The 50,721-nt window shown below is 74.7% G+C and carries 52 protein-coding genes, 1 tRNA gene and 1 pseudogene (1 of these 54 only partly in view); 35 read left to right on the forward strand and 19 right to left on the reverse strand.

What is annotated here, in order from left to right; translation table 11 throughout:
- The 7 genes from PH190_RS24780 to PH190_RS24810 form a co-directional block, all read left to right on the forward strand.
- Window positions 1–374, forward strand: the 3' portion of a protein-coding gene (locus tag PH190_RS24780) for a hypothetical protein (RefSeq protein ID WP_274234203.1). Its footprint begins 7 nt before the window's first position; the window shows 374 of its 381 coding nt (coding positions 8–381); its start codon lies beyond the left edge, outside the window; the stop codon is at window positions 372–374.
- Window positions 375–384: 10 nt separating this feature from the next.
- The gene (locus tag PH190_RS24785) at window positions 385–873 is read left to right on the forward strand and encodes a hypothetical protein (protein ID WP_274234204.1); all 489 of its coding nucleotides are present in this window, start codon (window positions 385–387) and stop codon (window positions 871–873) included.
- Between the two features lie 54 nt (window positions 874–927).
- Window positions 928–1,242, forward strand: a complete 315-nt coding sequence (locus PH190_RS24790) for a hypothetical protein (RefSeq protein WP_274234205.1) — start codon at window positions 928–930, stop codon at window positions 1,240–1,242.
- A gap of 65 nt (window positions 1,243–1,307) precedes the next feature.
- On the forward strand, window positions 1,308–2,153 hold the full coding sequence (locus PH190_RS24795) for an SDR family oxidoreductase (protein WP_274234206.1): 846 nt from the start codon (window positions 1,308–1,310) through the stop codon (window positions 2,151–2,153).
- Between the two features lie 97 nt (window positions 2,154–2,250).
- Window positions 2,251–2,691 (forward strand): phage holin family protein, encoded by a 441-nt coding sequence (locus tag PH190_RS24800; RefSeq protein ID WP_274234207.1) that lies wholly within the window; start codon window positions 2,251–2,253, stop codon window positions 2,689–2,691.
- Window positions 2,672–3,013 carry a DUF3618 domain-containing protein gene (locus tag PH190_RS24805; RefSeq protein WP_274234208.1) on the forward strand — a complete coding sequence of 114 codons (342 nt, stop codon included), beginning with the start codon at window positions 2,672–2,674 and terminating at the stop codon, window positions 3,011–3,013. Before PH190_RS24800 ends, PH190_RS24805 begins: the two co-directional genes overlap by 20 nt.
- Entirely contained in the window at window positions 3,010–3,321 is a 312-nt protein-coding gene (locus PH190_RS24810) for a DUF4235 domain-containing protein (RefSeq protein ID WP_274234209.1), read from the forward strand. The genes PH190_RS24805 and PH190_RS24810 overlap by 4 nt, the downstream gene beginning before the upstream one ends.
- A gap of 62 nt (window positions 3,322–3,383) precedes the next feature.
- Here PH190_RS24810 and PH190_RS24815 read toward each other — a convergent pair whose 3' ends face one another.
- The 4 genes from PH190_RS24815 to PH190_RS24830 form a co-directional block, all read right to left on the reverse strand.
- The gene (locus tag PH190_RS24815; protein ID WP_274234210.1) at window positions 3,384–4,508 is read right to left on the reverse strand and encodes a glycosyltransferase; all 1,125 of its coding nucleotides are present in this window, start codon (window positions 4,506–4,508) and stop codon (window positions 3,384–3,386) included.
- Between the two features lie 5 nt (window positions 4,509–4,513).
- Window positions 4,514–5,437, reverse strand: a complete 924-nt coding sequence (locus PH190_RS24820) for an NmrA family NAD(P)-binding protein (RefSeq protein WP_274234211.1) — start codon at window positions 5,435–5,437, stop codon at window positions 4,514–4,516.
- The gene (locus PH190_RS24825; RefSeq protein ID WP_274234212.1) at window positions 5,418–8,450 is read right to left on the reverse strand and encodes an ATP-binding protein; all 3,033 of its coding nucleotides are present in this window, start codon (window positions 8,448–8,450) and stop codon (window positions 5,418–5,420) included. The genes PH190_RS24820 and PH190_RS24825 overlap by 20 nt, the downstream gene beginning before the upstream one ends.
- A gap of 100 nt (window positions 8,451–8,550) precedes the next feature.
- Entirely contained in the window at window positions 8,551–9,021 is a 471-nt protein-coding gene (locus PH190_RS24830) for a cupin domain-containing protein (RefSeq protein ID WP_274234213.1), read from the reverse strand.
- Window positions 9,022–9,049: 28 nt separating this feature from the next.
- On the opposite strand from PH190_RS24830, the gene PH190_RS24835 reads away from it, so the two are divergent.
- The gene (locus PH190_RS24835) at window positions 9,050–9,514 is read left to right on the forward strand and encodes a MarR family winged helix-turn-helix transcriptional regulator (RefSeq protein ID WP_274234214.1); all 465 of its coding nucleotides are present in this window, start codon (window positions 9,050–9,052) and stop codon (window positions 9,512–9,514) included.
- 44 nt (window positions 9,515–9,558) lie between these two features.
- Here the strand turns inward: PH190_RS24835 and PH190_RS24840 are convergent, their stop codons facing one another.
- Window positions 9,559–10,053, reverse strand: a complete 495-nt coding sequence (locus tag PH190_RS24840) for a hypothetical protein (protein WP_274234215.1) — start codon at window positions 10,051–10,053, stop codon at window positions 9,559–9,561.
- 130 nt (window positions 10,054–10,183) lie between these two features.
- On the opposite strand from PH190_RS24840, the gene PH190_RS24845 reads away from it, so the two are divergent.
- Window positions 10,184–11,728: a PucR family transcriptional regulator gene (locus PH190_RS24845; RefSeq protein ID WP_274234216.1), complete on the forward strand. Its 1,545-nt coding sequence runs from the start codon at window positions 10,184–10,186 to the stop codon at window positions 11,726–11,728.
- Here the strand turns inward: PH190_RS24845 and PH190_RS24850 are convergent.
- A complete protein-coding gene (locus tag PH190_RS24850) occupies window positions 11,725–12,042 on the reverse strand; it encodes a DUF3040 domain-containing protein (RefSeq protein ID WP_274234217.1) in 318 nt (105 codons plus the stop codon). The genes PH190_RS24845 and PH190_RS24850 overlap by 4 nt on opposite strands.
- Window positions 12,043–12,281: 239 nt before the next feature.
- On the opposite strand from PH190_RS24850, the gene PH190_RS24855 reads away from it, so the two are divergent.
- From PH190_RS24855 to PH190_RS24875, 5 genes are all read left to right on the forward strand, one after another.
- A complete protein-coding gene (locus tag PH190_RS24855; protein ID WP_274234218.1) occupies window positions 12,282–12,737 on the forward strand; it encodes a GreA/GreB family elongation factor in 456 nt (151 codons plus the stop codon).
- A gap of 90 nt (window positions 12,738–12,827) precedes the next feature.
- Window positions 12,828–13,286: a QcrA and Rieske domain-containing protein gene (locus PH190_RS24860; protein WP_274234219.1), complete on the forward strand. Its 459-nt coding sequence runs from the start codon at window positions 12,828–12,830 to the stop codon at window positions 13,284–13,286.
- An 81-nt stretch (window positions 13,287–13,367) separates the two neighbouring features.
- Window positions 13,368–15,629 (forward strand): serine/threonine-protein kinase, encoded by a 2,262-nt coding sequence (locus PH190_RS24865; protein ID WP_274234220.1) that lies wholly within the window; start codon window positions 13,368–13,370, stop codon window positions 15,627–15,629.
- 4 nt (window positions 15,630–15,633) lie between these two features.
- On the forward strand, window positions 15,634–16,299 hold the full coding sequence (locus tag PH190_RS24870; RefSeq protein WP_274234221.1) for a dynamin family protein: 666 nt from the start codon (window positions 15,634–15,636) through the stop codon (window positions 16,297–16,299).
- Window positions 16,300–16,316: 17 nt separating this feature from the next.
- The gene (locus PH190_RS24875; RefSeq protein WP_274234222.1) at window positions 16,317–17,897 is read left to right on the forward strand and encodes a serine/threonine-protein kinase; all 1,581 of its coding nucleotides are present in this window, start codon (window positions 16,317–16,319) and stop codon (window positions 17,895–17,897) included.
- Between the two features lie 59 nt (window positions 17,898–17,956).
- On the opposite strand, the gene PH190_RS24880 is transcribed toward PH190_RS24875, so the two are convergent.
- Together PH190_RS24880 and PH190_RS24885 are read right to left on the reverse strand one after the other, a co-directional pair.
- Window positions 17,957–19,918, reverse strand: a complete 1,962-nt coding sequence (locus PH190_RS24880) for a 3-oxoacyl-[acyl-carrier-protein] synthase III C-terminal domain-containing protein (RefSeq protein WP_274234223.1) — start codon at window positions 19,916–19,918, stop codon at window positions 17,957–17,959.
- 106 nt (window positions 19,919–20,024) lie between these two features.
- The gene (locus PH190_RS24885; protein ID WP_274234224.1) at window positions 20,025–20,504 is read right to left on the reverse strand and encodes a nuclear transport factor 2 family protein; all 480 of its coding nucleotides are present in this window, start codon (window positions 20,502–20,504) and stop codon (window positions 20,025–20,027) included.
- Window positions 20,505–20,649: 145 nt separating this feature from the next.
- Here PH190_RS24885 and gatC point away from each other — a divergent pair, with 145 nt between their 5' ends.
- The 10 genes from gatC (at window position 20,650) to gvpO (ending at window position 29,280) form a co-directional block, all read left to right on the forward strand.
- Complete coding sequence (gatC, locus tag PH190_RS24890; RefSeq protein ID WP_274234225.1) at window positions 20,650–20,961, forward strand: Asp-tRNA(Asn)/Glu-tRNA(Gln) amidotransferase subunit GatC; 312 nt, start codon at window positions 20,650–20,652, stop codon at window positions 20,959–20,961.
- Window positions 20,961–22,358 carry a cysteine--tRNA ligase gene (gene cysS / locus PH190_RS24895; RefSeq protein ID WP_420791710.1) on the forward strand — a complete coding sequence of 466 codons (1,398 nt, stop codon included), beginning with the start codon at window positions 20,961–20,963 and terminating at the stop codon, window positions 22,356–22,358. The genes gatC and cysS overlap by 1 nt, the downstream gene beginning before the upstream one ends.
- Before the next feature lie 495 nt (window positions 22,359–22,853).
- Window positions 22,854–24,071: an epoxide hydrolase family protein gene (locus tag PH190_RS24900; RefSeq protein WP_274234227.1), complete on the forward strand. Its 1,218-nt coding sequence runs from the start codon at window positions 22,854–22,856 to the stop codon at window positions 24,069–24,071.
- A 49-nt stretch (window positions 24,072–24,120) separates the two neighbouring features.
- Window positions 24,121–25,098, forward strand: a complete 978-nt coding sequence (locus PH190_RS24905) for a redoxin family protein (RefSeq protein ID WP_274234228.1) — start codon at window positions 24,121–24,123, stop codon at window positions 25,096–25,098.
- Between the two features lie 113 nt (window positions 25,099–25,211).
- A complete protein-coding gene (locus tag PH190_RS24910) occupies window positions 25,212–26,678 on the forward strand; it encodes a DHA2 family efflux MFS transporter permease subunit (RefSeq protein ID WP_274234229.1) in 1,467 nt (488 codons plus the stop codon).
- Window positions 26,679–26,709: 31 nt separating this feature from the next.
- The gene (locus tag PH190_RS24915; RefSeq protein WP_274234230.1) at window positions 26,710–27,318 is read left to right on the forward strand and encodes a sulfite oxidase-like oxidoreductase; all 609 of its coding nucleotides are present in this window, start codon (window positions 26,710–26,712) and stop codon (window positions 27,316–27,318) included.
- A complete protein-coding gene (locus tag PH190_RS24920) occupies window positions 27,288–28,022 on the forward strand; it encodes a ferredoxin reductase (protein ID WP_274234231.1) in 735 nt (244 codons plus the stop codon). The genes PH190_RS24915 and PH190_RS24920 overlap by 31 nt, the downstream gene beginning before the upstream one ends.
- Window positions 28,023–28,082: 60 nt before the next feature.
- Entirely contained in the window at window positions 28,083–28,349 is a 267-nt protein-coding gene (locus PH190_RS24925; RefSeq protein WP_274234232.1) for a DUF6510 family protein, read from the forward strand.
- A gap of 104 nt (window positions 28,350–28,453) precedes the next feature.
- A complete protein-coding gene (locus PH190_RS24930) occupies window positions 28,454–28,582 on the forward strand; it encodes a hypothetical protein (RefSeq protein WP_274234233.1) in 129 nt (42 codons plus the stop codon).
- A gap of 302 nt (window positions 28,583–28,884) precedes the next feature.
- Entirely contained in the window at window positions 28,885–29,280 is a 396-nt protein-coding gene (gene gvpO / locus PH190_RS24935) for a gas vesicle protein GvpO (RefSeq protein WP_274234234.1), read from the forward strand.
- Window positions 29,281–29,351: 71 nt separating this feature from the next.
- Here gvpO and PH190_RS24940 read toward each other — a convergent pair whose 3' ends face one another.
- The 3 genes and pseudogenes from PH190_RS24940 to PH190_RS30655 all read right to left on the reverse strand — a co-directional run.
- Window positions 29,352–30,173 carry an SDR family oxidoreductase gene (locus PH190_RS24940; protein WP_274234235.1) on the reverse strand — a complete coding sequence of 274 codons (822 nt, stop codon included), beginning with the start codon at window positions 30,171–30,173 and terminating at the stop codon, window positions 29,352–29,354.
- Window positions 30,174–30,204: 31 nt separating this feature from the next.
- Window positions 30,205–30,423 (reverse strand): hypothetical protein, encoded by a 219-nt coding sequence (locus tag PH190_RS30650; RefSeq protein ID WP_337993854.1) that lies wholly within the window; start codon window positions 30,421–30,423, stop codon window positions 30,205–30,207.
- 256 nt (window positions 30,424–30,679) lie between these two features.
- A pseudogene (locus PH190_RS30655) lies at window positions 30,680–31,042 on the reverse strand (SDR family NAD(P)-dependent oxidoreductase); the annotation flags it as partial.
- Between the two features lie 122 nt (window positions 31,043–31,164).
- On the opposite strand from PH190_RS30655, the gene PH190_RS24950 reads away from it, so the two are divergent.
- Window positions 31,165–31,839, forward strand: a complete 675-nt coding sequence (locus PH190_RS24950; protein WP_274234236.1) for a TetR family transcriptional regulator — start codon at window positions 31,165–31,167, stop codon at window positions 31,837–31,839.
- A gap of 28 nt (window positions 31,840–31,867) precedes the next feature.
- Here the strand turns inward: PH190_RS24950 and PH190_RS24955 are convergent, their stop codons facing one another.
- Together PH190_RS24955 and PH190_RS24960 are read right to left on the reverse strand one after the other, a co-directional pair.
- Window positions 31,868–33,232, reverse strand: a complete 1,365-nt coding sequence (locus PH190_RS24955; protein ID WP_274234237.1) for a tripartite tricarboxylate transporter permease — start codon at window positions 33,230–33,232, stop codon at window positions 31,868–31,870.
- Complete coding sequence (locus tag PH190_RS24960) at window positions 33,232–33,780, reverse strand: hypothetical protein (RefSeq protein WP_274234238.1); 549 nt, start codon at window positions 33,778–33,780, stop codon at window positions 33,232–33,234. The genes PH190_RS24955 and PH190_RS24960 overlap by 1 nt, the downstream gene beginning before the upstream one ends.
- A gap of 156 nt (window positions 33,781–33,936) precedes the next feature.
- Here PH190_RS24960 and PH190_RS24965 point away from each other — a divergent pair, with 156 nt between their 5' ends.
- A complete protein-coding gene (locus tag PH190_RS24965) occupies window positions 33,937–35,829 on the forward strand; it encodes a helix-turn-helix domain-containing protein (RefSeq protein WP_274234239.1) in 1,893 nt (630 codons plus the stop codon).
- 81 nt (window positions 35,830–35,910) lie between these two features.
- Window positions 35,911–37,185 carry a hydroxymethylglutaryl-CoA reductase, degradative gene (locus PH190_RS24970; RefSeq protein WP_274234240.1) on the forward strand — a complete coding sequence of 425 codons (1,275 nt, stop codon included), beginning with the start codon at window positions 35,911–35,913 and terminating at the stop codon, window positions 37,183–37,185.
- A gap of 47 nt (window positions 37,186–37,232) precedes the next feature.
- Here the strand turns inward: PH190_RS24970 and PH190_RS24975 are convergent.
- From PH190_RS24975 to PH190_RS24985, 3 genes are all read right to left on the reverse strand, one after another.
- Window positions 37,233–37,304: transfer RNA gene (locus PH190_RS24975), tRNA-Val, on the reverse strand.
- Window positions 37,305–37,371: 67 nt separating this feature from the next.
- A complete protein-coding gene (locus PH190_RS24980) occupies window positions 37,372–37,836 on the reverse strand; it encodes a peroxiredoxin (RefSeq protein ID WP_274234241.1) in 465 nt (154 codons plus the stop codon).
- Window positions 37,837–37,920: 84 nt separating this feature from the next.
- Window positions 37,921–38,355, reverse strand: coding sequence for a DUF3052 domain-containing protein (locus tag PH190_RS24985; RefSeq protein WP_274234242.1), 435 nt, complete (start codon window positions 38,353–38,355; stop codon window positions 37,921–37,923).
- A gap of 338 nt (window positions 38,356–38,693) precedes the next feature.
- On the opposite strand from PH190_RS24985, the gene aceE reads away from it, so the two are divergent.
- Together aceE and PH190_RS24995 are read left to right on the forward strand one after the other, a co-directional pair.
- The gene (gene aceE / locus PH190_RS24990) at window positions 38,694–41,483 is read left to right on the forward strand and encodes a pyruvate dehydrogenase (acetyl-transferring), homodimeric type (RefSeq protein ID WP_274234243.1); all 2,790 of its coding nucleotides are present in this window, start codon (window positions 38,694–38,696) and stop codon (window positions 41,481–41,483) included.
- A gap of 203 nt (window positions 41,484–41,686) precedes the next feature.
- Entirely contained in the window at window positions 41,687–41,890 is a 204-nt protein-coding gene (locus PH190_RS24995; RefSeq protein WP_116710338.1) for a cold-shock protein, read from the forward strand.
- Between the two features lie 485 nt (window positions 41,891–42,375).
- On the opposite strand, the gene PH190_RS25000 is transcribed toward PH190_RS24995, so the two are convergent.
- Entirely contained in the window at window positions 42,376–43,050 is a 675-nt protein-coding gene (locus tag PH190_RS25000) for a pirin family protein (protein WP_274234244.1), read from the reverse strand.
- 20 nt (window positions 43,051–43,070) lie between these two features.
- On the opposite strand from PH190_RS25000, the gene PH190_RS25005 reads away from it, so the two are divergent.
- The 5 genes from PH190_RS25005 to PH190_RS25025 all read left to right on the forward strand — a co-directional run bounded on the left by PH190_RS25005 (window position 43,071) and on the right by PH190_RS25025 (window position 47,898).
- Window positions 43,071–44,252: a PucR family transcriptional regulator gene (locus PH190_RS25005; protein WP_274234245.1), complete on the forward strand. Its 1,182-nt coding sequence runs from the start codon at window positions 43,071–43,073 to the stop codon at window positions 44,250–44,252.
- Window positions 44,253–44,399: 147 nt separating this feature from the next.
- Window positions 44,400–45,332 carry an ACP S-malonyltransferase gene (locus tag PH190_RS25010; RefSeq protein WP_274234246.1) on the forward strand — a complete coding sequence of 311 codons (933 nt, stop codon included), beginning with the start codon at window positions 44,400–44,402 and terminating at the stop codon, window positions 45,330–45,332.
- Complete coding sequence (locus tag PH190_RS25015; RefSeq protein WP_274234247.1) at window positions 45,332–46,312, forward strand: beta-ketoacyl-ACP synthase III; 981 nt, start codon at window positions 45,332–45,334, stop codon at window positions 46,310–46,312. Before PH190_RS25010 ends, PH190_RS25015 begins: the two co-directional genes overlap by 1 nt.
- A 70-nt stretch (window positions 46,313–46,382) precedes the next feature.
- The gene (locus PH190_RS25020; protein ID WP_274201806.1) at window positions 46,383–46,625 is read left to right on the forward strand and encodes an acyl carrier protein; all 243 of its coding nucleotides are present in this window, start codon (window positions 46,383–46,385) and stop codon (window positions 46,623–46,625) included.
- A gap of 10 nt (window positions 46,626–46,635) precedes the next feature.
- Entirely contained in the window at window positions 46,636–47,898 is a 1,263-nt protein-coding gene (locus PH190_RS25025) for a beta-ketoacyl-[acyl-carrier-protein] synthase family protein (RefSeq protein WP_274234248.1), read from the forward strand.
- Between the two features lie 72 nt (window positions 47,899–47,970).
- Here the strand turns inward: PH190_RS25025 and PH190_RS25030 are convergent, their stop codons facing one another.
- Window positions 47,971–48,576 carry a hypothetical protein gene (locus PH190_RS25030; protein ID WP_274234249.1) on the reverse strand — a complete coding sequence of 202 codons (606 nt, stop codon included), beginning with the start codon at window positions 48,574–48,576 and terminating at the stop codon, window positions 47,971–47,973.
- 49 nt (window positions 48,577–48,625) lie between these two features.
- Complete coding sequence (locus PH190_RS25035) at window positions 48,626–49,117, reverse strand: DUF3145 domain-containing protein (protein ID WP_274234250.1); 492 nt, start codon at window positions 49,115–49,117, stop codon at window positions 48,626–48,628.
- Window positions 49,118–49,285: 168 nt separating this feature from the next.
- On the opposite strand from PH190_RS25035, the gene PH190_RS25040 reads away from it, so the two are divergent.
- Window positions 49,286–50,500: an MFS transporter gene (locus tag PH190_RS25040; RefSeq protein ID WP_274234251.1), complete on the forward strand. Its 1,215-nt coding sequence runs from the start codon at window positions 49,286–49,288 to the stop codon at window positions 50,498–50,500.
- Window positions 50,501–50,721: the final 221 nt, after the last annotated feature.

Raw genomic sequence — 50,721 nt, forward strand, 5'->3', positions numbered from 1 at the left:
CGACCACGACCGAGCCCGGCGGCGTCCGGCCCTGCGCGACCGTCCTCGGGGAGGACGACGTCCGCGCCGCCGCGGAGCAGGCCCGCCGGCGCTACCCCGGGCCGGTCGGCGAGCTCCTCCACCGCGAGCTCATCGCCTACGCGCGCCTCGGGCACCGCTTCACCAGCGACGGCGACGCGCTCCTCCCGCACCTCACGACGCACCTCCTGGCCCCGCCCGGCCGGACGCCCGCGTCGTGCGGGTGCCCGGGCCGGGGACCGGGACCGGTGCCCGGGCTCTGGCCGGCCGTGTCGCGCCGGTCGACCTCCGTGCCCCCACCACCGGGACGTCTGCTTTCGGGTGAACATGGCCCACGGGCGGCGGCCGGGGCGTGACGATGCGCCGATGACTCCCTCAGCACCGGCGACCCGACGGCTCGCGGCGGTCGGTGCCGTCCTGGCGTCGGTCCTGGTCCTCGCCGGTTGCGGCGGCAGCAGCGGGCCGCAGTCGTACCCCGACCTCAGCGCGGTGATCCAGGGCGGCGGCCTCGTCGTGTGCTCCTCGCGGCCCGTCCCGAACCCGCCGGGGACGCAGGCGCAGGAGACCCAGGCCCTCACGGTCGGATCGACCGACGCGGGCGAGCTCTCCGCCGAGGGCCAGAACGGCAGCGGCGACCTCACCTGCGCCCCGAGCGCCGTCACCGTCGCGACCGCCTCCCGCTACGACGACCAGGACGCCCGCGACCAGGCGGCCCAGTCGCTGCAGGGCACGGTGCCGCCCGCGAGCGGCACGACCGTGCACAGCACCGGCGCCTTCGTGGTCGTCGTCGCGGACCCGAACAACGACGGGCCCACCGACCGCCTCGACGAGGTGCTGACCAAGGCGGCGTCGTGAGCGGCGACACGTAGGCTCCGGGCGGCCCGGTCGACCAGCCCCGTGGAGGAGCCCGTGTACCTCGCCATCGCCACCGACGGTGTCGAGCTCCAGCAGCCCGAGAGGACGAACGAGCTCTACGCCTCCTACTGGGAGCGGCTCGGACCCGACGAGATCACCAAGCTGCTGGCCGAGCACGACGCCGGCGAGCTCCTGCCCGACTTCAACCACGTCATGGTGCCGGTGGCCACGCTGCGACGCCTCGCCGCCGGCCGCGTGCCCGAGGGCTGGGACGACGACTTCGCCGCGATGCTGGCCCACGCCCGCGAGAAGGGCTGGCTCAGCGAGGACGGCGAGGCCGTCCGCGCCCACCTCGAGCGCGAGCGCTGACGGTCAGCCCCCGCTTGGCCATGCCGCTGTTCAGGCCTCGCGGAGCACGGCGGAAGGGGACCCAGATGGATCGGCCGACGATCGCGGTCACGGGGGCGACGGGGCGTCTCGGCGGGCGGGTCGCGCGCCTGCTCGCCGAGCGCGGCGTCGCCCAGCGCCTGGCCGTCCGCAGCCCCGACCGCGCGCCGGCGCTGCCCGACGCCGTGGCCGTGCGCTGCGCCTACGACCGGCCCGACCAGGTCGCGACCGCGCTCGACGGTGTCGAGACCGTCCTCATGGTCTCCGGCTCCGAGACCCCCGACCGCGTCGAGCAGCACCGGACGTTCATCGACGCCGCCGCGGCCGCCGGGGTGCACCGGCTCGTCTACGTCTCGTTCTACGGCGCCGCGCCCGACGCCACGTTCACCCTCGCGCGCGACCACCACGCCACCGAGGAGCACCTGCGCGCGAGCGGCCTCGTGACCGTCGTCCTGCGCGACAACTTCTACCTCGACTTCCTGCCCGAGCTCGTCGAGGCCGACGGCGTCATCCGCGGACCCGCCGGCACCGGGCGCGTCGCCGCGGTGGCGCAGGACGACATCGCCGAGGTCGCCGCCGCGGTCCTCACCGCCCCGGGCTCCCACGACGGCGCGACCTACAGCCTCACCGGCCCGGAGTCGCTCACCCTCGCCGAGGCCGCCGAGGTCATCGGCCGGCGCACCGGCCGGTCGGTGCGCTTCGAGGACCAGACCCTCGACGAGGCCTACGCGACCCGGGCCGGGCAGGCCCCGGACTGGCAGCTCGACGCGTGGGTCAGCACCTACACCGCCATCGCCGCCGGCGAGCTCGCCGGCGTCACCGACGACGTCCCCCGCCTCACCGGCCACCCGGCTCGTTCACTGGACGACCTGCTCGCCGCACCGGGGACCTGACGGTCGCGGGCGTCGGTCCGGCGCGTCGGGACGGCTCGAGTCGGGCATCCCGCGCCGTCCCTCCCGACCTCGGGACCGACGAGAGCAGGAGTGAGTGATGAGCAACAGCGTCCCCGATCGGGCGGCGCCGCCCGGGCCGCCGTCCGAGGCGTCCGTGGGCGAGCTGATGACCCGACTGTCCGAGCAGACCTCCCGGCTGGTCCGCGACGAGCTGGCGCTCGCCCAGATCGAGCTCAAGGACACGGCCAAGCAGGCCGGCAAGGGTGCCGGGCTGCTGAGCGGCGCCGGTGTGCTCGCCCTCTACGGCCTGGGCGCCGCGGTCGCGACCGCGATCATCGCGCTGGCCCTGGTGCTGCCGCTGTGGGCGTCGGCGCTGATCGTGACCGCGGTCCTGTTCCTCGCCGCCGGCGTGGCGGGGCTCGTGGGCAAGAAGGAGGTCGAGCACGTGTCGCCGACCCCGCAGCGCACCGTCGACAACGTCAGCCGCGACGTCGCAGAGCTCCAGGAGGCGCGTCACCGTGACCACACCCGGCCCTGAGACCCCCACCGGCGCGCGGACCCCGCGCCCCGGCCCCGGGGCGACGCAGGAAGAGCTGATCGCCGACATCGAGGCCACCCGCGCCGAGCTCGGCGACACCGTCGACGCCCTGAGCCAGAAGCTGGACGTCAAGGCCCAGGCCCGCGAGTCCCTCGAGGACGCCAGGCAGCGCGCCACCGTCCAGTTCCACCAGGTCAGGGACGCCGCGACCGACGAGCACGGCAACCTCACCCCGCAGGCGCGCGCGATCGCGATCAAGGTCGCCGCGGCCGTCGCGGGGCTGGTCGTCGTGCGGGCGCTGTGGAAGAAGGTGCGAGGATGACCCAGCAGCAGCAGCAGGCGGAGCCGACCAGCACCAGCGCGAAGATCCTGTACCGCCCGGTCGGGATCGCCAGCTCGATCGTCGGCGGCCTCCTCGCCAACCTGATCTTCAAGAAGGTGTGGCAGCGCACGGCCCCGCGCGACGTCCCGGACGACCCGCCGAACGCCCTGGACTCGGGGTCCGACCTCAAGACCATCGTGCTCGCCGCGGGCCTGCAGGGCGCGATCTTCGCGGTCGTCAAGGTCCTCGTCGACCGCGGCGGCGCCCGCGCGTTCCAGCGGTGGAGCGGGGAGTGGCCCGGGAACTGACCCGGTCACCCCGTCCACGGAAGGCCCGCTCCCGATCCGGGGGGGGGCGGGCTCCGGGACACCTACGCGGGGCTGGCGGAGGACGCCTGAACCGCCGGCGACGCCAGCGCCGCGACCACCTCGTCGGCGTCCGGCATGGCCGCGATCTCGGCCCGCACCGCCGACGCGCGCGTGGCGGCGGACGGGTCGGCGAGCAGGCGACCGGCCGCCTCCCCGATCGCCGTGGGGGTGAGGGCGTCCGGACCCAGCGCGGCGGCCACCCCGGCCGCGACGCAGACCTCGGCGTTGACGAACTGGTCCGCCCCCTGGGGCAGCACCACCTGCGGCAGCCCGTGGGCGAGGGCCCCGAGCACGATGCCCGCGCCACCCTGCGACACGACCAGCGAGCACCGCGGCAGCAGGAGGGTGTGCGGCAGGTAGGGCGCGATGAGCACGTGCGGCGGCTGGGGGCCGTAGGACGCCGGGTCGGTCCCCGGTCCGCTCGTGACGACGAGGTTGACCGGGAGGTAGCGCAGCCCGGCGATCGCGGTCTCGAGCAGCCCCGGCGTCCGGTGGAACATCGTGCCGAGCGTCAGGTGGACGGTGCGCTCGTGCGGGAGTGCGTTCACCGCCGCGGGCAGGCGCTCGCCCGGGGCCGGCTCGCCCGCGACCGGCCGTACCGGTCGCGACCGGGGCCAGAGCCGCTCGCCGGCCGGACGGAGCGAGGGCGGCCAGGCCTCGAGGTAGGTGGCCCGACGCGTCGTCGCCGCATCCAGACCGGTGCGGTGGCTGCGGTGGAGCTCGTCGAGCGCCGGGTCGATCTGCAGCATCGCCCAGAGCGGGACCGGGATCATGACCCCGAGCCCGTGCACGACGTGCCGGACCCCGACCACGGCCGCGGCCACCGCGCCGGCGAGCTCGAACTCGTCGGAGACCACGAGGTCGGGCTGCCAGGCGACCGCCCGGGGCACCAGGTCGGCCGCGCGGGCCGCGGCGGTGGCGGCGAACCACGGCCGGCCGTCGGCGACGGCGTCGGCGTGGGTGGGGCCGACCGTCCAGGTCGTGAGGCCCCGCCGTTCGACGGGCGCCGTCATGTCGGCGCCGGTCGCGAACGCGACCTCGTGGCCCGCCCGCGCCGCCGCGACGGCCAGGGGCAGCATCGGGTTGACGTGCCCGAACAGCGGATAGCTGGTGAAGAGGATGCGCACGGGACTCACCGGCCGGCCGTGGTCGCGAGCGCGTCGTCGCCGGTACGGAACGCCGCGACGTGGTCGGCCAGGAAGTCGGCGAGGGAGCGTGGCTCCCGGCCGGTGACGACGCGGACGACGTCGGACGCCTCGCTCTGGGCACCCCGGCGCAGCTCGCCGAAGACGGCCACGGTGCCGCGCGCGGACCACGCGGGCACGCCGGCGGCGAGCAGCCCGGCGGTGGCGACCTCGTCGGTGACGGGCACGTAGTCGACCCGGCGCCCGAGCAGGGCGGTCAGCTCGCGGGCCACGTCGTCGCCCGTGACCGCGGCGGGGCCGGTGAGCTCGTAGGTCCGCCCGTCGTGGTCGGCGCCGGCGAGCACGGCGACGGCCACCTCGGCGACGTCGCGCGGATCGATCACCGCGATGCGGGCCGCGCCGGCGGGGAGGGGGAGGATCCCCTGCCGCACGGCGTCGGCGGCACCGAGGAGGTTGGTCAGGTAGAAGCCCGGACGCAGCACCACGTGCGCGATCCCCCGGCCGCGCAGGTGCTCCTCCACGCGACCGTGGGCGTCGCCGAAGGCGACCGGGGATGCCGTCCGGGCGCCGCGTGCCGAGAGCTTGACGACGCGTCGGACCCCGGCGTCGACGGCCGCGTCGATCGCCGCGGTCTCCCACGCCACCTGGCGGGGGTCGTTCACGCAGGCCAGGAAGACCTGCCGTGTGCCGGACACCGCCGCGTCGAGGGAGGCCCGGTCACCGAGGTCGCCGACGGCGAGGTCGACGTCGGTCCCGAGCACCGCGACCGCTCTCCTGCGGTCGCGGACGAACGCGCGGACGGGCACGCCCCGCCGGCGGAGCAGGTCGACGACGTGGCGGCCGACCGTGCCGGTCGCGCCGGTGACGAGGACGGGAGCGGTCGGGCGGTGGTCAGGCGGGGTCGTGGTCATGGCGGCGAGGGTCGTCGGCCGGGCGTTCCGCGGCCGTTCCCCGGCGCGCGGCCTCGAGGAACGTCGCCCGCACCCGGCGAGCCTCCGGCGCCCAGACGCACGCCGCACCGCCGAGCGCGAGCAGGCGCTCGGCGGCGGCCACCGCTGCCCCGGGGTCGGCCCCGTCCGCGTGGGCGGCGAGCTCGACCCGCCCGAGGTAGGCCTGCAGTCCCGCCACCGGCTCGGCGCCCCGCGCGGCGGCGAGGGCGTCGTCGATCGCTGCGAGCCCGGACTCGCGGCGCCCGGCGCGCACGTCGACGAGCCCCTGCAGCGCGGTGGTCGTCAGGCGGAGCTGCGGGGCCACGACGTCGGCGTCGGCCAGCGCCGCGACGTGGCGGACCAGAGCGGGCCCGTCGCCGGCGTCGATCGCGAGCATCGCCGCCCACACCCGCGCCGAGGTGCGGTTCTGCGGATGGGCGACGGTCTCGGCCCAGGCCAGGGCCTCGTCCACGGCCGCCCGCGCCCGCTCTGCGTGCCCGAGGAACAGCAGGGTGATGCCCAGCAGGGCCAGCGAGAGGACCTTCGGGTCCTGGCCCGTGCGCACCACGTGGGCCCGGTGGTCCTCGGGGCGGTAGCGCGCGACCGCCCGCTCGAAGTGGGCGCGGGCCGCCGCGAAGTCGGCCCGCCAGAAGGACGCCGCGCCCAGCACCCAGGCCGCCTCGACGACGGCGACGTCGTCGCCGGCCCGCTCGGCCGCGGTCGCCAGTCGCTCGGCGAACCGGGTGGCCTCGGCGAACGCGCCCCGGGCCATCGCGCTCATCACCAGCGACCGCAGCAGCGGTGGGGGCTCCGCCGCCCCCAGGGAGTGCGCGAGGGCGAGGGAGCGCTGCTGGGTGCGGGCCACCGCCGCGGACGTGTAGCCGTCCACCGAGGCGAGCGGGGCGAGCAACGCCGTGCGCAGGGTCAGCTCCCCGGCGTCCCGCTGCGGGGTCGCCGGTCGGGTGGCGAGCAGCTCGAGCGCCCGGTCAAGGGCCTGGACGCCGTCCGCGTACGCGTGCAGCAGCAGGGCGTCGGTGGCGGCGCGCCGGTACCAGGAGACGGCCTCCTCGACGGCGTCCCCGCGGTCGAGGTGCGCGGCCACCCGTCCCGGGTCGACCGGCGCGTGCGCCGCGAGCGCCCGGCCCACACGCCGGTGCGTCCTGCGCCGGGCGAGGGGACCGAGGCGTCGGTGCGCGACCTCGCGGATCTTGTCGTGGCTGAACTCGTACTCGTCACCCGGCCGTTCGCGCAGGATGCCGCGGCGCCACAGCTCGTCGAGCCCACCGACGAGACCGTCCTCGTCGACGTCGACGACCGCTGCGAGCACCGCGAGCGGCACGACCCTCCCGATCACCGCGGCCGGCCCGACCAGCGCGGCGGCCGCGTCCCCGAGCGCGGCCAGCCGCGTCTCGATCACCGCCTGGACGCGGGGAGCGAGGGCGCTCCCGCCGGTCAGTCCCGCGCGGAGGGCCTCGACGACGAAGAGGGGGTTGCCCTCGGTGTCCTCGTGGAGACGGCGCACCGTCGGCTCCGGCAGCGGCGCACCGGCGAGCTGCTCGGCCAGCGCCGCCGTGTCGGCCACGCCCAGCCGGTCGAGCGGGACCTCGTCCAGCAGGTCGTCGGCGGCCAGCGCGTCGAGCAGGTCGCTCGCCGGCCCGTCCGGGTCGAGCTCCTCACGGCGGGCGGTGGCCACCACGAGCAGCTGCGCGCCGGCGTCGGACCGCAGCAGGTAGTGGACGAGCCGGCACGTCTCGCGGTCGACGTGCTGGAGGTCGTCGAGGACGAGCAGGACCGGTCCGGTGCGGCGGCGGACGGCGGCGGCCACGGCGTCGAAGAGCCGGCGGCGCAGGTCCGCCTCGGGCAGCGGTGCCGGCGGCTCGAGGTCGGGCACGTCGGCGAGCAGCTCCGGCAGCAGCCGGGCGAGGTCGGTGAGGTGCGGACCGCCGAGGGCGCCGAGCCGCGCCGCGAGCGCCTCCGACCGGAGCCACGACACCACCGGGCCGTAGGCGAGCGCGCCCTCGCTCCGGTGGCCCCGGGCCTCGGCGGTGACCGCACCCCGGCGCGCGCACCACGCGCGGAACTCGTCGACGAGCCGCGATTTCCCCACGCCCGCCTCGCCGCTCACCAGCACGAACCGCGCGCGGCCCTCTGCCGACCGCCAGGCGGCCCCGAGCCGCGCCCGCTCCGGTCCGCGCCCGATCAGCGGCGGCCCGACCGCGCGGGACCCGACGGCCGCGTCCGCGTCGGCCAGCAGCGCGTCGTAGGTGGCCCGGGTCGCGGCGGACACCTCGACGCCGAGCTCCCGTTCCAGGGCCGCGCTGCACGCGTGGAAGGCGCGCAGGGCGTGGGCCCGCTCGCCACGAGCGACGCACAGCCGCATCAGCCGGCGGGTGGCCTCCTCGGCGAGGGGGTCGGCGCGCACCAGCCGCTCCGCGATCGAGGCCGCCTCGGCCAGGTCGCCGGCGGCCTCGGCGAGGTCGGCGAGCTCGGCGAGGGCGTCGCGGTGGCGGCCCCGCAGGCGGTCTCGCTTCTCGCGCAGCCCGAGGTCGTCGCCGGCGTCCTCCAGGTCGCCCGCGTACAGCTCGACGGCCTCGCGCACCGCCGCCCGGCGATCCCCGGTCCCGCCGCGGTCCAGCAACGTCTCGAAGGCGAGGGCGTCGACCCAGCACGGCACCTCGTGGCGCCACCGCAGCGTGTGCGGCGTGACCTCCAGATGGGGAGCGATCTCGGGCAGGCGGCGGCGCACGGTGTGCAGCACCTTGCGCAGGTTGGTGCGGGCCTGCCCGTCGGTGGAGTCGGGCCAGAGCAGCGCGGCGAGGCGCCGCCGCGGCTGCGCCGCTCCCCCGGCCAGCACCAGGTGTGCCAGCAGCGACTCCGCGCGCACCGACTCGAGCGGCGCCAGCACCCGGTCGCCGAGCCGCAGCTCGAACCGTCCGAGGAGCCGGACCCGCAGCACGGGCCCGCCCCGGTCGTCGGTCGTGGCGGCTGCGGTCATCCACCACCTCGGCACGGTCGGCTCGGAGGACGCCGGTCCCGACGGTAGCGACGTCGGCCCCCGCGCCCCAGCCTCGTCGGCTCGGTGGCGAGCGGACGCGTCAGCCCACCGGGACCGGCCCGAGCAGGTCGATCCCGTGCTCCTCGGCGATCGCCAGCACCGCGTCCATGCTCGGCTCGCCCGCCGCGGCGAGGGCGGCCGCGGCCCGCGAGAACCCCTCCATCGGTGCGCCGGGGGCGTGGACGACGAACGCCACGGCGTCGACCGCGGACTCGTTGCGGATCGTGTGGGGGGTCCCGCCGGCGAGCGGCACGACCTGTCCGGGGCCGGCGGTGAAGCGACGGACCCGGTCGCCGTCGTCGACGTAGAAGACGAACTCGCCCTCGAGGACGTGGTAGACCTCGCCGGGAGCGTGACGGTGCATCACCGGGGCGCCGCCACCCGGCCGCATCCGCACCGTGGCGGCGAACAGCGCGCCGTCGGTCTGCGCGCACGACGCGAGCACGACGAGCTCGTCCCCGCCCAGCTCGAGCCGCTCGGCCGTGGCAATATCGACAGGTATCTTGTCCATTCTGCGAAGGTAGACAGGAGGCCTGTCGATGTCAAACCGCATCCCGGCACTCGGGGGTCGCGAGCGCCCGGCCAACCTCGCCGTGCTGATGCGGGAGTCGTTCGTGGCGCTCAACGACGTCGTCCTCGCACGGTTGGCCGAAGGGGGACACGACGCGGTCCGGCCCGCGCACGCCGCGGTGTTCCAGTACCTCGACGACACCGGGACGACCGTCAGCCTGCTCGCCGAACGGGCGCAGATGACCAAGCAGGCGATGGCCGAGCTCGTCCGGCACCTCGAGGACCACGGGTACGTGGTCCGCGTGCCCGACCCCGACGACCGGCGGGCGAAGCTCGTCGTCCCCACCGAGCGCGGCCACGACGTCGTGGCCCTGGCCCAGGGGCTGGTCCCGCAGATCGAGCACCGCGTCGTCGAGATCCTCGGCGCGGACCGGGTCGAGGCCCTCCGGTCCGACCTCCAGGCGATCCGCGCCGCCTTCACGGCGGGCAGGTAGGAGCCGAGGGCCCGTCCTCCTCGCGCGGCGGGCGGCGTGGGACGTCACGCCGAGCGCCCACCCCCACCGGACCGCGGGACGTCGCTGGGCTCGGACACGAAGTTCGCGCTGCCCAGGAGCACGAACTGGACGAAGCCGGCGAGGGCGACCACCACCGGCAGGAAGATCGCGACCAGGTTCACGTCCCAGGCGCCGACCGGGTGGTACACGGCGCCGGCGGCGAACATCGCCGTGGCCACGGTGGCCTTCGTGACCGCCACGCGGCGCAGCCACGCGGGGTGGCGCAGGGTCAGGAGGATCGCCAGTCCGATCGCGGCGAGGACCGCGAACTGCGGCAGGCCCGCCCGGACGCCCACCACCGTGGCCGTCGCCGCGTCGCCACCGCGCAGCGCGACGAGGCCGGCCCCGCCGAGGGCCACGGCGAGGACGCCCTCCACCGCCATCGACGCCCGGGTCCGCCGGGTGAGCCGTCGGGCCTCCTCCTCGAGGTGTCCCGCGACCATCGCCCGCACGTCCCGGCCGGTCGCCACGCTGCCCATCACCGCTCCTCCTGCTCGTACCGTCACGGCGGGTGTCGGCCCGCCCTGACACCGAGGATGCGACGACGCCTCGCCGGGCGGGTTGTAGTTTCGGACAATCTGCGGACTCCGCGTTGTCGGGAGGTCACCGATGATCACTCTGGACCGCCTCGTCGACGTCCTGGCCGGCAGCGGCGCCCGCCTCGCCGCCGGCGGAGCCCGTGCCCGCGAGGTCATGCTGCGGAGCCTGGTCGTGCACGACCCCACCGATCCGCGCCCCGCCAGCGGTGACGTCTTCCTGGCCGTGGGGATCGACGCGCCGGCGGAGGCGGTCGCCCTGGCCGAGCAGGCGCGGGCGGCCGTGGTGCTGGTCCGCGCCCCGGCGCCGCTCGGGCCGACGGCCTCCGCCACCGCCGAGCACGCGGGCATCGCCGTCGTGCTGGCCGACCCCGAGGTCTCCTGGAGCCACCTCACGGGGCTGGCCTACGGGCTCGTCCTCGAGGGCCGGGAGACCGCCTCGGGCCGCGGCCCGACCGACCTCTTCGCCCTGGCCGACACCCTCGCCGCCGCACTCGGCGGCTCCTCGGTGGTGATCGAGGACCAGCTCTCGCGCGTCCTGGCCTACTCCAGCTCCGACGACGACGTCGACGCGGTGCGCGCGCGGACCATCCTCGGGCGGCGGCTCCCCGACTCCGTGCGGGAGCTCTTCGCCGCACACGGCGTGTTCCGCCACCTCGCGGCCTCCGACGAGCCCCTGTTCGTCGAGCCGTCGTCCGACCACGGCTTCGGCGGGCGCATGGTGGTCGCCGTGCGGGCCGGCCGGGAGCTCCTCGGCTCCCTGTGGGTCGAGGCCGCCGTCCCCTTCGCGCCGACGCGGCGCCGGGTCCTCGAGGACGGCGCCCGGACCGCGGCGCTGCACCTGCTGCGCTCCCGCGCCAGCGCGGACCTGGAGCGGCAGGTGGAGTCCGACCTGGTCACGCGCCTGATCGAGGGCGAGGGCGACGCCCCCGGCATGATCAGCCGGCTCGGGCTGCCCGCCACCGGGTTGCGCGTCGTGGCGCTGCAGGCCCACGTCGAGGACGAGCAGCATGCCGGGGTGCTGCTGGCCTTCGAGCACGTCACCACGGGCTTCGGCTGGTCGCGCCCGGGCCGCAGCGCGTTGTTCGCCCACACCGTCTACACCCTGCTCCCGATCGGGGACGGCAGGACCGAGGCCGCGCGCACGTGGGTGGCGTCGGTGCGCGCGGGCCTGCCCGCGCACGTCGGTCTCGTCGCCGGGATCGGGGGTGCCGCCGACGCGTCCCTGCTGCCGGCCAGCCGTCGCGAGGCGGACGAGTGCCTGGCGCTGCACGTCGCGCGCCCCGACCTCCCGCCCGTCGCCTACGACGAGTCCTGGGACCGGATCGTGCTGCGCCGCCTCCGGGCCGTGGCCGCCGCGGGCCGCATGCCGGAGCGCAGTCCCGTGGCCGAGCTCCGACGGCACGACCGGCAGTACGGCACGCACCACGTCGCGACCCTGCGCGCCTGGTTGGCGGCCCACGGCGACGTCGGGGCCGCCGCCGCAGCCCTCGACGTGCACCCGAACACCGTCCGCTACCGACTGCGGAAGATCGACGAGGCCACCCCTCTCGCCACCGACCACCCCGACCAGCGGCTCGCCCTCATCGTCGCGCTCGCGGCCATGGACGAGGACTAGCTCGGCGTCGCCCCCGGCCGGCCTCCGGGTCCCTCGCGCACCACGGGAGCACGCCGGACCCGGTGGACCAGCCAGACGAGCAGAACGGTCACCGCCACGAAGAACGTCGCCGGCCCCGGGGCGTGCGCCATGACCATGAGCAGCGCCAGCGCGGCGGAGACCACCGCCGCGACCGTGTGGAAGGTCAGCTCGAACACCCGCCGACGGTGGGCACGCCGGGCCCACGTGGAGAAGGCCGTGGACCACCCGGGGTCCTCGGCGAGCAGGTGGTTCTCGATGTCGAGCAACATCGCGCGTTCGCGGTCGTCGAGCACGTCGGGCCTCCCGTCGGGTCTCGTGCCGTCTCTCGTGTCGTGCGCGTGCCGGAGGGATCGGCACAGGGTCAGTACTGAGCCTGCGCCCTGTCCTGCCCGGGGACGTTGTCCCAGGACGACAAGGTCCGCCGTCGCGGTTGTCGGCACGCGACATCCGTTCCGGCGGACGGCGCTCGCAGGGTGGACGGCGGATCGACGGACCGGCCGGGACCGGTCGCCCACCCCGGGAGGTGCACCTCGTGACGGACAACGGTCGCGCGTGGCTGAGCGCGCAGGGCTACCAGCAGGCCCTCGACGAGCTCGACCGGCTGCTGCTGAGCCACCGGTCCGGCCCGCCCGGCCACGACGGCGACGAGGACGCCTGGGCCCGTCACGGATGGCGCGAGCGCCGCATCCGCCACCTCCAGGAGCTCGTGCTCGGGGCCGCCGTCGGCGGCGTGCCACCGGACGACGGCGTCGCCGAGCCGGGGATGGTGCTCACCGTCCGCCTCGACGACGCCACGGAGACCGAGACGTTCCTCCTCGCGGAGAGCGGCGTCCCGGCGGACCGGGAGATCGACGTCTACTCGCCGGCCTCGCCCGTGGGCCGGGCGGTGCTCGGGGCACAGGAAGGGGACACCCGCCGCTGCCGCCTCCCCGACGGGCACACGGTCTCGATCACGCTCGTCGCCGCGAAGCCCTACGACCAGGGTTGATCAGCGCATCCCCGGGCGCGCACGATCCGGTCGGGACCACGGCGCGCTCCGCGTCGGCCGACGGGCCCGCACGAGGACCGGGAGGCCGGCATGAGCACGAGCGACGAGCGCGAGTCGCCCACGGTGAGCCGGCGCAGTGCGCTGATCGCCACCGCCGCACTGGGGCTGGCGGGGTGCGCCGCCCCGGAGCCCGAGCCCCCGCCCCGCCCCCGCGGCGGCGGCCTGCCCTTCACCGCCGCGCCGGGGCCGGGAACGGGCGCGGCCGGCACCGTGGTCGGCCCGGCCGCGGAGGTCCCGGTCGGCGGCGGGAAGGTCTTCCCGGCGCTCGAGGTCGTCGTCACCCAGCCGAGCCCGGGGCGCTACGAGGGCTTTTCCGCCGTCTGCACCCACACCGCCTGCATCGTCGCCGACGTCGCGGACGGGACCATCAACTGTCCCTGTCACGGCAGCCGCTTCAACCTGGACGGCTCCGTGGCCCGCGGCCCGGCCGAACGACCACTCACCGTGAGATCTGTCCGCGTCGACGGAGGACAAGTACTGCTCGAATGATGTAACCTCCTCACCCTGAGTGGCGATGACGGGGTGTCGTGTCGGTGTGGCGAGACACCGCGGCTCTCGGGGGGAGAACCCATGAAGCGCTTCGGCCAGTACGAGATCCAGTCGTTGATCGGCCGCGGCGGGATGGGCGAGGTCTACCTGGCCCACGACGACCGGCGCGATCGCGAGGTCGCGCTCAAGCTGCTGCCCGAGGCGCTCGGGAAGGACCCCGAGTACGAGCGGCGCTTCCGCCGCGAGTCCTACCGGGCGGCGCGGCTGCGCGAGCCGCACGTGATCCCCATCCACGACTACGGCGAGGTCGACGGGCGCCTGTTCATCGACATGCGCCTGGTCGACGGCCAGGACCTCGCGACGCTGCTGGCCACCGAGGGCCCGCTGCCCCCGGAGCGGGCCGTCGGGCTCGTGGGCCAGGTGGCCGACGCGCTGGACGCCGCGCACGAGGCCGACCTGATCCACCGCGACGTCAAGCCGGCGAACATCCTCGTGACGCGGAACGACTTCGTCTACGTCGCCGACTTCGGCATCGCCCACAGCGTCGGCCAGACCCAGTCGACCGCGACCTCGAACGGCGCCGCCGCCGGCACCCTCGACTACATGGCGCCCGAGCGCTTCACCAACGGCACCATCGGGCCCCGCACCGACGTCTACTCGCTGGCCTGCGTCCTGTTCGAGTGCCTGACCGGGACCAAGCCGTTCCTCGGCGGCGACTTCCCCACGCAGGTGTACGCCCACGTCTACCTCGAGCCGCGGCGCCCGAGCGAGGTCACGCCCGGCCTGTCCACCGCGCTCGACGACGTCGTCGCCCGCGGCCTGGCCAAGGACCCCGACGAGCGCTTCGCCAGCGCGGGCGAGCTCGCCCGCGCGGCGCGGGAGGCCCTGCACGGCGGGCAGACGGTGGGGTTCGCGGCGGCACCGGCGGCACCGACGACGGCCGCGACCACGGCGACCACGGCGACCCCGGTGGCACCGGCGGCCGCGGCGACGACCGTCATGGCGGCCCCGGTGGCACCCGCGGCACCGGTGGCCCCCGCGGTCCCGGAGGCGGCGGCCACCGCCGAGCCCACCACGACCATCCCGGCCCCCCGCGCGGGCGACGGCGGTCCGGCCCCCGGGTCGACGCCGGGCTCCGCGCCATCCCCGTCGACGGCCCCGCCCCCGACCGCACCCCCGACCCCGCCGCCCGCTCCGCCGACGCCGCCCGCCCACCCGGGGGGCGCAGGCTCGGCGGGCTCCGACGGCCGGGCGCCGCGGCGGACGCGGACCCTCACGACCGTGCTGATCGCGGCCGTCGCGGTGCTCGCGGTCCTCGCCACCGTCGGCGTGGTGGCCCTGCTCGGCGGCGGCTCCAGCTCGCCGGGCGGGGCGTCCGTGGGCGCGCCGTTCGACCCGGGCGCGGGCCCGCGCCCGGTCGCGAGCAGCGTCGCCCGGCCCACGGTCGGCCCGACGGTGCAGGTCGGCTCGACCCCCGGGTACATGGAGATCGCCCCGAGGGGGGACTACGGCTACATCGCCAACCGCGCCGCCGGCGTCCTGACCGTCTTCGACACCACCCGCAACCAGCCCACCGGCGTCATCCCGGTGCCCGACGGCGGCCCCCAGTTCATCGCGTTCTCCCCGGACGGGACCCGCGCCTACGTCAGCATCTTCAACCAGGACTACAGCCTCAACGAGGTCGGCGTCCTGGACACCGGGAGCGGCACCTTCGTCGCCCGCGTGCCCACCGGCAAGCGCCCCTTCGCCCTCGACGTCAGCCCCGACGGACGCAAGGTCTACGTGCCCAACCACGACTCGGGCTCGCTGACGGTGATCGACACGGAGACCAACACCGTGGTCAACACGATCACGCTGGCGCCGAACCCGCACTGGGTCGACTTCTCCCCCGACGGCACCCGGCTCTACGCGGCCAACCACGAGTCCAACGTCATCACGACGATCGACCCGAGCACCGACACGATCCTGGGCACCGTGGCGGTCGGCAAGAGCCCGCACTCGATCATCCGGCACACGACCCGCCCGCTGGTGTTCAACGCGAACTACGACGACAGCAGCGTCTCGGTGACCGACGTGGACACCAACCGGGTCGTGGCCACGATCCCCACGGCGAGCCACCCGCAGGACATCACGCTCAGCGCCGACGGCAAGCACGCCTACCTGGCCACGGTGGATGCGAACTTCATCCAGGTCATGGACACCACGACCTACCGGATCACCGCCGAGGTCCCGACGGGCCGCGGTCCGACGAGCATCGCGGTGTCGCCGGACGGCCGGCAGGGCTACGCCACCAACCTGCTCGACGGCAGCGTCACCGTCATCAACCTCGCCAGCACGGCCTGAGCCGGTGACCGTGGTCAGCGCGGACGGTGCCGTGGCCGCCCGGCGCCCGCTGCCGGCGGCCGGACGGCTCGTCGCCGTGACCGGCGCCCCGCGGTCCGGGCGGACGACCGTCGTCAATGCCCTGCTCGGCGCGCCCGCCGTGCCGGAGGGCCGGCTCCCGTGCACCGACCCCACCGTCGTGGTGCGGTGGGGCGACCGGCCGGGCGGGCACATGTACCGCAGCGCGGACGACCGCCCCGACTGGTTCAGCCTCGACCAGCTCGCGGGGTGGGCCGCGGCCGAGGTCGCGCCGTTCATGGCGTTCGCCGATGTCCTCTACCCGAGCGAGCTCCTCCGCGAGGTCACCCTCGTCGACGGCGGCGACCCGGCCGCGGTCGCCGGCCGGGGGCGGGTGCACGTCGTCGACGTGACCGCGGGCTCCGGCCCCGACGCGGGCGCCACGCCGGGGCTCCTCGTCCTCACCAAGCTCGACCTCGTGGCCGACGACGAGCGCGACGCGCGCCGCGCCGCGGTCCTCGCGCCGTGGGGCGACGTCCCGCACGTCGTCGTCGACGCCCCGCGGATCCTGCGGGCGCTCGCGAAGCGCAACGGGCGGGCCTACGTCGCGTCCGGCGGCGCCGGCCTGCTCCACGCCGTCCGGCGCGTGGCGCAGGGTCGCCGGGCCGTCTGACCGGGGCGGGGAGTCGGGTGGAGCCGCGGCGGTTCGGCCCCTACCGTCTCGAGCGGTTGATCGAGGCCGGGTCCACGGGCGAGGTCTACGAGGCCGTCGACGTCGAGCGCGACCGCCCGGTCGCGCTGAAGCTCTCCCCCGACGACCCCGACCTCCGGGAGCGGTTCCGCCGCGCCTGCCGCCTCGCCGCCCGCCTGCGCGACCCGCACGTCATCCCGATCCACGACTACGGCGAGGTCGACCGCCGCCCCTACCTCGAGATGAGGCTCGTCGAGGACGGGGTCACGCTCGCGTCGCTGCTGCGGACCGACGGCCCGCTCGAGCCGGGGCGCGCCGTGCGGCTCGTGGCCCAGGTCGCCGAGGCCCTCGACGCCGCGCACGACGACGGCCTCGTGCACGGCGACGTCCGGGCCGAGAACGTGCTGGTCACCCCGGAGGACTTCGTCTACTTGGTGGACTTCGGGGCCGCCGGGGCGCCCGAGGAGGTCGATCCCCGCGAGGACGTCGCGGCGCTCGCGCGCCTGCTCCGGGCGTGCGTGCCGGGGACCGGCAGCGCGCTCGACGCCGTCGTCGCCCGCGGGGTGGCGGGCCACCACCCGAGCGCCGGTGCCCTGGCCACGGCCGCCCGGCAGGCCCTCGAGACCCCGCCGCCCCCTCCCGACCCGGCTCCCCGGACGGGAGGGCTGACCCTCGTCGAGCGCGGCGCGGGCGCCCTCGTCCTCGCCGTGGCGGCGGCCCTCCTCGCGGTCACGCTGGTGGGCCGGCCCGAGGTCGTGGCCGCACCCCGCCCGGGGGTGGACGAACCGATCGGCGTGGGGCACAGCCACGCCGTCCCCGAGATCACCGACCTGGTGCCGACGGCCCCGACGCCCTCCGCCATCGCGATCGCGGGCGACGGGCGCTCCGCCTGGATCGCGCACCGGGACCTCCGCACGGTCACGGTGCTGGACCCGTTCTCGCGGGCGACGGTGGCGACGATCCCGGTGCCCAGCCCGCCGCGGGCCATCGTCCTCGACCCGGCGGGGCAGCAGGCCGTCGTCACCTGCCGCGACGAGGGCGGCACCGTCGACCGGGTCGTCACGGTGGACGTGCCCACCCGCACGGTCACGCGCACCGAGGAGCGCCCGGCGGGCCCGGACGACGTCGCCGTCACGGCCGGGCGCGTCTACGCCGTGGACCGCGGCTCGGACCGCGTCGCCGTCCTCGACCCCGCGACCGGCGCCGCCCTCTCCACGATCCCGGTCGGGCGCGGCCCGGTCGCCGTCGCGCCGTCCCCGGACGGGTCGCGCCTCGCGGTGGCGAACCGGGGCGACGACTCCGTCTCGCTGATCGACGTCCGGGCCGGGCGGGTGGCCGCGACGGTCGCGGTCGGCGACGGCCCCGAGGACGTCGCCTTCGCCCCGGACGGCGCGTACGTCTACACCGCCGACGCCGCGGGCCGCACCGTCACGTCCGTCGACGTCGGGACCGGCCGGGTCAGTGCCACCGTGCAGGTCGGCGGCTCCCCCACCGCCGTGGCGCCCGAACCGCACGGCCGGCTGGCCTACGTGACGCTGGTCGACGAGGCGCGGCTCGCGACCCTCTCGATCGGCCACTGAACCCACGGCCACTGAACCCACCGCCACTGAACCCACCGCAGCGACGGGACCGCCGGCGGCTACTCGCCGAAGGCCACCCGGACGTCGTCGGTCGTCGTGCGGTCCCGCTGGGTCGGGAACACGTGCTCGGTCTCGACGGGCTCGAGCACCACCTCGTCGGCGACGATCGCGGGGTCGACGCGCAGGACCACGTAGCCGCCCACCGCCCCGGCCCCGAACCCCGGCGCGAAGATCCGCTGCGGGCGGGTGATCACGCCGTCGCGGACCGCGTCGTGGACGGCGATCGGGATGCTCGCCGCCGAGACGTTGCCCATCGACTCGATGTTGAAGTAGAGCTGGTCCTCGGAGAGCCCCGCCTTCGCGGCCAGGTCGAGGATCATCGTCTTGTTGGCCTGGTGCGGGACGATGAGGTCGATGCTCTCCAGCAGCGAGCGGCCGGGGTCGTCGGGGTCGGTCTGGTCGCGGAGCTCGCCGAGCATCTGGTCGAGGTAGCGCTGGACCAGCGACTTGACCTCCGGGCCGTACACGGTGATGTCGTTGTCGAACTCCGGGTTCGGCCAGATGATCGAGTTGACCTCCGACGCCGGGCCGCTCGCGTAGGTCTGCAGGACCTCGACGTCGACCGGGGCGCCGTCGCGCGCCGGGGCGACGACCATCGCCGAGGCGCCGTCGCCGAAGATCATCCGGGACGTGCGCGCGCTCCCGATCTTGTCGGAGAACTTCTCCACGCACACCAGCAGCACCGGCCGCTCGACCTCCTGGATCTGCCGGACCGCCTCGGCGAGCCCGTAGGGCAGACCGGCGCAGGCCGCGACCATGTCCATCGAGGTGTGGGTCTGCGCCAGCCCGAGCTCGCCGGACACCCAGCAGGCGATGGAGGGGATCTGGCGGTTGCTGGTGCAGGTGCTGACCAGGACCGCGCCGATCTCGTCGGGCTCCCGGCCGGACTTCGCGAGCGCGGCGCGCGCGGCGTCGAGCGCGAGGTGGTGGGGGTCGCGGGCCGAGTAGCGCCGCTGGCGGATGCCGGTCTTCTTCGCGATCTCCTCGGCGCTCATGGGCGACCACGAGAAGCTGGTGTTGCGGATGACGTCGACGTTGTCGCAGACGTGCTCGCCGCGCACCACGGCCAGGGCCTCCAGCGCGGGGCGCACCGCGAAGGCCTCGCGCACCCGCACCGGCGGGTAGGGCGTGCGGGGCGACACCGGCTCGGCCGGCGCCGTCGCCGCGAAGGGCGGCGCGGTGTCGCGGGACTGCTTGACCCGCTCGATGAACGCCCGGACGTCACGGTCGCGGGGGTGGAAGGTGACGACGAAGTCGTCGGGGCCGATCTCGGCCGCCGGGCGCAGCGTGGTCCGCGAGCCGTCCCAGGGGTAGAGGTTGTGCAGCACCATCGCCCAGCGCGTGAGGGCCTCGAGCTCGGGCACCTGCTCGTCGGCGTCGAGGATCTCGTCCATCGTGAAGCGGTGGTGGTCGGGATCGTGGTCGGGCATGACGAACGTCAGGGCGTCGGGCTGCGCGGTGAACTCGGCGACGGTCGGCTTGATCGCGGGCAGCTCGGTGGCGTGGTGCAGCTTGTGCCGGAACACGTCGAAGAGCAGGTCGAACACCCGGTCCTCGGTGTCGGCGGCCCACCGCGCCGGCAGCTCCTGGTAGGCGCGCTCGACGGCCGCGACCTTGCGCTCGCGGTCCTCCCACGGCGTCAGCACCGGCAGGAAGACGTCGTCACGCTGCCGCGGGACGTCGCGCCACCGCATCGGGCGCTTGTCGAACATCGTCATCGAGTACCGGTTGACCCAGAACAGGTTCTGTCCGAGGTCGCGCAGGAGCTCGAACCGGCTCGGGTAGGAGCCGCTCTCCACCCGGTTCAGGATGTCGGTGCCCGTCGGGGCCTTGGCCTCGAAGTCCCGCTCGATGACCGCGGTGAACTGCTCCAGCGTGTCGAGGACCGTGAAGTCCAGCTCGCCGAAGAAGTTGGCCGGGAAGACCAGCCGGCCATGTCGGTTGATCACGAACGGCTTCACCGAGCCACCTCCGGCGTCCAGCGCGAGCGATGGCCGGGTCAGCCATGTGGGTGTCCACTCTAGAAGAGCCGGAGGGCTGTGGGGCCCCCGCGCGCTGCCGGTGCCGTCAGCCGGCGGTCGCGGTGGTGTCCTCCCCGCCCACGGCCGCGATGTGCTTCGCGGTGTCGACGTAGTGCCGGAAGGCGTGCACGAGCCCGTCGTCGCCGAGGGTCCACAGGTGCAGCTCCTCGTCGGCGTACCGCCCGCCGCTCGGGGTCCCGAAGTCGACGCGGACCACGGCGACCACCGTGTCCCCGTCGGCGACGAGGCCCTGCACCGTGAACTCGTGGACGGTCTGCTCCGCCACCGCGCCGAAGAACGCGCCGACCTCCTCCCGCCCGCGGCGGGGCCGCAGGTGCGGCACGTCGGCGCGCTGGGCGAAGTTGTCCGGCCAGACGTCCCACGCGACGTCCGGGGCCAGGCGCTCGAGGATCGCCGCGACGTCACCGCGCCCGAAGGCCTCGTACAGGGCGCCGACCACCTGCCGCGCGTCGGTGGGTGCGCTCGGGGCGGCGGAGTGGGTCGGTGCGTCGGTCGGTGCGGTCATGGTTCCCCCTCGTCGTGGACGGTCGGCGAGGTGATCGTGGCGCCGGCGGGGTCCGCGGCGGGGACGCGGACGGCGATTTCGGGGGGTTTCTCCGGGGCGCCGCCAGCTCCTCGCCGGTCGTCGACGGCATCGCTAGCGTCGTTCCATGGCCGCCGCGGGCGAGGTGAGGACCGGGATCGACCGGGCGTTGGTCGCGCACCTGGCCCGCCTCGCCCGGCTGGCGCTCACCGACGACGAGCTCGACCACTACGTCCCCCAGATCGAGGCGGTCATGGCCATGGTCGGCACGGTCAGGGACATCCCGGACGACGTGCCGCCCACCGCGCGACCGACGGAGCAGGTCAACGTCACGCGTCCCGACGTCCTGCTCCCCTGCCTCACCCGCGACCAGGCCCTGGGCGCCGCGCCGGCCGTCGAGGACGGGTGGTTCCGCGTGCCGCCCTCCCCGTCGCCGTGATGCGCCTCGTCGACACCGCCACCGGTGTCGCCCGCCCGCTGCGGCCGCTCACGCCCGGCCGCGTGACCATCTACGTGTGCGGGGCGACCGTCCACGGTCCGCCGCACCTGGGCCACCTGCGCTCCGCGATCACCTTCGACCTGCTCCGCCGCTGGCTGCAGCACCAGGGTCTCGAGGTGCTGCTCGTCCGCAACGTCACTGACATCGACGACATAATCCTCGCGAAGGCGCGGGCGGAGGGCCGGCCGTGGTGGGAGTGGGCCGCGACGCACGAGCGCGCGTTCACCGCCGCGTACGACGCCGTCGGGTGCCTGCCCCCGTCGGCCGAGCCACGGGCCACCGGCCACATCGCCGAGGCCGTCGAGCTCGTGCGGCGCCTCGTCGCCCGCGGCCACGCCTACCTCGGTACCGCGGGCGACGACGGCGGACGCGACGTCCTCTTCGACGTGGCGTCCTGGCCCGGGTACGGCCGTCTCTCCGGCGTCCGTGCCGATCACGTGCGGTCGGACCCGGAGCTCGTCCGCCACAAGCGGGACCCCCGCGACTTCGCGCTGTGGAAGGCCGCGAAGACGGACGAACCGAGGTGGCCGAGCCCCTGGGGCGCCGGACGTCCGAGCTGGCACGTGGAGTGCTCGGCCATGTCGACGCGCTATCTCGGCCCGGCGTTCGACATCCACGGTGGCGGACGGGACCTCGTGTTCCCCCACCACGAGAACGAGATGGCCCAGTCCCGGGCGGCCGGCGACGACTTCGCCGCGTCGTGGCTGCACCACGGCTGGGTGACGGTCGACGGCGACAAGATGTCCAAGTCGGCGGGCAACGCCGTCGACGCCGCCGCGGCGCTGGGGCGGGTCCGCCCGATCGAGCTCCGCGCCTACCTCCTCGCCGCGCACCACCGCTCCACGATCGACTACTCGGACACGGCGCTGCGCGAGGCGGCGGCCGGGTACCGCCGGATCGAGGCCCTGCTCGACCGTGTCCGTCCGCGCGGCGGTGCGGTCGAGGTCGGGGAGCTGCCGGCCGCGTTCGCCGCCGCGCTGGACGACGACCTCGCGACACCGGCGGCGATGAGCGTGCTGCACACCGCCACCCGGGACGGGAACGCCGCGCTCGAGCGCGGTGATCGGCGCACCGCTCGGGGGATCGGCGGCGCGGTGCGGGCGATGACCTCGGTGCTGGGCATCGACCCGCACGACCCGACGTGGGCGGGACGCCACGTGTCCGGCGCCGCCGGGCACGCGCTCGAGGGACTGGTCGAGGAGCTGCTCGACGAGCGGAGCCGTGCGCGCGCCGGCGGCGACTTCGCCCGGGCCGACGAGGTCCGGGAGCGACTCCGGCGGGTCGGGGTCGACGTCGAGGACACGCCGGACGGGCCACGCTGGGCGCTCGCCCGCTGACCCCACCGCGCCCGGCGGCGAATTCCTCTCCCCACTGTCCGTATTCGTGTCGTCGCCTTCCGGAGAGGCATTCTGCGTGTCCTCGCGGGCACTCATCGTGAACGCGCACCGAATTGCTGCCCCGATGAGGCGAAGTTCTTCCTCGCGTTGGGTCGAGAGCGGTCGGCGATTAGTCTGCTCTTGGCCGCGGTGTCTCCCGTCGGACAACGCACCGGGCATACCCTCGTGGCGCACGCCTGCTCCCCCGCGACGAGAGGAGCAACGATGGCCATCACGTCGACCGCGCCTGTTCGTCCGGCCGGCCTTCTCGAAGCACGGCCTGCTCGCTGAGTCGTCGTCGCGGTCCCGCACCGCGCACCGCGACGGGTGCGGCTGCACAGCCGCCCGCATTCGCTCGACGAATGCCCGGTCCCGACGCGACCCGTGCGTCGAAGAAATCCTGCGGCCCGTCCCGGGCGTCACGCGGGAATCGCCACGTGCTCAGGAGAGAAGTTCGTGTCCCTCACCACCGACCAGCGGACGGATACGTCTGTCCGACCATTCCGCATCGCGATCCCGGACGAGGATCTCACCGACCTGCGCCGTCGCCTCGCCCACACGCGCCTGCCGTCCCGAGAGCTCGTCGAGGACCGCTCGCAGGGTGTGCAGCGGGACGTGGTCGAGGAGCTCGTGCGCTACTGGGCGTCCGACCACGACTGGCGCCGGTGCGAGGCGAGGCTGAACGCGCTGCCGCAGTTCACGACCGAGATCGACGGCGTCGACATCCACTTCGTCCACGTGCGGTCACCGCACCCCGACGCGCTGCCGTTGATCATGACGCACGGCTGGCCCGGCTCGGTCGTCGAGCTGCTGGACACCGTCGGTCCCCTGACCGACCCGACCGCGTACGGCGGCGCGCCCGAGGACGCGTTCCACCTGGTCCTGCCGTCGTTGCCCGGCTACGGGTTCTCGGGCGCCCCGGCCGAGCTCGGGTGGGACTCCGGGCGCATCGCCAACGCCTGGGCGCAGCTGATGGATCGTCTCGGCTACACGCGCTACGTGGCCCAGGGCGGTGACGTCGGCGCCGACGTCACGGACGCGATGGGCCGCCAGGCCCTCGAGGGGCTGCTCGGCATCCACGTCAACCTGCTCGCGGGCGCGCTCGGGCTCAAGGACCGGTTGCCGGCCGTGACCGAACAGGAGCGCACCGCGCTCGCCGCGGTCACCACGTTCACCACCGACGGCTTCGGCTACTTCCTCGAACAGTCCACCCGGCCGCAGACCATCGGCTACGCCTTGCTGGACTCGCCGGTCGCGCTGGCGACCTGGATGCTCGACCACGACACGGACAGCTACGAGAAGATCCGGCGTGCGTTCGTCGACGACGCGCCCGTCGGCAACCTCACCCGCGACACGGTCCTCGACAACATCTCGCTGTACTGGCTCACCGGGACCGGCGCCTCGGCCGCCCGGTGGTACTGGGAGTTCGGGCGGTTCGTGGCCGCCGTGCAGGCGGCCGGCGAGGAGCCGCCGCCGGTCACGGTCCCGGTCGGCTTCACGACGTTCCCCGGCGAGCTCTGGGCCGCCCCGCGCAGCTGGGTCGAGACCGTCTACCCCGGTCTCGAGTACTTCCACGAGGTGGACCGCGGCGGTCACTTCGCCGCGTGGGAGGAGCCCGAGCTCTTCGCGCGGGAGGTCCGCGCCGCCTTCGCGAGCGTGCGCGGGGCGACGTGAGCACCCGGCGCACGGCGCGCGGAGGTCGCCGATTCTCGAGGTCACTGCGGTGACCGCGACGTCCCGGTTGCCCGTCGAGGGCCCCCTGCCCGCCCTCGACGGCGCGACCGCCTGGCTGCACTCCGAGCCGTTGACGCCGGCCGCCCTGCGGGGCCGGGTCGCCGTGCTGCAGTTCTGCACCTTCTCCTGCATCAACTGGCTCCGCACCGTGCCCTACGTCCGGGCGTGGGCCGAGAAGTACCGCGACGTCACGGTGATCGGCGTGCACTCGCCGGAGTTCCCGTTCGAGCACGACGAGGAGGCGGTCCGGTCCGCGCTCGACGGGATGGGCATCCGCTACCCGATCGCGATCGACGACGACTTCGCCCTCTGGCGGGCCCTCGACAACGCGTACTGGCCCGCCCTCTACTTCGTCGACGTCGACGGACGGATCCGGCACCGCCACGTCGGCGAGGAGGGCTACGAGCGTTCGGAACGGGTGATCCAGTACCTGCTGGGTGAGTCGGGCGTGCGCGACGTCGACGAGGGCCTGGTGTCGGTCACGCCGGACGGCGTCCACCTCGCCGCCGACTGGGCCTCCCTGGGGACGCCGGAGACGTACACCGGCTACGCCCGCGCCACCGGCTTCGCGAGCCCGGGTGGCCTCCGCCTCGACCGACGACACGTCTACGCCCGGCCCGACCACCTCCGACCCCACACCTGGGCCCTGGACGGGGCGTGGACCGTCCGCGCGCGGTCCACGACGCTCGACGAGCCCGGCGGCCGGATCGTCGCCCGCTTCCACGCCCGCGACCTCAACCTCGTGGTGGGCGCCCACGACGGCACAGCGGCGCGCGTCCGGGTGCGGATCGACGGGGAGCCGCCGGGCGTCGCCCGCGGACTCGACGTCGACGAGCAGGGCGACGGTCACGTCGCCGAGCCTCGGCTCTACCAGCTCGTCCGCCAGCAGCGCCCGATCAGCGACCGCATCGTCGAGATCACCTTCCTCGACGCCGGCGTCGAGGCCTACGTCATCACCTTCGGCTAGCCGGAGGCCACGGGAGCAGAGGAGGTCGGTGACGTGCGCGAGGCACCCGTGATCGTCGCCGTCGTGTCCCCGGTCGCACGCGGATGAACGTCCCGGCGCCACCGGCGGTGGCGGTGACCTCCCCGGCCGGTCGGTGGTTGATCGTCGCCACCGCGCTCGGCTCCGGGGTGGCGTTCCTCGACGGGTCCGTGGTCAACGTGGCCCTGCCGGCGATCGGCGACGAGCTGGGCGGCGGCTTCTCCGTCCTGCAGTGGGTGCTCGACGGGTACCTGCTCACCCTCAGCGCGCTCCTGCTCCTCGGCGGAGCGCTCGGTGACCGCTACGGACGCCGCCGGGTCTTCCTCCTGGGACTCGTCGTCTTCACCGTCGCGTCCCTGGCCTGTGGTCTGGCGCCGACCGGACCCGCCCTGATCCTCGCCCGCCTCGTGCAGGGCGTGGGCGGCGCGCTGCTCATCCCCGGCAGCCTGGCGCTGATCGACTCGGTCGTCCGGGAGGACGACCGGGGGCGCGCCGTCGGCACGTGGGCCGGGCTCAGCGGCGTGGCGGCCGCGCTGGGACCGTTCCTGGGCGGCTGGCTGGTCGACGCGGCGTCGTGGCGCTGGGTGTTCCTGATCAACGTCCCGCTCGCCGCCGTCGCCTACTGGGTCACGGCGCACCACGTCCCCGAGACCCGCGACGCCTCGGCGACCGGCCGCCTCGACATCGCCGGCGCGGCCGCGGCCACCGTCGGGCTCGGCGGGATCGTCTACGGCCTCATCGAGGCCCCGGTGCACGGCTGGACCGCGGTCACCGTGGGCGCCACCGTCTGCGGGGCGCTCGCGCTGGCGGCGTTCCCGGTCATCGAGCTGCGGGCCGCGGCGCCCCTGATCCCCCTGTCGTTGTTCCGCTCCGCGCAGTTCACCGGCGCGAACCTGGTGACCTTCGCGGTCTACAGCGCCCTCAGCGGCGCGCTGTTCCTGCTCGTCCTGCAGCTCCAGCACGGCCTCGGCTACTCCGCGCTGGCCGCCGGGCTCGCCTTCCTGCCCTTCACGGCGATCATGCTGCTGCTCTCCGGCCGGGTCGGGGCCCTGGCCCAGAGGATCGGGCCCCGCTGGCCCATGACGCTGGGGCCGATCGTGGCCGGGGCCGGGCTCGCGCTGCTGGTCGGGGTCGTGCCGGGCGCCGGATACGCCACCACGGTGCTGCCGGCCGTCGTCGTCTTCGGGATCGGGATGGCCCTGACGGTGGCCCCGCTGACCTCCGCGGTGCTCGCGTCGGTCCGGTCCGAGCACGTCGGCGTCGCGTCCGGCGCCAACAACGCCATCTCCCGCATCGCGAGCCTGCTCGCCGTCGCCGTGCTCCCGCTCGTCGTCGGCCTCGACAACAGTGCAAGCGGCCCGCTGGGACCCGGGTTCGCGCAGGCCATGCTCATCTCGGCCGGTCTCTGTGTCCTCGGTGGCGCCGTCGCCGCCGTGACGATCAGCCGCGGTGCCCCGGCCGCTCCCCACGTCCTGCCCGGGCTGCACCAGCCCTGCCAGTCCCCCGGCCCCGCACGCCCCCCGCCGGCGGACGGGACCCGCGGACGGGTGCACGAGTCATGAGCGAACAGATCACCACCAGGAGCGTGCCAGCATGACCTTCGTTTCCCGAGGATTCGTCGGCCGACCGGGAGCCGACCGAGACACGGGCAAGCTCCCGCCCGGGCAGTACGACATCGGCGGCGGCTTCCCGGTGCTGTCCGCCGGGCCCACCCCGCGCACCGCGCTCGAGGACTGGGACCTCACCGTCACCGGCGAGGTCGCCGAGCCGGTGCGGTGGACCTGGCGGGAGTTCCAGGCGCTGCCGCGCGAGGACGTCACAGCGGACATCCACTGCGTGACGAAGTGGTCGAAGTTCGACACGACGTGGAGCGGGGTCTCCCTGGACACCCTGCTCGACGCCGTCGAGACCGCGGCCGACTACGTGATCGCCGTCTGCGACGGCGGCTACACCACGAACCTCCCGCTCGAGGACGTGGTCGACGGCGGCGCCTGGATCGTCGACCTATACGACGACGAGCCCCTGCCGGCCGAGCACGGCGGCCCGGCCCGGCTGCTCGTCCCGCACCTCTACTTCTGGAAGTCGGCGAAGTGGGTGCGGGGTCTCCGGCTGTCGAGCACGGACGAACCCGGCTTCTGGGAGACGCTGGGCTACCACGACTACGGTGACCCGTGGCGCGAGCAGCGGTACGCCGGCGACTGACGTGGCGGCTCGCCACCGTCGCGGCCATCACCCAGGAGGCCGCCGGCGCGCGGCGGTTGTCGCTGTCGATCGACGGTTGGGAAGGCCACCTGGCGGGCCAGCACGTCGACGTCCGGCTGACGGCACCGGACGGCTACCAGGCCCAGCGCAGCTACTCCATCGCGTCGGCACCGGAGAGCCCGACCGTGGACCTGGTGGTGCAACGGGTCGGCGACGGCGAGGTGTCGCCGTACCTCGTCGACGACCTGCGGGTCGGCGACGAGCTCGAGCTGCGCGGACCGATCGGCGGCTACTTCGTGTGGCACCCCGACGTCGACTCCCCGCTGCAGCTCGTGGCGGGCGGCTCGGGCGTGGCGCCGTTCCTGGCGGTGCTGGACCACCACGCCGCCCTCGGGTTGTCGGTGCCGGTCCGGCTCCTCTACTCGGCCCGGACACTCGACGACGTCGTCGGCCGGCAGCGACTCGACGACCACGCCGCCCGCGGCGTCGCCGTCACGATCGCCCTGACGCGGGAGCGACCGCCGGGATGGACGGGCCTCTCGGGCCGCGTGACGCCGTCGACGATCCGGCAGCACACCCTTCCCGTCCACCGGCAGCCGCGGGTCCTGGTGTGCGGCCCCACCACGTTCGTCGAGGCCGTCGCCGACGCCCTCGTCGACGAGGGCCACCCGACGGCCGCCATCAAGATCGAACGGTTCGGATGACACCGGTCCGGACGACACCGATCCGGACGACACCGATCCGGACGACACCGAGGAGCAGCAGTGACGACGGAATCCCGACGACTCGACGGCAACGCCGCGGGGGGACGGCTGGCGGACGTCTTCGCCTTCGACGCGACCGTGGTCCAGACCCGGTGCGGTGCGTGCGGCACGAGGGCGCCGCTCGGGCAGTACCACGTGTACGCGGACGCACCGGGCATGGTGGTGCGCTGCCCGGGGTGCGAGAACGTGGTGCTGCGGATGGCCCAGACCCCGGGTCACACGTGGCTCGACATGGGCGGCGCCATCACGCTCGACATCACCGAGTGACCCCTCCGGCCCTGGTGCTCCGCGCCCCGGGCGAGGGCTGACGCCGTCGCGGCTCAGGTCAACCCGGCCGCCGCCAGCCACGCCCGCGCGGCCGGAGCCCCGAGGTGTCGACACCGTCGAGCGCCACGGGCCCCGACGCCGTCACGATCACCCCGTGGGCCGCGTCGACGGGACGCACCTCGATGGTCGCCCGCGACGAGCTCGGCGGCGGGCTCGCGGGGTGGTGCTGGTGAGGGTGGTGGGCAGGGACGACGAGGTCGGTCACGGCATCTCCCGGCACGTGGGCCCGGTGCCGGGCTGCAGAGCTCAACCGACGGCGGTACGTCACCCGGTACCCGTCTCGGGACCACGGTGCACGCTTTCCGCGGAATGGGGCCGATCGCCGAGTGCATTTCCGCCGAGCGGCCGACCGTCCCGTCGAATGGTGCACGCGAACCGCCGCGAACGGTCGATCGTCGGCGCACCCCGGAGCACCGACATCGGATTCTCCGGAATCTGTCGGTTCGAGCCCGCCGCGCCGAGGGAAACATCGCCCATGGCTGAGAACGGCGACACCGGCACGGCGGCTCCGAAGCGAGCATCGCGCTCGACGCGGGACGGCTCCCGGAGCGGGGCGGCGCGGGACACCGGGTCCGGTCAGGGCACGACGTCCGGTCGGGCCCGGCGCGACGTCGGGGCCCGCGGCATCCTGGCCGCGGCCCAGGAGCTCGCCACGGAGCTGGGCTGGGGCGCGGAGTCGCTCTCCGGACTGCGTCGCGAGGGCGAGGGCTGGACGGTGACGATGGACGTCGTCGAGACCCGCCGTGTGCCGTCCACGACCGACGTCATCGCGGTCTACGACGTCGACCTCGACGATGCGGGAGAATTGCTGGGCTATCGGCGGCTGCGGCACTACGTCCGGGGTCGCGGGGACAACGAGCGGTACGGCTGACGCCATTTCCGCGGGCTCCTCGGGAACGGCGTGGACCCGGCGCATTCGCGTGACGCAAGGGGGACCCGTCCTCAGGCGAACTCCTGCGGGGCGAGGAAGAGGGCGTCGCCGGTGCCGGCCGTCCAGGCCCGGTCCTGGAGGGCCTGGATCCACGGGACGATCTCCGCGGGGACCACGGTGCGGAACGGTGAGGTGTCCTCCTCCGCGAGGCGCACGAGCACGTCGACGACGGCCTGCGGGTCGAGCTGGTCCGCGAGGCCGCCGTTCGCGGCGGCCAGCAGCCCGGGGCGGGACAGGCTGGTCGACGGGTCGAACCAGCGCAGCATGGTCTCCGCGCCCCGGTCGTTGAACCCGGTGCCGTAGAGGCCGGGATTGACGGTGCAGACGTCGACACCGGTGCCGGACAGCTCGCTGCGCAACCCCTCGGTGAGGCTCTCGAGGGCGTGCTTGGTGGACGTGTAGACCGCGGCGAAGGGCACGGTGACCAGCCCGCCCATCGAGGTGACGTTGATGATCTTGCCGGAGCCGCGGGCGACCATCCGGGGAGCGACGCCCTGACACATCGCGAGGGTGCCGAACACGTTGGTCTCGTAGTTCCGGCGGACGCGGTGCATCGGGATCTCGGCGACCGGGCCCGACTCCAGGATCCCGGCGTTGTTGACCAGCACGTCGACGTCGCGGTCCAGGACCGCGCGGCGGTCGTCGGCGTCGGTGATGTCGAGCACGACGACGTCGAGCTCCACGTGGTGCTCCTGCGCGGCCGTGCGCAGGTCGGTGGCCTGCGGGGCGATCTGGACGCCGGCGGTCACGGCGTGTCCCCGACCGGCCAGCTCGAGGGCGGCGCCGCGGCCGAAGCCGCTGCCCGCGCCGGTGATGAGGATGTTCCTGGGCATGGGTGTCCTCGGATCCCGTCGTTCGGGGGGTTCAGGCGGGCACGCCGGAGGAGCGGGCGATGAGCGCGTCGAAGGCCCGGTCGGGCAGCGCCCTGCGCAGCGCGATGAGGGGCCGCGCGCCGAAGCCGACGCGGTAGCGCGTGCGCGGCCGCCGAGCCGTGACCGCGGTCGCCACGGCGTCGGCGATGACGTCGGGCGGCGAGGTCCTCCGCGCATCCGGCTGCGAGCTGCCCCCCAGGGATCGGGCCATCGCCTCGGCCTGGCGCGCGTAGGGCCCCCCGCCCGACGTGGCCCGCAGCTTCTCGGCGGCGATGGCACCCCACTCGGTCCGGATCGAGCCGGGCTCGAGGAGGACGACGTCGATGCCGAACGGCGTGAGCTCCAGGCGCAGCGCGTCGCTGAGCCCCTCGACCGCGAACTTGCTGGCGTGGTACCAGGCGGCCCAACGGCGTGGCGAACCGGCCGCCCATCGAGCTGATGTTGACGATGGTGCCGCGCCCCTGGGTCCGCATGACCGGCACGACCAGCCGGGTCAGGCCGGCGAGCCCGAGGAGGTTCACCTCGATCTGCGCCCGGGCCTCCGCCATCGGCACCTCTTCGAGGGCGCCGTACGAGCCGTAGCCGGCGTTGTTGACCAGGACGTCGAGGCGGCCCTCCGCCGCGAGGATCTCGGCGACGACCTTCTCCGCCGACGCCTCGTCGGTGACGTCGAGGGCGACGGTGCGCACGCCCGACTCGGCCAGCCCTTCCATCCGGTCGAGCCGGCGCGCCGCGCCGTAGACGACGCACCCGGCGCGCTGGAGGCGCCGTGCCGTCGTCTCACCGATTCCCGAGGACGCCCCGGTGACCAGGGCAACCTTGTCGGTCATGTCCGTCCTTCCGCCGTGAGGGCGCCGACCCCCGACGGACGTCGAGGAGACCGGCGGTCCGCTCGAACATAAGCGACCGCCGGTCTCCAATGAAGAGACCGGCGGTCCGCTAGTGTGGGCGGATGGCGACCTTCCAGCGCGCCCGCAGCGAGGAGCAGCGCGAGGTCCGACGGCGTCGCGTCCTCGAGACCGGTGCGGAGATGCTCGAGGAGATGCCCGTCGCCGCCATCAGCCTCAACGAGCTGGCCCGCCGGGCGGGGATGGCCAAGTCCAACGTCCTGCGCTACTTCGAGTCCCGCGAGTCCGTCCTGCTCGACCTCCTCGCCGGGGCCGCCGCCCGGTTCCGGGCCGAGCTCGACGACGGCCTGCCCGGCGCCCCCGATGCGCCCGAGCCCGCGGAGGTCAGGGCGCGCGGCGTCGCGGTCGCGCTCGCCGGCGCGTTCGGCGCCCACCCGACGCTCTGCGAGCTCCTCAGCGCCCAGTGGGCCGTCCTGGAGCACAACGTCTCGGTCGACGTCGCACTGCGGTACAAGCGGGCGGCCCGCGACGGCATCCGGTGGCAGGCCGGCTTCCTGCAGCGTCTGCTGCCCGAGCTCGACGACCAGCGCGCCCTGCGGGCGTCCAGCATGGTCATCCTGCTGGTGGGTGCGCTGTGGACACGCAGCCATCCCTCCCCCGCCGTGCTCGAGGCCTTCGCCACCGACACCAGCCTGGAGTTCCTGCACCCGTCGTTCACCGACGCCCTGGCCGAGGCGATCGCCACCTTCCTGGTCGGCCTGCTCGCGGACCCGGCGTGAAACCGGGCCGCTGCCGTCGCGCGGATGCTCAGCGCAGGAGCACCGGCACGAACAGGGTCGCGGTGTAGAAGGCCATGAACTGCACGCCGGCGTGCATCCCGAGCAGCTTGTTCATCAGGCCGCCGAAGATCCCGATCGTGACCGCGACCAGCAGTCCGAGGATCCCGCCCTCGTAGACCGAGATGACGAGGATCAGTCCGGCGAAGGTCCCGATGATCGCCTCCTGGCTGAGCCGGCGGACGACCCAGGCGGCGGCGCGCCGGGCGTGGTTCATCGAGAAGGGATAGGCCACGAGCGTCGCCAGCAGCACCGCGAGCAGGCCGTAGCCGAGGAACTCCCACGGCGTCAGCAGGTCGTGCAGGTTGTTCGTCGTCCCGGTCGCCGGCTCGATCGTGTACACGGGCGGAGCGCTGAACAGCGGCGCCGCGGGGCCCGCCGCCACCGGGCTCAGGGGCAGCCCGATCGCGACCAGCGGGATGATCGCCTCGGCGATGTAGGTCGACTCGGTGACGCCGTTCTTCACCGACATCATCGTCGTCAGACGGTGGTAGGCGTGCCGGACCCTGGCGCCGACGGCCTCGCCCAGCAGGACGGTCATGGCGACCGGACTGACGACGAAGGTCAGGCTGGAGACGCCCGCGGCCGCCGCGGTCGCCCCGGCCTGCCGCCGGTCGAGGACCCGCAGGGGGTTCGGGAACCGGCCCCGCCAGTCGCGGACGTCGGGCGCCAGGAAGAAGGTGCGGCGGGCGTCGCGCTCCATCGCGCGGCGGGCCGTGGGCGAGGCGATGCCGAAGAGGTCGGCGACGAGCGGGCCGATCGCGATGCCGAGGAAGAAGCTGATGCTCAGCGCGGAGCCGTGCAGCGGCGTGACGAACGCCTGGAGCGCGGCGATGACCATGACCATCGGCAGCAGCCCGGCCACGGCGGCCCACCGCCCGCGGGAGAAGTAGGCGATCAGCACGGCCACGACGGGGAAGACGTAGGGCGCCGCGGCGGTCACCTGCGCGGCGAACGGGGCGATCAGCGAGGCCGCGCCCACCGCGACCGGCACGGCGATGAAGGCGGCGAGGACACCACCGGAGATGGCCTTGCGCAGGGCGATGTGCGGGACCCCGAGCCGGCGCAGCAGGCTCGCCTCGCGCAGCAGCGGCACGGCCAGGGTGTCGCCGGGGATGCCGAGCAGCGTGGTGGGGATGGCGTGGGTGATGTGCTTGGCCACCGCCCCGGCCAGGAAGAACGCGAAGACGCCCGCCGGCGGTGTCCCGACCAGGACGACGAGCAGCGTGAGCGGGGCGAGCGTCGCGGTCTCGTCGGTGCCCGAGACGAGGCCGATCGCGGAGAACACGATCGCCCCGAGCAGGCCCATCGCCAGCGCGACGAGGATCGTGGTCATCACCGTCCCGCCCTCCCCTCGGCGGTCGCGCGCGCGTCGGGGTCGAAGAGGTCGTCGATGCCGAGGTCGCGCAGTTCGCGGCGGGTCTCGGGGCCGAGGTCCTCGGCACGGCCCAGGTCGCCGGTCTCCGCGGTCAGCTCGGCCACGGCCTCGTCGCGCGCGGCCCCGTCGGCCATCTCCTCCACGAGGTCGCGCTGCGGGGCGAACAGCCGCGCGCAGAGGGCACCGGCGAGGAGGCACCCCGCGAGCCCGACGAGGAGCCCGTAGGTCTCGGCCAGCTCCGGGCTCGTGACCTGCTCGAACGCCAGCCGCCCGAGCAGGAAGGCCGGGAGGCCCAGCGCGCAGCCGATGATGACCGACCAGCGCAGGTGACGGACGTCGACGACGTCCCCCCACACCTCGGCGAGGTCCGTCGGCCGGTCGGTCGTGGCGGTCGTGCTGGCGGTCGTGCTGGCGGTCGTGCTGGCGGTCGTGCTGGCGGTCGTGCGGTCGTCGTTCGGGCCGGTCGCTCCCTCGTCGGGGGGCGCGGGCGGCACGGTCGGCGGCATCGGGATCGACTCCTTCGTCGTCGGCGTGGCCGGAACGCTAGGAAGGAGTGGCGGGCGGCACTATGGTTCGACGGTCCACCGGCCGACGCCCGGAACGGTCGATCGGTCCAGGCGGCGCCACCCACCGAGCGCGACGAGGACGCCAGGGAGGACGCCATGGCTCCGCCACCCCGGCCCGCGAGCGGCCTCCCGGTCGACACCGTGCTCGGCCTCCTCGCGGCGGCGTCGGCGGACCACGACGCCGACGACGACCCGGCGCGCGTGCTGGCCGGGCTCGGGCTCGCCGACGACGAGGTCCACCGGCTCGACGAGGCGCTGCGCCGGCTGCGGGGCGAGTCGCTGCGGTGGCGCCGGCGCGGTCAGGAGCTCGCGGCACTGTTCTCCAGCGCCCGCGAGCTCGTGCGGGTCCGTGACGTCGACGCCCTGCTCGAACGGCTGGTCGAGCGGGCCCACGACCTCGTCGGCACCGACGTCGCGTACCTCTCGGAGTTCGACGAGACCACCCGCGAGCTGCGGGTCCGCACCACGCGGGGCACCGTGTCGGCCGGTTTCCCGGGGCTGCGGGTGCCGCCGGGCAAGGGCCTGGCCAGCAGCGTCGCCGAGACGCGCAGCCCGCACTGGACGTCGCGCTACGCGGCGATGACGCAGGCCCCGCACGACGAGACCATCGACCTCGTCGTCGGCGTCGAGGGCCTGGTGTCGCTGCTCGGGGTGCCGCTGCTCGCCGGGGAGGAGGTCATCGGGGTGCTGTTCGCGGCGAACCGCTCCGAGCACACCTTCACCCCGGAGGAGGTCTCGCTCCTCTCGGCGTTCGCCGACCACGCGGCCCTGGTGCTCCAGACCGCTCGCCTGCTCGCGCGGACCCGCGAGTCGGCCGACGAGACCGAGCGCGCCTACCGGCGGCTCGCCGACCACGTCGAGGCGATGGAGCGGGCGAGCGAGGTCCACGCGGACCTCACCGCCCTGGTGCTGCAGGGCGGTGACGCGCTCGACGTCGCGGGAGCGCTGGGGCGGGCGCTGCAGTGCGAGGTCACCATCCTCGACGCCGACCTCGCGGGCCCGGAGAGCGAGCACGCACCGCCCGCGGCCGTCCGCGCCGCGGTGACCGAGAGCCGTCGCACCGGACGGTGCGTGCCGCTCCCGGAGGACCCCGGCGTGGTCGCGGTCGCGGTGGTGGCGGGCGACGCGTTCCTCGGCGCGCTGCTGCTGCGCGAGGGTGCGGTGGGGTTCGGGGACGTCGAGCACCGCACGGCGGAGCGGGCCGCGCAGATCACCGCCCTGCTGCGCCTCAAGCAGGACGCCGCGGAGGACGCCGAGCACCGGGTGCGCGCCGACCTGCTGGCCGACCTCCTCGCCGACGACGAGGACCGTCGCGCCGGGGCCGCGGGACGGGCGCGGGCCCGCGGCATCGACGTCGACCGCTGGCGCTCGCTCGTCGTGGTCGGCGTGTCCGGGGAGCACCGCCGCCCGGTGCGGCGAGCCGCCCACCGCGCCGCGGGCCCGGACGGGCTGGTGGCCGAGCACGGCGAGCACCTGGTCGTGCTGGGTGCCGAGACCGATCCCGCACGGGCGGCGCGGCGCCTCCACGACGCCGTCGGCGACGGGGTCCCGACGCTCGCGGTCGGCGCCGACCTGGACCTGCCGTCCGATCCCCGCGAACCGCTGGCCGGGGCGTCGGCGTGCCTCCGGATCCTCCCGGCCCTCGGCCTGACCGACGTCGCCGTCGCCGCGGAGGAGTACCTGCCCTACACCGCGCTGTTCGGGCCGGACGAGGCCCGCGTGCACGCGTTCGTGCGCCGCGTGCTGGGCCCGGTGCTCGACTGGGACGACGAGCGCGGCGCCACCCTGCTGCCGACGCTCGCGGCGTACCTCGACCACCGCCAGAGCCCGGTCGCCACCGGCCGGGCCCTGCACCTGCACAAGAACACCGTGCTCCAGCGCCTGGAGCGGGTCGCGGCCCTGCTCGGCGACGACTGGCAGGAACCCGACCGGCTCTTCCGCCTCGGCGTCGCGGTCCGGATCGCGCGGCTGGCCGCCCACACCGGGTAGGCCCTCGGCACATGATGAGCCCCCGGATCGTGGTCCGACGATCCATCCCGATCGGCGACGCGTCTTCCTAACGTCGGCGGCATGACGCGCACCAGCCGTATCCAGGGTCTGCGGGACCTGTCCTTCGCGGCGCGCCGGGAGGCGGTGGCGAGATCCGCGGAGCTCGACCTCGACCGGCTCGCGGCCTTCGACCCCGCGCACGGCCTCGGACTCGACCTCGCCAACCAGATGATCGAGAACGTCGTCGGGATCCTGGGCGTGCCGCTCGGGGTCGCGACCAACGTCGTCGTCAACGGTCGCGAGATCCTCGTGCCGATGGCCACCGAGGAGGCCTCGGTCGTCGCGGCGGCGTCGAACGCGGCGAAGATCGCCCGGGCGCGGGGCGGCTTCACGACGTCGTCGAGCTCGCCGCTGATGCAGGCCCAGGTGCAGATCCTCGGTGTCCCCGACCCCGAGGCCGGCCGCGTCCGGCTGCTCGAGGCACGCGACGAGCTGGTCGACCTGGCGAATGCGCAGGACCCGCGGCTCGTCGAGCTCGACGGCGGCGTCCGCGACGTCGCCGTGCGCCTCGTGCCCACCCGCACCGGGGTGCACGTCGTCGCGCACCTGCAGGTCGACGTGCGCGACGCGATGGGCGCCAACGCCGTCAACACCATGGCCGAGGCCGTCGCCGCACGCGCCGGGGAGATCGCCGGCGGCCGCACCCTGATGCGCATCCTGACCAACAAGGCCGACCTGCGGCTCACGCGCGCCCGCGCGGTCTTCCCCGCCGAGGCGCTGGGCGGCGCGCAGGTCGTCGCCGACGTCGTGCACGCCGCCGCGCTCGCCGAGGCCGACCCGTACCGCGCCGCGACCCACAACAAGGGGATCCTCAACGGGGTCTCCGCGGTGGTGCTCGCGACGGGCAACGACACCCGCGCCGTCGAGGCCGGCGCCCACTCGCACGCCGTGGCGCCCGACGGTCGCTACACCTCGCTCTCGCGCTTCGAACAGGACGCGGACGGCGACCTCGTCGGCACGCTCGAGCTCCCGATGCCGGTCGGCCTGGTCGGCGGCGCCACGACCGTCCACCCGACGGCCCGGGCCGCGGTCGAGCTGCTCGGACCCCGCTCCGCGAGCGAGCTCGCGGAGATCGTGGTGGCGGTCGGCCTGGCCCAGAACCTCGGCGCCCTGCGCGCGCTCGCCACCGAGGGCATCCAGCGCGGACACATGTCCCTGCACGCCCGCAACGTCGCCTCCACCGTCGGCGCCACCGCGGACGAGGTCCCGCACGTCGTGGCGCGACTCGTCGCCGACGGGCGGGTGCGGGCCGACCACGCCGAGCAGATCCTGGCGGACCTGCGGGCGCAGGGGTGAGGGCAGCGGCCTCGATCTTTGGATGGCCGGCGAGACCCCGACCGGCGTGGGCGCGGCAGGATTCGAACCTGCGACCGACGGCTTGTAAGGCCGTTGCTCTTCCGCTGAGCTACGCGCCCGGTCCGGAGCGAACGGGGAGTTCGTGCGCCTAGAAGCCGCGAACAGCCCGTTCGCTCCGAAGGGAGGTCAGGCCGCGAGCTTCTCCAGCTGGTCGCGCCAGCCCTGCTGGTCGCGGGCGTCGCCGGGGCCGTTGCGCTCGAGGAACTGGACGATCCCGTCCTTGTCGACCAGGAACGTCCCGCGGAACGAGAAGCCCAGGTCGGAGCTGAACACGCCGTACGACTCGCCCACCGCGCCGTGCGGCCAGAAGTCGCTGAGCAGGGGGAACTCGTAGCCCTCCTGCTGTGCGAAGACCTTGAGCGACCAGGTGGTGTCGCAGGAGATGGCGAGGATCTGGACCTGGTCGTTCTGGAACGCCGAGAGGTCGTCGCGCACCGAGCAGAGCTCACCGGTGCAGATGCCGGAGAACGCGAAGGGGTAGAACACCACCAGGACGGCCTTCTGGCCCCGGAAGTCGCGCAGCGAGATCTCCTGGCCGTCCTGGTTCTTGAGCGTGAAGTCGGGGGCCTGCGAGCCCACCTCGACGGTCATGTCGACCTGTCTCCTGTCCGTCCGGTGACCGAGCCCGGTCAGCCTAACGACCTCCGGGACCCGGCAGGACCACCCCGCCGCAGGTCACCGGCGACGCTGGGCGGCCTTCGGCGGAACGAGGCGGGTGGCGACCCAGCCCTCGGACAGGCTGATGTTCGAGGTCTGCGAGAGCCCGGCGGTGGGGGCGGCCTCGGCGATCTCGGAGGGCTCGACGTGACCGTCGTTGCCGGTCTTGGGCGTGAGCACCCAGATGACCCCGTCGTCGGTCATCGGGGAGCGCGCGTCCATGAGGGTGTCGACGAGGTCGCCGTCCCCGTCGCGCCACCAGAGGAGCACGACGTCGACGACCTCCTGGGCGTCCTCGTCGAGCAGGTCCTCGCCGCAGCGTTCCTCGATCGCCGACCGCACCTCGTCGTCGACGTCGGAGTCCCAGCCCAGCTCCTGAACGATCATGCCCGGTTCGATGCCGAGCTTGCCGGCGAGATCGGACTTGTCCGAGTCTCCCGTGGCCGCGACCACGCGTGCTTCCCCCTTCTCACGCCTCGGGGCTCCGTGCGAGGTGCACGTCACCCGTATGAAGCGCCCAGCGAACACGCCGACCGCACGCCGCGCAACCAGCCACGCGGGTCGGGTGGTCTCGACGGGGTCCGGAACCCGCCCCGACCGTCCGCGGCCGGGCTACCGGTCGGTAGGCGTGACGCGCAGGAGACGACGGGTGACGATGGGGTGACCGCGGGGCACCAGAGGGACGGCGCCACCGCGGACGACCGGGCAGAATCGGTTCCGAAATCGGCCAGGGAGCCGCGATCCGGACCCGGCCGCGCGCCGTCGACGACCAGCGACAGGGAGAGCCATCCGTGACCACCCAGAAGGGCGCTGACAGGGCGACCGCGGACACCGGCCGGGTCCACATCATCCGCGACGGTCTCTCGTCGCACCTGCCGGACATCGACCCCGACGAGACGGCCGAGTGGATCGAGTCCTTCGACGCCATGCTCGCGGGGCAGGGCGAGCAGCGGGCGCGCTACATCATGCTGCAGCTGCTCCAGCGCGCCCGTGAGCGCCGGGTCTCGGTGCCGTCGCTGTACTCCACCGACTACGTCAACACCATCCCCACCGACCAGGAGCCGTGGTTCCCGGGCGACGAGGAGACCGAGCGGCGCTACCGGGCGTGGATCCGGTGGAACGCCGCGGCGATGGTGCACCGCGCGCAGCGCCCGGGCGTCGGGGTCGGCGGCCACATCTCCACCTACGCCTCGGCCGCGTCGCTCTACGAGGTCGGCTTCAACTGGTTCTTCCGCGGCAAGGACCACCCCGGCGGCGGCGACCACGTCTTCATCCAGGGCCACGCCTCCCCCGGCATCTACGCGCGCGCCTTCCTCGAGGGTCGCCTCGGCGCCCAGCACCTCGACGGCTTCCGCCAGGAGCTCTCGCACGCGGGCGCCGGCGGCGGGCTCCCGTCGTACCCGCACCCGCGCCTCATGCCGGCGTTCTGGGAGCACCCGACGGTCTCGATGGGCCTCGGCCCGCTCAACGCGATCTTCCAGGCGCGCTTCGACCGCTACCTGCACAACCGCGGCATCAAGGACACCAGCCAGCAGCACACCTGGGCGTTCCTCGGCGACGGCGAGATGGACGAGCCCGAGTCCCGCGGCGCCATCCACGTCGCGGCGGCCGAGGGCCTGGACAACCTGACCTTCGTCATCAACTGCAACCTGCAGCGCCTCGACGGGCCGGTGCACGGCAACGGCAAGGTCATCCAGGAGCTGGAGTCGTTCTTCCGCGGCGCCGGCTGGAACGTCGTCAAGGTGGTCTGGGGCCGCGAGTGGGACCGGCTCCTGCACGCCGACCGCGACGGCGCGCTGATCAACCTGATGAACACCACGCCCGACGGCGACTTCCAGACCTACAAGGCGAACAACGGCGCCTACGTCCGCGAGCACTTCTTCGGTCGCGACCCGCGGACGAAGGAGCTGGTCAAGGACATGTCCGACGACGACGTCTGGAACCTCAAGCGCGGCGCCCACGACTACCGCAAGGTGTACGCGGCCTACCAGGCGGCGATGGAGCACCAGGGCCGGCCGACGGTGATCCTCGCCAAGTCGATCAAGGGCTACACGCTCGGCCCGACGTTCGAGGGCCGCAACGCGACCCACCAGATGAAGAAGCTGACGCTGCAGGACCTCAAGACGTTCCGCGACGAGGTCCGCGTGCCGATCAGCGACGCCGAGCTCGAGCGCGACCCCTACCTGCCGCCCTACTACCACCCGGGCGCCGACGCGCCGGAGATCGAGTACATGCTCGACCGCCGGCGCCAGCTCGGCGGGCCGCTGCCCGAGCGCCGGCTGCGCAACAAGCCGCTGGTGCTGCCCGGCGACAAGGTCTACGACGTCGTCAAGCGCGGCTCGGGCAAGCAGGAGATCGCCACGACGATGGCGTTCGTCCGGCTCGTCAAGGAGCTCACGCGCGACGCCGAGGTCGGCAAGCGCGTCGTCCCGATCATCCCGGACGAGGCGCGCACCTTCGGGATGGACTCGTTCTTCTCCAACTTGAAGATCTACAACCCGGAGGGCCAGCTCTACACCTCGGTCGACCACGACCAGCTGCTCGCCTACCGCGAGTCCGAGGCCGGCCAGCTGCTCCACGAGGGCATCAACGAGGCCGGGTCGGTCGGCTCGTTCACCGCGGTGGGGACGTCGTACGCCACCCACGGCGAGCCGATGATCCCGATCTACATCTTCTACTCGATGTTCGGGTTCCAGCGCACCGGCGACGGCATCTGGGCGGCCGCCGACCAGATGGCCCGCGGCTTCCTGCTCGGCGCGACGGCCGGCCGCACGACGCTGGTCGGCGAGGGTCTGCAGCACAACGACGGGCACTCGGTGCTGCTCGCGGCCACCAACCCCGGGGTCGTCGCCTACGACCCGGCGTACGCCTACGAGATCGGGCACATCGTCCGCGACGGCCTCGCGCGCATGTACGGCGAGGCCGACCCGCACCGCGACCCGAACGTCATCTACTACCTGACGGTCTACAACGAGCCCTACCGGCAGCCCGCCGAGCCCGAGGGCCTCGACGTCGACGGCCTGCTGCGCGGGCTCTACCGCTACGCCCAGGCGCCCGGTGGCCCCGGGCCGCGCGCCCAGATCCTCGCGTCCGGTGTGGCCATGCCGTGGGCGCTCGAGGCGCAGCGGATGCTCGCCGAGGAGTGGGGCGTGCAGGCCGACGTGTGGTCGGCGACGTCGTGGGGCGAGCTGCGTCGCGACGGCGTGGAGTGCGACGAGCACAACCACGCCCACCCCGACCTCGACCCGCGCACCCCGTACGTCACCGAGGCCCTCGCCGACGCCGCGGGCCCCGTGGTGGCGGTGTCGGACTGGATGAAGGCGGTCCCCGACCTGATCCGCAAGTGGGTGCCCGGCGACTACACCGTGCTCGGCACCGACGGCTTCGGGCTCTCGGACACGCGCCCCGCGGTGCGGCGGCACTTCGGCGTCGACGCGGAGAACATCGTCGCCGGCGTGCTCGCCGCGCTGGCCCGTCGGGGCGAGGTCGGGCGGGACACCGTCGTCGAGGCCGCCCGGCGGTACCAGATCGACGACCCCCAGGCGGCCGGTCCGCAGACGTCCGATTCGGGCGTGGCGTGACCGTTCAGTGACCGTTCGTCGCGGGGTTGGTGGTCGGGGCTGGCAGACGACCCCGTCCTTCCGGATAGGCTGTCGGCGTCGCGCACCTCGGACGTCCCCGGACGATCCAGGACGCGACTCCGACGTGCGGAGCCCGGACTCCAGCGGCGGATCTGAAGGCCGGGGCTGATCGACGCCTCGGGACATCGGTATGAGGAGCAAGAATGGCAGAAGGCACCGTCAAGTGGTTCAACAGCGAGAAGGGCTTCGGCTTCCTCGCTCCCGACGGTGGTGGCGCTGACGTGTTCGTCCACTACTCGGCCATCCAGGCCCGCGGCTTCCGCACCCTGGACGAGGGTCAGCGCGTCTCGTTCGACGTCGAGCAGGGCCAGAAGGGCCTGCAGGCCGTTCAGGTCACGCCGCTGTAAGCAACGCAGCGGAGTCACCTCACGAAGACGGGGGCGGTGCGTCGGGAGACGCACCGCCCCCGTCGTGTGTCCGGGGTCGGGTGGGCGCGCCGGCGCCGTTGAGTCGCGCCGGCGCCCGGGAGTTCGGAGCGAGGGAGTCCCTGAGTGCGTGGGAGGCAGCGGGGGTGACCTTCGCTCCTCCGTCGCCCGGCACCGCGCTCCCCACTCGCGCCGGGGAGTTCGGAGCGAGGGAGTCCCTGAGTGCGTGGGGGCAGCGGGGGTGACCTTCGCTCCCCCATCGCCCGGCGCCCCGCTCGCTCACGCGCGCCGGGGAGTCCGGAGCGAGGGAGTCCCTGAGTGCGTGCGAGGCAGCGGGGGTGACCTTCGCTCCCCCACCGCCCGGCACCGCGCTCCCCGAGCGCGCCGGGAAGTCCGGAGCGAAGGAGTCCCTGAGTGCCTGGGACGCAGCGGGGGTGACCTTCGCTCCCCCACCCCCGGCGCCCCGCTCAGGCGGTGGTGACGACGACGAGCTCGGCGCCGTCGGGGCCCGCGTCGAGGGCGAGGGGTCCCGTGCCCGTGATCTCCAGCGCGTCGCCCGCCCCCGCCTCGCCCGCCCCCGCGTCGCCCAGTGACCCGCGCGCGACGTGCACGTGGCGGAAGGCGCCGTCCGCGGGCTCCCACGCCGCCCCGGGACCGAGGCGCGCGATCGTCACCGTGACCCCCGGACGGCGCAGGTCGAGGACGAACGGCCCCTCGGCGAGGTCGGGGCGGTGGTGGGTCAGCGACGGCTCCCCCGCCGGCGGGTCGTCGAGACCCGGCGTCACCCAGAGCTGGAGCAGGTGCACCGGGCCGTCGTCGGCCGCGCGCTCGCCGTGGCGCCAGCCGGTGCCGGCGACGAGGTGCTGCAGGGTGCCGGCGGGCACGCGCGTCTCGCGGCCGTCGGGCCCGGTGTGGATCATCGTGCCGTCGAGCACCCAGGCGAGGATCTCCACGTCGCGGTGCTCGTGCGCGCCGTAGGCGACGCCGGCGTCGAGGACGTCGTCGTTGTGCGCGACCAGCGCGCCGAAGGAGGTCCGCTCCGGGTCGTAGTGGGCGCCGAAGGACAGCCCGTGGCGCGAGGACACACCGCCGCCGGCGCTCTCGGGACGGTCGCTGCGCAGGAGACGTCGGAGCGTGGGCATCCGTGGAATGCTCCCCGGCCATGACCAGCGCGGCAGCGCCAGGGCGGCGCAGCCCCGTGCGCGCCACGACCCTGCGGCGCCTGGAGAAGGCGTCCGGGGACCTCGCCGCCGCGGGCGTCGCGGCGATGGCCGAGCGGCTCGGGTGGTTCGGGCGCCTCACGGCCGAGCAGCGCTCCGGGGTCCTGCTGGTCACGCAGACCGGGGCGGCGAACTTCGTCGCCTGGCTCCGCGACCCCGACGCCACCCCGCGCCTGACCGCCGAGGCCTTCCGCTCCGCCCCGCTCGACCTCGCGCGCCGGGTGACGCTGCGCCAGACCGTGGAGCTGGTGCGCATCGCGATCCAGGTGTTCGAGGAGCGCATCCCGGACCTCGGCGCCGACGAGGCCGAGCGCGCCGCCCTCGTGCACGCGATCCTCCGGTTCGGCCGCGAGGTCGCGTTCTCCGCCGCCACGGTCTACGCGAGCGCCGCGGAGGCGCGCGGGGCGTGGGACGCGCGGCTGGAGGCGCTGGTCGTCGACGCCGTGGTGCGCGGCGAGGCGGAGGAGACGCTGCTGTCGCGGGCCGCGGCGCTGGGGTGGGACCCGGCGGCCGAGGCGACGGTGCTCGTCGGGGAGCCGCCCGCCGAGGAGCCGCCCGAGCCGCTGCACGCCGTGCGGCGCGCCGCGCACCGGGCGGGCGCCACCGTGCTGCTGGGCACCCACGGCGCCCGCCTCGTCATGATCGCGGGGCCGGGCGCGCCGCTGGCGGAGCTCTCGGCGTCCTTCGGGCCGGGCGCCGTCGTCACGGGACCCACGGTGGCCGGGCTGACCGGGGCGCACCGCAGCGCGACCGCCGCGCTCGCCGGCCACCGGGCGGTGCGCGCCTGGCCCGGGGCGCCGCGCCCCGTCGCCGCCGACGACCTGCTGCCCGAGCGCGTGCTCGACGGCGACGCCGAGGCCGTCGAGCAGCTGCGCCGCGACGTGGCGGCGCCCCTGCGCGCCGCCGGCGGGGAGCTCGCCGCCACCGTCGAGTGCTACCTCGACGCCGCCGGGGTGCTCGAGGCGGCGGCCCGGCGCCTCTTCGTCCACCCCAACACCGTGCGGTACCGCCTGCGGCGGGTGGCCGAACTCACGGGGGTGCACCCCGGCGACGCGCGGGGCGGACTGGTGCTGCGCCTGGCGATCGGGTTGGACCGTCTGCACCCGGACGGCGAGCCCGGGTGAGCGCTGAGCTGGGCGAACGGCGGTCGTCGCCGGTCTCGCGCCAGGTGTGTGACCCAGGGCATTGTGGGAACACGACAACGGTGACGGACGCGGTTTCGTCGTCCCGACGCCTTCGGAGGAGACCCGAGCCGTGATGAGGTGGCCCACGTGATCGCGATCCTCGCACCCGGCCAGGGCGCCCAGAAGCCCGGCATGCTCGCCCCGTGGCTCGACCGCCCGGAGGCCCGCGGGCGGCTCGAGACGTTCTCCGAGGCGGCCGGCCTCGACCTCGTGCACCTCGGCACCGAGGCCGACGAGGCCGCGATCGCCGACACCGCCGTCACCCAGCCGCTGCTCGTCGCGTCGGCGCTGCTGGCGTGGGACCAGCTGCGCCTGCAGGTCTCCGTCCCCGACGAGACGCTGGTCGCCGGGCACTCGGTCGGCGAGCTCGCCGCCGCCGCGATCGCCGAGGTCCTCGACGCCGAGCAGGCCGTCGCCCTCGCCGCCGTCCGCGGGCGCGAGATGGCCGCCGCCTGCGCCGAAGAGCCGACGACGATGGCCGCGGTGCTCGGCGGCGACGCCGACGCCGTGCTCGCCCGTCTCGCCGAGCTCGACCTCGAGCCCGCCAACCGCAACGGCACCGGGCAGGTCGTGGCCGCGGGCCGGAAGGAGGCCGTCGACGAGCTCGTGGCCTCGCCGCCCGAGGGCGCCCGCGTGCGCGCGCTGTCGGTCGCCGGCGCGTTCCACACCCGCTTCATGGAGCCCGCCGAGAAGGCGCTCGGCGCGTGGGTCGCCGAGCACCGCGGCCAGCTCTCCCCCGCCGACCCGACCCACCCGCTGGTCCAGAACGCCGACGGCGCCGTCGTCACCGACGGGTCGGAGATGCTCGACCGGCTCGTCGCGCAGGTCACGCGCTCGGTGCGCTGGGACGCCTGCATGGACACCATGCGCGAGCGCGGCGTCTCCGGCGTCGTCGAGCTGACGCCCGCCGGCACGCTCACCGGGATGGTGAAGCGGCAGATCAAGGGCACGCCGACCCACAACGTCAACACCCCCGACGACCTGGAGAAGGCCGTGAAGATGATCGAGGGCGGGGCGTGATGAGGCTGCAGCTCACCCCGCAGGCCGCCGGCGCCCGCCTCCTCGGGCTCGGCAGCATGCAGCCCGACCGGGTGGTCACCAACCACGACCTCGAGAAGATCGTCGAGACCGACGACCAGTGGATCCAGAGCCGGGTCGGCATCATCGAGCGCCGCTTCGGCGGCGACGACGACTCCGTGGTCTCGATGGGCGTCGAGGCCGGGTCGAAGGCGCTCGCCGACGCGGGCCTCGGCCCCAGCGACCTCGACGCGGTCATCGTCGCCACCTGCACCATGCCGAAGCCGATCCCCAACGCCGCCGCGCAGACCGCCGACCGCATCGGCGTCAACGGCATCGGCGCGATGGACCTCAACACCGCCTGCGCCGGCTTCTGCTACGGCACCGGCCTCGCCGGCGACATGATCCGCTCGGGGACGGCGAAGCACGTCCTGGTCATCGGCTCGGAGAAGCTCTCCGACTGGCTCGACATGAACGACCGCTCGACCTGCATCATCTTCGCCGACGGTGCGGGCGCGGCGGTGGTCGGTCCGGCCGCCACCGAGGAGGAGGTCGGCGTCGGTCCCGTCATCTGGGGTGCGGCCGGCGACCTCGTCTCCACGATCCACATCGACGAGACCGACGCGCTGCGCCAGGAGGGCCAGGCGGTGTTCCGCTGGGCCACCACGAAGATCGCGCCGGTCGCCATTCGCGCGGTCGAGGCGGCGGGGCTGCAGCCCTCCGACATCGACGTCCTCGTCCCCCACCAGGCCAACCTGCGCATCGTCGAGGCCATCGCGAAGCGCCTGCGCCAGGTCGGGGGCCGCGACGACCTGCGGGTCGCCGACGACATCCAGTACTCCGGCAACACCTCGTCGGCGTCGATCCCGATGGCCATCGACCACATGCGCGGCGCCGGACGCGTGAAGTCCGGCGACGTCGCGCTGCTGGTCGGCTTCGGGGCCGGCCTGTCGTACGCGGCGCAGGTCGTCGTCCTGCCGTGACCGTCCTGCCCTGATCTGTACGGTGCCCACCCGGGCACGACCCGCTATGTCCGCACGAGAAAGGGAGCCCGTGGCGACCAACGAAGAGATCCTGCCCGACCTCGCGAGCATCGTGGAGGAGGTGGCCGGCGTCGACGCCGCGGAGGTGACCGCGGAGAAGTCGTTCGTGGACGACCTGGACATCGACTCGCTCTCGATGGTCGAGATCGCCGTGCAGGCCGAGGACAAGTTCGGCGTCAAGATCCCGGACGACGAGCTCGCGAAGCTCACCACCGTCCAGGACGCCGTCGACTACATCTCCAACCACTCGTAAGGGGCGACGCGTGAGCAGCACCGGCCAGGGGGTCGTCGTCACCGGTATGGGAGCGACGACCCCGCTCGGCGGCGACGTGGCGACCACCTGGGACGGCCTCCTGGCCGGTCGCAGCGCCGCGTCGAAGATCGAGCAGGACTGGGTCGACACCTTCGAGCTGCCCGTGAAGATCGCGTCGCAGCTCGCGGTCGAACCCGGGGAGATCCTCAAGCGCGTCGAGGCCCGCCGCCTCGACCGCAGCGAGCAGACCGCGATCATCGCGGCCCGCGAGGCCTGGCAGCACGCGGACCTCGGCGACTACCCGGCCACCGAGGACGGGTCGCCGAAGGTCGACGCGCTGCGGCTCGCGGTCATCGTCGGCACGGGCATCGGCGGGGCGCTGACCCTGCTCGGCCAGGACGACATCCTCGAGCAGCAGGGCCTGCGCAAGGTCGCGGTCCTGACCATCCCGATGCTCATGCCCAACGGGCCGGCCGCGCACGTGGGCCTGGAGTTCGGGGCGGCCGCGGGCGTGCACGCGCCCGTCAGCGCCTGCGCGTCGGGCGCCGAGGCCATCGCCTGGGGCTGGCGGATGCTCATGGCTAACGAGGTCGACGTCGTCGTCGCGGGCGGCACCGAGGCCTGCATCCACCCGATCACGCTCGCGGGCTTCAGCCAGGCCCGCACCATGGCGCTGCGCAACGACGAGCCCGAGCGCGCCTCGCGCCCGTTCGACACCGGGCGCAACGGCTTCGTGCTCGGCGAGGGCGCGGGCATGGTGGTGCTGGAGCGCGAGGAGTTCGCCGCCGCGCGCGGGGCCACCGTGCACGGGCGCCTCGCCGGCATCGGCACCAGCGCCGACGCGTACCACATCACCGCGCCGGACCCCGAGGGCACGGGCCAGTCCCGGGCCGTCGCCAACGCCCTGCGCACCGCGGGCCTCGAGCCCGCCGACGTCGGCCACGTCAACTGCCACGCCACCGCCACCAACGTCGGCGACGTGGCCGAGACGGTGGCCGTGAAGAAGGCGATCGGCGACCACCCGGTGCTCACCGCACCGAAGGGCTCGCTCGGTCACCTGCTGGGCGCGGCCGGCGCGGTCGAGGCGATCGCGACGATCCTGTCGGTGCGCGAGGGGCTCATCCCGCCCACCGCGAACCTCGAGGAGCTCGACCCCGACGTTACCCTCGACGTCGTGGCCGGCGAGGCCCGCAAGACGAGCCTGGACGCCGCGATCAGCGACTCCTTCGGCTTCGGCGGGCACAACGTGTGCCTGGCCTTCACGCCCGCCTGATCAGCCCACCCGCCGCGCCGACGGGTCCCGCCACGACGGAGCGGGACCCGTCGACCCGGCCCGGCGCGACGACTAGCACGGTGTGCGCAGCTGGCTGCCCGGCCTCGGTTCGACGAGGCGGGGCGTGCCGCTCGCGGTCTCGACGACCGCGCTGATCTGCCAGCACAGGCGCTGGACGCGGACGTCGGGCGGGGCGACGGCGGGGTCCTGGGTGGTGACGTAGCCCAGGGGCACGACGATCTCCCCGCCGGCGACCGGGTCGAGGCGCCGGATGACCACCGAGCCCACCCGCTGGGTGCGGGCCGTGTCGGTGAACGTCGCGGGGTCGACGCGGGCGTCGGGCACGAGCGTGGCGCGGTAGGCGGCGAGGTCACCGGCGTTGCGCGCGTCGGTCCAGCGCTGCACGAGGTCGCGCACCGCGTCGGCCTGCGGATGGGCCGCGGCGGACGCGGAGAGCACGACCGTGGGCGGGCCCGCGGACCCGTCGCCGGGGAGGTCGACCCCGGCGAGCACCGGGCCGGTGTCGCCGACCGCGGACCGGCCGACCGCCGCGGCCCGGGCCCCGAGCAGGGCCCCGGCGACGACGAGCAGCGTCAGCGCCACGACGAGCACCACGGGCATGACGATCCCCGGGCGCAGCCGATCGGCCAGCGCACCGTCGCGGAACCGCCCGAGCATGCCGTCCAGCCTGCCAGCACTCCCCGACGGTCCCCGGGCGGGCGTCAGGTCAGCCCACCTGGTGCAGGCGTGCGGGCGCCACGCCGTCCCCGGCGTAGCGGAACTCCTCGAGGGCCGCGTCCCAGCGGGTGCCGAGGAGGTCGTCGAGGCGGCGGGTCAGCGACTCGCGGGTCGTCGCACCCGCGAGGGCGGCGCGCACCTGGTCCTCGCCGAGGACGATGTCGCCGTTCGCGCTCGTGCGCCCGTGCCAGAGCCCCAGCCCCGGGACGTGGCTGAAGCGCTCGCCGTCCGTGCCGGGCGAGGGGTCCTCGGTGACCTCGAAGCGCACCATGCCCCAGGCGCGCAGCGCGGTCGCCAAACGCGCCGCGGTGCCCACGGGACCGTCCCACGCCACCTCGGCACGCACCGATCCCGGTGCCGCGTCCTGCGCGGACCAGTCCAGTGCGACCCGGGCGTCGAGGACGCCCGAGATCGCCCACTCGACGTGCGGCCGGACCGCAGACGGCGACGAGTGGACGTAGATCACGCCACGGGTGCTCACTGCTGACCTCCGACTGAGACGAGAAGCGTCTTCCCCAACGTCCTCGTCCTCGGGCAGAGATCGAACCGATCGCAACCGGCGTGAAGTGTGCACCGTGATGCTCCTGTGGCGCCAGTGTCACCGATTCCCGGGCGTGTCGCGGTGCTCGATCCGTAGAGTCGTCACACCGTGACCGAGGATGACCGTCCGAGCACGGGCGGTGCCCGGTTCGGCGACGTCCTCGCCGATCCCCAGTTCCGCGCGCTGTGGGCCGCGCAGCTGCTCTCGGTCCTCGGCGACCAGGTCGCCCGGGTCGCGCTCGCGGTCCTCGTCTTCACCGACACCGGCTCCGCGGGGCTCACCGCGCTCACCTACGCCCTGACCTTCCTGCCAGACCTCGTCGCCGGGCCCCTTCTCTCCGGCATCGCCGACCGGGCGCCGCGGCGCGCGACGATGGTCGTCACCGACCTCCTGCGGGCGGTGTTGCTCGCGCTCATGGCGATCCCCGGGACGCCGTTCTGGGTGCTGTGCCTGCTCGTCGTCGCCGGCCAGCTGCTCGCCGCGCCCTTCGCGGCCGCGCGAGCGGCGATCCTGCCGCACGTGCTCACCGGGGAGCGCTACGTCGTGGCGTCGGCGGTGTCGGGGACGACGTACCAGAGCGGGCAGGTCCTCGGGTTCGCCCTCGGCGGCCCGCTCGTGGCCCTGGTGGGCGTGCCGGTCGCGCTGCTCGGCGACGCGGTCACCTTCGTGCTCTCGGCGGTGATCCTGCAGCTCGGGGTGACCGAGCAGCGAGTGACGACGTCGGTGGAGGGCCGCGCGGGGGCCGGGCTGCGCGACGGGGCGCGGATCGTCGCCGGCGACCGGCGGCTGCGCGCGCTCGTGGCGCTGGCGTGCGTGTCGGCGTTCGTGGTGACGATCGAGGGGCTCGCCGCGCCCTACGCGGCGGCGCTGGGCGGGGGGCCGGCGGCCGTGGGGCTGCTGCTGGCCGCGAACCCGCTCGGGGCGGCGCTGGGCATCGTGCTGCTCGCGCGCCTCGTGCCGCCCGAGCGCCGCGACCGGCTGCTCGGGCCGCTCGCGGTGGCGTCGTGCGTGCCCCTGATCGCCTCGGCGCTCGACCCGCCGCTCGCGGGGGTCGTGGCGCTCTGGGTCGTGTCGGGGCTCGCGTGCGCCTACCAGGTGCCGGCCAACGCGGCGTTCGTCGCCGCGGTCCCCGACGCCCACCGCGGCCAGGCCTTCGGGCTCGCGGTGACGGCCCTGCGCGTCACCCAGGGCCTCGGGGTGCTGCTAGCGGGCGTGCTCGCCGAGGCCACCGGCCCGGCGACCGCGGTGGCCATCGCCGGCGGGGTGGGCGTGCTCGTCGCGCTGGGGTGCGCGCTCGCCTGGACCCGCGCCCGAGGGTCCTGAGCGAGCGAGGGACGCCCTGGCTGCGTGGCAGGCAGCCGGGGCGTCCCTCGCTCCGCGGTGCGGGCGTGCTCAGTGGACGCGGCGCCGCACGTCGACACGTCGTGCGACGGAGGAGCAGGACGTGTCGAACCGGCTCGCCGCGACTCCTAGTGCCAGTTGGAGTCCCGGTGCCAGTTCGAGTCCGCGAGGTGCCAGTTGGAGTCCCGGTGCCAGTTCGAGTC

The sequence above is a fragment of the Actinomycetospora straminea genome (genome assembly GCF_028737255.1).
Lineage (GTDB): Bacteria > Actinomycetota > Actinomycetes > Mycobacteriales > Pseudonocardiaceae > Actinomycetospora > Actinomycetospora straminea.

Bases quoted from the DNA above. Each gene is read 5' to 3' on its own strand.
- PH190_RS24915 (WP_274234230.1), top strand. From the start codon at position 26,710: ATGACCTTCGTTTCCCGAGGATTCGTCGGCCGACCGGGAGCCGACCGA.
- PH190_RS24970 (WP_274234240.1), top strand. From the start codon at position 35,911: ATGACGCGCACCAGCCGTATCCAGGGTCTGCGGGACCTGTCCTTCGCG.
- PH190_RS24865 (WP_274234220.1), top strand. From the start codon at position 13,368: ATGAAGCGCTTCGGCCAGTACGAGATCCAGTCGTTGATCGGCCGCGGC.
- PH190_RS24960 (WP_274234238.1), bottom strand. From the start codon at position 33,780: ATGCCGCCGACCGTGCCGCCCGCGCCCCCCGACGAGGGAGCGACCGGC.
- PH190_RS24840 (WP_274234215.1), bottom strand. From the start codon at position 10,053: ATGGGCAGCGTGGCGACCGGCCGGGACGTGCGGGCGATGGTCGCGGGA.
- PH190_RS24795 (WP_274234206.1), top strand. From the start codon at position 1,308: ATGGATCGGCCGACGATCGCGGTCACGGGGGCGACGGGGCGTCTCGGC.
- PH190_RS24965 (WP_274234239.1), top strand. From the start codon at position 33,937: ATGGCTCCGCCACCCCGGCCCGCGAGCGGCCTCCCGGTCGACACCGTG.
- PH190_RS24955 (WP_274234237.1), bottom strand. From the start codon at position 33,232: ATGACCACGATCCTCGTCGCGCTGGCGATGGGCCTGCTCGGGGCGATC.
- PH190_RS24820 (WP_274234211.1), bottom strand. From the start codon at position 5,437: ATGACCACGACCCCGCCTGACCACCGCCCGACCGCTCCCGTCCTCGTC.
- PH190_RS25015 (WP_274234247.1), top strand. From the start codon at position 45,332: ATGAGGCTGCAGCTCACCCCGCAGGCCGCCGGCGCCCGCCTCCTCGGG.
- PH190_RS24950 (WP_274234236.1), top strand. From the start codon at position 31,165: ATGGCGACCTTCCAGCGCGCCCGCAGCGAGGAGCAGCGCGAGGTCCGA.
- PH190_RS24785 (WP_274234204.1), top strand. From the start codon at position 385: ATGACTCCCTCAGCACCGGCGACCCGACGGCTCGCGGCGGTCGGTGCC.
- gatC (WP_274234225.1), top strand. From the start codon at position 20,650: ATGGCCGCCGCGGGCGAGGTGAGGACCGGGATCGACCGGGCGTTGGTC.
- PH190_RS24940 (WP_274234235.1), bottom strand. From the start codon at position 30,173: ATGCCCAGGAACATCCTCATCACCGGCGCGGGCAGCGGCTTCGGCCGC.
- PH190_RS24825 (WP_274234212.1), bottom strand. From the start codon at position 8,450: ATGACCGCAGCCGCCACGACCGACGACCGGGGCGGGCCCGTGCTGCGG.
- PH190_RS24885 (WP_274234224.1), bottom strand. From the start codon at position 20,504: ATGACCGCACCGACCGACGCACCGACCCACTCCGCCGCCCCGAGCGCA.
- cysS (WP_420791710.1), top strand. From the start codon at position 20,961: ATGCGCCTCGTCGACACCGCCACCGGTGTCGCCCGCCCGCTGCGGCCG.
- PH190_RS25005 (WP_274234245.1), top strand. From the start codon at position 43,071: ATGACCAGCGCGGCAGCGCCAGGGCGGCGCAGCCCCGTGCGCGCCACG.
- PH190_RS24980 (WP_274234241.1), bottom strand. From the start codon at position 37,836: ATGACCGTCGAGGTGGGCTCGCAGGCCCCCGACTTCACGCTCAAGAAC.
- PH190_RS24810 (WP_274234209.1), top strand. From the start codon at position 3,010: ATGACCCAGCAGCAGCAGCAGGCGGAGCCGACCAGCACCAGCGCGAAG.
- PH190_RS24830 (WP_274234213.1), bottom strand. From the start codon at position 9,021: ATGGACAAGATACCTGTCGATATTGCCACGGCCGAGCGGCTCGAGCTG.
- PH190_RS30650 (WP_337993854.1), bottom strand. From the start codon at position 30,423: ATGGCCCGATCCCTGGGGGGCAGCTCGCAGCCGGATGCGCGGAGGACC.
- PH190_RS24835 (WP_274234214.1), top strand. From the start codon at position 9,050: ATGTCAAACCGCATCCCGGCACTCGGGGGTCGCGAGCGCCCGGCCAAC.
- PH190_RS24995 (WP_116710338.1), top strand. From the start codon at position 41,687: ATGGCAGAAGGCACCGTCAAGTGGTTCAACAGCGAGAAGGGCTTCGGC.
- PH190_RS24845 (WP_274234216.1), top strand. From the start codon at position 10,184: ATGATCACTCTGGACCGCCTCGTCGACGTCCTGGCCGGCAGCGGCGCC.
- PH190_RS25030 (WP_274234249.1), bottom strand. From the start codon at position 48,576: ATGCTCGGGCGGTTCCGCGACGGTGCGCTGGCCGATCGGCTGCGCCCG.
- PH190_RS24860 (WP_274234219.1), top strand. From the start codon at position 12,828: ATGAGCACGAGCGACGAGCGCGAGTCGCCCACGGTGAGCCGGCGCAGT.
- gvpO (WP_274234234.1), top strand. From the start codon at position 28,885: ATGGCTGAGAACGGCGACACCGGCACGGCGGCTCCGAAGCGAGCATCG.
- PH190_RS24800 (WP_274234207.1), top strand. From the start codon at position 2,251: ATGAGCAACAGCGTCCCCGATCGGGCGGCGCCGCCCGGGCCGCCGTCC.
- PH190_RS25000 (WP_274234244.1), bottom strand. From the start codon at position 43,050: ATGCCCACGCTCCGACGTCTCCTGCGCAGCGACCGTCCCGAGAGCGCC.